The organism is Idiomarina sp. UBA4520 (assembly GCF_002388365.1).
In the GTDB taxonomy this organism is placed as follows: Bacteria; Pseudomonadota; Gammaproteobacteria; order Enterobacterales; family Alteromonadaceae; genus Idiomarina; species Idiomarina zobellii.
This window is the reverse complement of record NZ_DGMK01000010.1, coordinates 7,539-65,209: the sequence shown is the minus strand read 5'-3', so window position 1 is coordinate 65,209 and position 57,671 is coordinate 7,539. Positions and strand designations below refer to the sequence as shown.

Annotated in this window: 48 protein-coding genes; 26 read left to right on the top strand and 22 right to left on the bottom strand. The window is 46.7% G+C overall.

Annotated features, from left to right (window positions below; genetic code table 11):
* Positions 1-14 precede the first annotated feature (14 nt).
* From recC to recD, 3 genes are read left to right on the top strand one after another with little or no spacing between them, the layout of a single operon-like run.
* On the top strand, positions 15-3,470 hold the full coding sequence (gene recC / locus B3850_RS03510; RefSeq protein ID WP_286871640.1) for an exodeoxyribonuclease V subunit gamma: 3,456 nt from the start codon (positions 15-17) through the stop codon (positions 3,468-3,470).
* Entirely contained in the window at positions 3,467-7,156 is a 3,690-nt protein-coding gene (gene recB, locus B3850_RS03505) for an exodeoxyribonuclease V subunit beta (protein ID WP_286871641.1), read from the top strand. The genes recC and recB overlap by 4 nt, the downstream gene beginning before the upstream one ends.
* Positions 7,153-9,057: an exodeoxyribonuclease V subunit alpha gene (gene recD, locus B3850_RS03500; RefSeq protein ID WP_286871643.1), complete on the top strand. Its 1,905-nt coding sequence runs from the start codon at positions 7,153-7,155 to the stop codon at positions 9,055-9,057. The genes recB and recD overlap by 4 nt, the downstream gene beginning before the upstream one ends.
* On the opposite strand, the gene B3850_RS03495 is transcribed toward recD, so the two are convergent.
* Both B3850_RS03495 and B3850_RS03490 read right to left on the bottom strand, forming a co-directional pair.
* On the bottom strand, positions 9,054-11,342 hold the full coding sequence (locus B3850_RS03495; RefSeq protein ID WP_286871645.1) for a DUF2357 domain-containing protein: 2,289 nt from the start codon (positions 11,340-11,342) through the stop codon (positions 9,054-9,056). The two genes, recD and B3850_RS03495, sit on opposite strands and share 4 nt — an antisense overlap.
* A gap of 3 nt (positions 11,343-11,345) precedes the next feature.
* On the bottom strand, positions 11,346-13,199 hold the full coding sequence (locus tag B3850_RS03490) for an MrcB family domain-containing protein (RefSeq protein WP_286911395.1): 1,854 nt from the start codon (positions 13,197-13,199) through the stop codon (positions 11,346-11,348).
* Positions 13,200-13,336: 137 nt separating this feature from the next.
* Between B3850_RS03490 and B3850_RS03485 the strand changes: the two genes are divergently transcribed.
* Positions 13,337-14,470, top strand: coding sequence for an alpha/beta hydrolase (locus B3850_RS03485; protein ID WP_286911394.1), 1,134 nt, complete (start codon positions 13,337-13,339; stop codon positions 14,468-14,470).
* 22 nt (positions 14,471-14,492) lie between these two features.
* On the opposite strand, the gene B3850_RS03480 is transcribed toward B3850_RS03485, so the two are convergent.
* Positions 14,493-14,816 (bottom strand): HigA family addiction module antitoxin, encoded by a 324-nt coding sequence (locus B3850_RS03480; RefSeq protein WP_273269573.1) that lies wholly within the window; start codon positions 14,814-14,816, stop codon positions 14,493-14,495.
* A 15-nt stretch (positions 14,817-14,831) separates the two neighbouring features.
* Positions 14,832-15,125 (bottom strand): type II toxin-antitoxin system RelE/ParE family toxin, encoded by a 294-nt coding sequence (locus tag B3850_RS03475; RefSeq protein ID WP_286871656.1) that lies wholly within the window; start codon positions 15,123-15,125, stop codon positions 14,832-14,834.
* A gap of 286 nt (positions 15,126-15,411) precedes the next feature.
* On the opposite strand from B3850_RS03475, the gene yafN reads away from it, so the two are divergent.
* Positions 15,412-15,711, top strand: a complete 300-nt coding sequence (gene yafN / locus B3850_RS03470) for a type I toxin-antitoxin system antitoxin YafN (protein ID WP_286871659.1) — start codon at positions 15,412-15,414, stop codon at positions 15,709-15,711.
* Positions 15,712-15,714: 3 nt separating this feature from the next.
* Here yafN and B3850_RS03465 read toward each other — a convergent pair whose 3' ends face one another.
* A complete protein-coding gene (locus B3850_RS03465; protein ID WP_286911393.1) occupies positions 15,715-16,380 on the bottom strand; it encodes a hypothetical protein in 666 nt (221 codons plus the stop codon).
* A 507-nt stretch (positions 16,381-16,887) separates the two neighbouring features.
* Between B3850_RS03465 and B3850_RS03460 the strand changes: the two genes are divergently transcribed.
* Positions 16,888-17,376 carry a DNA-binding protein gene (locus B3850_RS03460; protein WP_286871664.1) on the top strand — a complete coding sequence of 163 codons (489 nt, stop codon included), beginning with the start codon at positions 16,888-16,890 and terminating at the stop codon, positions 17,374-17,376.
* 68 nt (positions 17,377-17,444) lie between these two features.
* Entirely contained in the window at positions 17,445-18,719 is a 1,275-nt protein-coding gene (locus B3850_RS03455) for an anti-phage deoxyguanosine triphosphatase (protein ID WP_286871667.1), read from the top strand.
* 60 nt (positions 18,720-18,779) lie between these two features.
* Here the strand turns inward: B3850_RS03455 and B3850_RS03450 are convergent, their stop codons facing one another.
* Together B3850_RS03450 and vapB are read right to left on the bottom strand one after the other, a co-directional pair.
* Positions 18,780-20,729: a S8 family serine peptidase gene (locus tag B3850_RS03450; RefSeq protein ID WP_286871669.1), complete on the bottom strand. Its 1,950-nt coding sequence runs from the start codon at positions 20,727-20,729 to the stop codon at positions 18,780-18,782.
* Between the two features lie 272 nt (positions 20,730-21,001).
* Entirely contained in the window at positions 21,002-21,232 is a 231-nt protein-coding gene (gene vapB / locus B3850_RS03445) for a type II toxin-antitoxin system VapB family antitoxin (protein WP_286871671.1), read from the bottom strand.
* 141 nt (positions 21,233-21,373) lie between these two features.
* On the opposite strand from vapB, the gene B3850_RS03440 reads away from it, so the two are divergent.
* The 6 genes from B3850_RS03440 to B3850_RS03410 all read left to right on the top strand — a co-directional run bounded on the left by B3850_RS03440 (position 21,374) and on the right by B3850_RS03410 (position 26,137).
* On the top strand, positions 21,374-22,030 hold the full coding sequence (locus tag B3850_RS03440) for an epoxyqueuosine reductase QueH (protein ID WP_088767182.1): 657 nt from the start codon (positions 21,374-21,376) through the stop codon (positions 22,028-22,030).
* 358 nt (positions 22,031-22,388) lie between these two features.
* Positions 22,389-23,300 (top strand): citrulline utilization hydrolase CtlX, encoded by a 912-nt coding sequence (gene ctlX / locus B3850_RS03430; protein ID WP_286911392.1) that lies wholly within the window; start codon positions 22,389-22,391, stop codon positions 23,298-23,300.
* Positions 23,301-23,533: 233 nt separating this feature from the next.
* Positions 23,534-23,743: a cold-shock protein gene (locus B3850_RS03425; RefSeq protein WP_053953437.1), complete on the top strand. Its 210-nt coding sequence runs from the start codon at positions 23,534-23,536 to the stop codon at positions 23,741-23,743.
* Positions 23,744-23,881: 138 nt separating this feature from the next.
* Positions 23,882-24,712: a putative RNA methyltransferase gene (locus tag B3850_RS03420; protein ID WP_286871679.1), complete on the top strand. Its 831-nt coding sequence runs from the start codon at positions 23,882-23,884 to the stop codon at positions 24,710-24,712.
* A gap of 48 nt (positions 24,713-24,760) precedes the next feature.
* Positions 24,761-25,000 carry a DUF2442 domain-containing protein gene (locus tag B3850_RS03415; protein WP_053953435.1) on the top strand — a complete coding sequence of 80 codons (240 nt, stop codon included), beginning with the start codon at positions 24,761-24,763 and terminating at the stop codon, positions 24,998-25,000.
* Between the two features lie 3 nt (positions 25,001-25,003).
* A complete protein-coding gene (locus B3850_RS03410; protein ID WP_286871681.1) occupies positions 25,004-26,137 on the top strand; it encodes a GNAT family N-acetyltransferase in 1,134 nt (377 codons plus the stop codon).
* On the opposite strand, the gene B3850_RS03405 is transcribed toward B3850_RS03410, so the two are convergent.
* Positions 26,134-27,909 carry an SLC13 family permease gene (locus B3850_RS03405; RefSeq protein WP_286911391.1) on the bottom strand — a complete coding sequence of 592 codons (1,776 nt, stop codon included), beginning with the start codon at positions 27,907-27,909 and terminating at the stop codon, positions 26,134-26,136. The two genes, B3850_RS03410 and B3850_RS03405, sit on opposite strands and share 4 nt — an antisense overlap.
* Before the next feature lie 95 nt (positions 27,910-28,004).
* On the opposite strand from B3850_RS03405, the gene B3850_RS03400 reads away from it, so the two are divergent.
* Positions 28,005-29,030, top strand: a complete 1,026-nt coding sequence (locus B3850_RS03400) for a virginiamycin B lyase family protein (RefSeq protein ID WP_286871685.1) — start codon at positions 28,005-28,007, stop codon at positions 29,028-29,030.
* Here the strand turns inward: B3850_RS03400 and B3850_RS03395 are convergent, their stop codons facing one another.
* Positions 29,031-29,861, bottom strand: a complete 831-nt coding sequence (locus B3850_RS03395; protein WP_058578565.1) for a DUF4198 domain-containing protein — start codon at positions 29,859-29,861, stop codon at positions 29,031-29,033.
* A 2-nt stretch (positions 29,862-29,863) separates the two neighbouring features.
* On the bottom strand, positions 29,864-30,934 hold the full coding sequence (locus B3850_RS03390; RefSeq protein WP_286871690.1) for a PepSY-associated TM helix domain-containing protein: 1,071 nt from the start codon (positions 30,932-30,934) through the stop codon (positions 29,864-29,866).
* Between the two features lie 189 nt (positions 30,935-31,123).
* On the opposite strand from B3850_RS03390, the gene B3850_RS03385 reads away from it, so the two are divergent.
* Both B3850_RS03385 and B3850_RS03380 read left to right on the top strand, forming a co-directional pair.
* Positions 31,124-31,906, top strand: a complete 783-nt coding sequence (locus B3850_RS03385; RefSeq protein ID WP_058578563.1) for a ferredoxin--NADP reductase — start codon at positions 31,124-31,126, stop codon at positions 31,904-31,906.
* 14 nt (positions 31,907-31,920) lie between these two features.
* Positions 31,921-32,502, top strand: a complete 582-nt coding sequence (locus B3850_RS03380) for a uracil-DNA glycosylase family protein (RefSeq protein WP_286911390.1) — start codon at positions 31,921-31,923, stop codon at positions 32,500-32,502.
* Here B3850_RS03380 and B3850_RS03375 read toward each other — a convergent pair whose 3' ends face one another.
* Positions 32,503-32,964, bottom strand: a complete 462-nt coding sequence (locus B3850_RS03375) for a methyltransferase family protein (RefSeq protein ID WP_286874085.1) — start codon at positions 32,962-32,964, stop codon at positions 32,503-32,505.
* A 30-nt stretch (positions 32,965-32,994) separates the two neighbouring features.
* On the opposite strand from B3850_RS03375, the gene B3850_RS03370 reads away from it, so the two are divergent.
* The 3 genes from B3850_RS03370 to B3850_RS03360 all read left to right on the top strand — a co-directional run bounded on the left by B3850_RS03370 (position 32,995) and on the right by B3850_RS03360 (position 35,690).
* Positions 32,995-33,534 (top strand): DUF1415 domain-containing protein, encoded by a 540-nt coding sequence (locus tag B3850_RS03370; protein WP_286874087.1) that lies wholly within the window; start codon positions 32,995-32,997, stop codon positions 33,532-33,534.
* A gap of 60 nt (positions 33,535-33,594) precedes the next feature.
* Positions 33,595-34,971 (top strand): sensor domain-containing diguanylate cyclase, encoded by a 1,377-nt coding sequence (locus B3850_RS03365; RefSeq protein WP_286874090.1) that lies wholly within the window; start codon positions 33,595-33,597, stop codon positions 34,969-34,971.
* 62 nt (positions 34,972-35,033) lie between these two features.
* The gene (locus B3850_RS03360) at positions 35,034-35,690 is read left to right on the top strand and encodes an SDR family oxidoreductase (protein WP_286911389.1); all 657 of its coding nucleotides are present in this window, start codon (positions 35,034-35,036) and stop codon (positions 35,688-35,690) included.
* Here B3850_RS03360 and B3850_RS03355 read toward each other — a convergent pair.
* Positions 35,664-36,521 carry a LysR family transcriptional regulator gene (locus B3850_RS03355; protein WP_286874094.1) on the bottom strand — a complete coding sequence of 286 codons (858 nt, stop codon included), beginning with the start codon at positions 36,519-36,521 and terminating at the stop codon, positions 35,664-35,666. The two genes, B3850_RS03360 and B3850_RS03355, sit on opposite strands and share 27 nt — an antisense overlap.
* A 150-nt stretch (positions 36,522-36,671) precedes the next feature.
* On the opposite strand from B3850_RS03355, the gene B3850_RS03350 reads away from it, so the two are divergent.
* Complete coding sequence (locus B3850_RS03350; protein ID WP_414654203.1) at positions 36,672-38,645, top strand: ligand-gated channel protein; 1,974 nt, start codon at positions 36,672-36,674, stop codon at positions 38,643-38,645.
* Between the two features lie 3 nt (positions 38,646-38,648).
* Here B3850_RS03350 and B3850_RS03345 read toward each other — a convergent pair whose 3' ends face one another.
* The gene (locus B3850_RS03345; protein ID WP_058578556.1) at positions 38,649-39,680 is read right to left on the bottom strand and encodes a phospholipase A; all 1,032 of its coding nucleotides are present in this window, start codon (positions 39,678-39,680) and stop codon (positions 38,649-38,651) included.
* 123 nt (positions 39,681-39,803) lie between these two features.
* On the opposite strand from B3850_RS03345, the gene B3850_RS03340 reads away from it, so the two are divergent.
* Positions 39,804-42,533 carry an EAL domain-containing protein gene (locus B3850_RS03340; RefSeq protein ID WP_286874104.1) on the top strand — a complete coding sequence of 910 codons (2,730 nt, stop codon included), beginning with the start codon at positions 39,804-39,806 and terminating at the stop codon, positions 42,531-42,533.
* Between the two features lie 85 nt (positions 42,534-42,618).
* Here the strand turns inward: B3850_RS03340 and B3850_RS03335 are convergent, their stop codons facing one another.
* Both B3850_RS03335 and B3850_RS03330 read right to left on the bottom strand, forming a co-directional pair.
* Positions 42,619-43,185, bottom strand: a complete 567-nt coding sequence (locus B3850_RS03335) for a DUF7010 family protein (RefSeq protein ID WP_286874108.1) — start codon at positions 43,183-43,185, stop codon at positions 42,619-42,621.
* A gap of 130 nt (positions 43,186-43,315) precedes the next feature.
* On the bottom strand, positions 43,316-44,554 hold the full coding sequence (locus B3850_RS03330) for an aspartyl protease family protein (protein ID WP_286874111.1): 1,239 nt from the start codon (positions 44,552-44,554) through the stop codon (positions 43,316-43,318).
* A 150-nt stretch (positions 44,555-44,704) separates the two neighbouring features.
* On the opposite strand from B3850_RS03330, the gene B3850_RS03325 reads away from it, so the two are divergent.
* A complete protein-coding gene (locus B3850_RS03325) occupies positions 44,705-45,514 on the top strand; it encodes an AraC family transcriptional regulator (protein WP_278389221.1) in 810 nt (269 codons plus the stop codon).
* Positions 45,515-45,671: 157 nt separating this feature from the next.
* On the opposite strand, the gene B3850_RS03320 is transcribed toward B3850_RS03325, so the two are convergent.
* From B3850_RS03320 to B3850_RS03310, 3 genes are read right to left on the bottom strand one after another with little or no spacing between them, the layout of a single operon-like run.
* The gene (locus B3850_RS03320; protein ID WP_286874118.1) at positions 45,672-46,520 is read right to left on the bottom strand and encodes an acyl-CoA thioester hydrolase/BAAT C-terminal domain-containing protein; all 849 of its coding nucleotides are present in this window, start codon (positions 46,518-46,520) and stop codon (positions 45,672-45,674) included.
* A 26-nt stretch (positions 46,521-46,546) separates the two neighbouring features.
* On the bottom strand, positions 46,547-47,260 hold the full coding sequence (locus B3850_RS03315) for a LytR/AlgR family response regulator transcription factor (protein ID WP_286874120.1): 714 nt from the start codon (positions 47,258-47,260) through the stop codon (positions 46,547-46,549).
* The gene (locus tag B3850_RS03310) at positions 47,253-48,260 is read right to left on the bottom strand and encodes a sensor histidine kinase (protein WP_286911387.1); all 1,008 of its coding nucleotides are present in this window, start codon (positions 48,258-48,260) and stop codon (positions 47,253-47,255) included. The genes B3850_RS03315 and B3850_RS03310 overlap by 8 nt, the downstream gene beginning before the upstream one ends.
* Positions 48,261-48,536: 276 nt before the next feature.
* Between B3850_RS03310 and B3850_RS03305 the strand changes: the two genes are divergently transcribed.
* A complete protein-coding gene (locus tag B3850_RS03305) occupies positions 48,537-49,781 on the top strand; it encodes a hypothetical protein (RefSeq protein WP_286874126.1) in 1,245 nt (414 codons plus the stop codon).
* Positions 49,782-49,862: 81 nt separating this feature from the next.
* On the opposite strand, the gene B3850_RS03300 is transcribed toward B3850_RS03305, so the two are convergent.
* The 4 genes from B3850_RS03300 to B3850_RS03285 form a co-directional block, all read right to left on the bottom strand.
* Positions 49,863-50,165 (bottom strand): type II toxin-antitoxin system RelE/ParE family toxin, encoded by a 303-nt coding sequence (locus B3850_RS03300; RefSeq protein ID WP_053953408.1) that lies wholly within the window; start codon positions 50,163-50,165, stop codon positions 49,863-49,865.
* The gene (locus B3850_RS03295; RefSeq protein ID WP_053953407.1) at positions 50,162-50,443 is read right to left on the bottom strand and encodes a type II toxin-antitoxin system Phd/YefM family antitoxin; all 282 of its coding nucleotides are present in this window, start codon (positions 50,441-50,443) and stop codon (positions 50,162-50,164) included. Before B3850_RS03295 ends, B3850_RS03300 begins: the two co-directional genes overlap by 4 nt.
* Before the next feature lie 276 nt (positions 50,444-50,719).
* Positions 50,720-51,184: a hypothetical protein gene (locus tag B3850_RS03290; RefSeq protein WP_286874129.1), complete on the bottom strand. Its 465-nt coding sequence runs from the start codon at positions 51,182-51,184 to the stop codon at positions 50,720-50,722.
* A gap of 54 nt (positions 51,185-51,238) precedes the next feature.
* Positions 51,239-52,276: a DUF5677 domain-containing protein gene (locus B3850_RS03285; protein ID WP_286874131.1), complete on the bottom strand. Its 1,038-nt coding sequence runs from the start codon at positions 52,274-52,276 to the stop codon at positions 51,239-51,241.
* A 115-nt stretch (positions 52,277-52,391) separates the two neighbouring features.
* Here B3850_RS03285 and B3850_RS03280 point away from each other — a divergent pair, with 115 nt between their 5' ends.
* The 3 genes from B3850_RS03280 (at position 52,392) to B3850_RS03270 (ending at position 57,430) form a co-directional block, all read left to right on the top strand.
* The gene (locus tag B3850_RS03280) at positions 52,392-54,317 is read left to right on the top strand and encodes an ATP-dependent nuclease (protein ID WP_286911386.1); all 1,926 of its coding nucleotides are present in this window, start codon (positions 52,392-52,394) and stop codon (positions 54,315-54,317) included.
* A complete protein-coding gene (locus B3850_RS03275; protein ID WP_286874137.1) occupies positions 54,314-56,074 on the top strand; it encodes a UvrD-helicase domain-containing protein in 1,761 nt (586 codons plus the stop codon). Before B3850_RS03280 ends, B3850_RS03275 begins: the two co-directional genes overlap by 4 nt.
* A 78-nt stretch (positions 56,075-56,152) precedes the next feature.
* A complete protein-coding gene (locus tag B3850_RS03270) occupies positions 56,153-57,430 on the top strand; it encodes a phosphoribosyltransferase-like protein (RefSeq protein ID WP_286874139.1) in 1,278 nt (425 codons plus the stop codon).
* The last annotated feature ends 241 nt before the right edge of the window (positions 57,431-57,671 follow it).

Sequence of the window (57,671 nt, the reverse complement as noted above, 5' to 3'; positions counted from 1 at the left end):
AAGGAGAGCATCGAGTGAGTGAATTAACCCCCGGCTTTATTGTCGCGCACGGACACCGTTTGGAAGATTTAACGGATGTAGCCGTCAAATTCACTCAAAATTATCCGCTGGCTCCGCTGGAGCAGGAAACGGTGCTGGTACAGAGCAATGGTATTGCGCAGTGGCTTAAAATTAACTTAGCGCAAGCCAGCGGCATTGCTGCCATGGTCGATGTGACCTTGCCCGCGCGCTTTCAGTGGCAGGCCTATCGTGCCGTACTGGGTGATGACATACCCAAAACCTCTCCGTTTGATAAAGACCGTCTGACTTGGCGGTTAATGCGTTTATTACCCGATCTTATTGCCGAAAACCCGCACTTTGCGCCGCTGAAGCACTACACTTCGGACGATAACGACGGGCGCAAGCTCTATCAGCTCAGTGGGCGTTTAGCCGATTTGTTTGATCAATACGCGGTGTATCGCGCTGACTGGCTCGACAACTGGGTTAAAGGTCATGGCGTTTTGGAAAACAATGAGCCGCTTGAAGCCGAGCAATTGTGGCAGCCGGAACTCTGGCGCGCTGTCAGTAACGACATTGGCATTGATGACTACTGGAACAACCGGGCTGAGCTGCACCAGCGTTTTATTGATACTGCAAAGGCATTGCAGAGACGCCCTGCAGGCTTGCCTCCCAGAGTTGTTGTGTTCGGTATCTCGTCACTGCCGCAGCAAATGTTGCAAGTGCTGGATGCCATAAAAGGCTACACGCAGATTTTGTTATGTGTGCACAACCCGTCGCAATTTCACTGGGCCGATATTGTTGACGGCAAAGAAGCGCTGAGAGAGGCGGTTAAAGCTTCTTCTCGACTTAAACATAAGCCTGATCTGCCTGAGCAGCCAGACGATGATGAATTGCATCAGCTGGCGCACCCGCTGCTGGCGTCATGGGGCAAGCAAGGTCGAGACTATATTCGTCTGCTCGATTTATACGACGAAACCCTCGCCAAGCAGGAAGCCTTTAATACCGTAAAGCTGGAATTATTCGAGCCTCACGACACTCATCACCTGTTAGGTCAGTTACAAGACGATATCTTAAATCTGCGACCCGTTCAGGAAACGCGGGAACACTGGTCGACACCGGCTAAAACGGACAAGTCGTTGCAGTTTCATGTCTGTCATAGCCCACAGCGAGAGCTCGAAGTACTGCATGACCAACTACTGGATGCATTTGCGAACAACCCGGATTTAAAGCCCCGTGACGTTATGGTGATGCTGCCTGATGTGAACACCTACGCGCCCTATATCGACGCCGTCTTTGGGCGTTATCACCATCGCGACGGCGAGCGTGACCCGCGCGCTATTCCTTATACCATCGCAGACCAGGGGGAGCGTCATCAGCGGCCGTTAATGATAGCGCTGGAGTTGTTGTTGCAGGCGGACCAGCTGCGCTTTACCCAAACGGATTTGTTCAATTTATTGTCGGTACCGGCAGTTCAGCAGCGTTTCGATATCCATGACGACGACCTGCCGCAGTTGAAACGCTGGGTCAGAGAGGCCGGTGCGCGATGGGGCCTGAACAGTCAGCAGCGTGAACAGTTTTATATGCCGCCGGCGGAGGAAAGAAACAGCTGGTGGTTTGCGCTTAAACGCATGATTGCAGGCTATGCCATTGGCGAGCTTGAAGTAGATCATTCATCCCCCTGGGCTGAGGTTGAGCCTTATCCCGAAGTATCGGGCCTTAGCGCTGCTCTCGTCGGTTGTCTGGCGGATGTAGTACGCGCGCTCGAGTCATGGTGGCAGCGCACCCAAACTGCGCAGCCATTGACGGACTGGGTGCTGCATGGCGAGTGGCTGTTACAGCAGTTCTTCGATACCGAAGACGATAGTGATCACTTACTGTTAGCCAAGCTTAGTGATGAGCTGTATCAGTTACGGGATATTGGTATTGAAGCCGATAACGAATCGCTGTTGCGGTTGCCGATATTTAAAGACGCGTGGCTGGAGCGTGTTGACCAGCAAAACCTTAACCAACGGTTTTTAGCCGGCGCAGTGAACTTCGCCACGCTCATGCCCATGCGTGCCATTCCTTTTAAATACGTCTGTGTGTTGGGAATGAACGAAAGTGACTACCCGCGCTCGGTGCCGCGCGTGGACTTTGATTTGATGACAGATCGTTATCGTCCGGGCGACCGCTCCCGCCGTGACGATGATCGATATTTGTTTTTGGAAGCAATGCTGTCGGCGCGGGACTGTTTTTATCTGAGCTGGGTCGGGTATAGCGCTAAAGATAACAGCGAGCGCACTCCGTCGGTATTAGTCGCACAGTTGCGCGACCATATTCAGCAAGGCTGGGGTGTTAACGTTAACAACCTGACCGTAGAACATAAGCTGCAACCCTTTAACACGGCTTACTTTAGTCAGGGGCAGCCGGGGTATTTCACTTACGCAAGTGAGTGGGCGCTGGCGCATGGTGGTGCTAAAAACAACCACTCAACAGCGTCTCAGCATAGACCGGAAAGTGTCGAACGCACCCTCAGCATTAACGACATAAAACGTTTTATCGAAGAGCCCGCGCGGCTTTATTTTAACTGGCATCTCGATACCTATTTCGGCAGCGAAAGCGAAGACCTGGATGACAGTGAAGCCTTCGTTATGGATAACCTGCAAAGCTGGACGCTAATTACGCGTTTGGTCGAATGTGGTAAACGTGCCTTGTTGCAAGGCGGGGGCACGGAAGCGGCCTTGTTAAAAGAGCTGAATCGAATCAACCGCGAGGGCGCGCTAGGTATAGGCGCTATTGCCGAGCAAAATGGCCTGGAACTGCTTGATCAAGCCGACAAAATACTGGGCTCTTATCAGCAGGGTATTACCGGCTACAGCCAGTTTAACGAGTTCCCCATTGAGGTAGGCTTCGAGCATAACGGCCTGATTATCGACGACACCATTACCGGCTTACACACCAATGAGCAGGGCGAGCGGCTGTGGGTGGTAACTTCAGCGAGTAAAATCGCAAAAAATACTAAAAAGGGCGGTGTTGAAGACGGTGGCTGGAAACATATCAGTGCGTATTACATCGGCTTAATGCTGTTGAATTTGCAGCAACCCACCCGTTTACTCATAGTTTCCAAAGGGGGTTGTCAGTTGCCGGTCGCCGCTATACCGGCAGAGCTGGCGCTGCAACAACTCGAGCAACTGCTTGAGCTGGTGGCATTGTCTGTGCAGCAACCACAACCCATGCATTTGGATATTGCCTTAACCTGGCTGAACGCCCTGGATAAAAAAGACAACGACGAAGCGCTGGCGCATGAGGCAGCCCAGCAGAAATACGAAGAAGGCGGCTTTAATGCACCGGCGATAGTGACAAAAAGTGATTACTGCGGCCGGGTTGCCGACACTTACGAGGCCATTATGACGTCGCCTCATTTCCGCCGGTTTTTAAATGAACTCTACGACCCGCTGCGTTTAACCATGGTGCCGGAGGACAAGTCATGAGCCAATCGACGACGCATACTTTGGAGAACCCGCTCGACTTTCCGCTGAATAGCAGCCGCCTGATTGAAGCGAGCGCCGGTACCGGTAAAACCTACACCATTGCCGCACTGTATGTGCGTTTAGTCATTGGTCACGGCACGCAGGACACCGCCTTTGAGCGCGAGCTTGTACCCAAGAATATTCTGGTCATGACCTTTACCAAAGCCGCGACAGAAGAGCTGAGTGATCGCATTCGGGCACGCTTAGCTGAAGCCGCCGCGTATTTTCGTGACCCGGACTCGGTCGACAGTGACCCGTTCTTAGCCAGTTTGCGCGAAGACTGCGTAGCGAAAGAGCAGAACTTAAAACACTTAGCGCGATTACTGGATTTAGCGTCACAGTCGATGGACGAAGCCGCGGTTAAAACCATTCACGGCTGGTGTCAGTCCATGCTGAAAGAGCATGCCTTTGCTAGCGGCAGTTTATTCAGTCAGGACGTCGAAACCGACAATGAGGAATTGCGTTTACAAGCCGCCGAGGATTATTTCCGCCGCTTTATCTACCCGGCCGATGCCGAGTTGAGTGAAAAATTGTTGGAAGACTTTACCTCGCCTGAAGCCGTGTTAGGTTTGACCTACAGCTTAAGCAAAAGCGGGCAGGCACCGGTTGAGGGTGACTTGCAAAGCTTATTAAGCGGTGCAGAAAGCGGACATAAGCAACGAATAGCCGTGATAAAGCAAGAAGTTGCGCCTATTTTCGGCGAATTGATTGATAAAACATCGCAAGCCAAAGGCACTGCCACCAAACTTAAGCAATTTCAGAAATTTGCCGACTGGTGCGCGGATGCTGAGTTGGTTGAGCCGCACGCCACGGCAGCAAACTGGAAAAATATCAGCGCAGATGAGTTACAAAAGTTTGCTGAGGCCAAACTGGGCGGCATGCCGGACAGTTGGAACGTATTAGGTCAGTTGCAGGAGCGCCTAAAACAAAGCAAAGTCCAGCAAACGCAAGAACTGGCAAAGGTAAAACAACACGCTGCATTTTGGGTGAATAAACGCTTTTCTGAACTGCAAAATCAGCGTGCAGAAATGGGGCATGACGACATGCTCACGCGCTTACGCGATGCGTTAAAAGGCCCTGGCGGCGAAGCGTTGGCGGCCGCTATTCGTAAGCAATACCCCATAGCCATGGTGGACGAGTTTCAAGACACCGACCCTGTGCAGTATGAGATATTCAACCGCATTTATAATCTGGCAGAGCCGCACCCCGGCACCGGTATTTTTCTTATAGGCGATCCGAAACAAGCCATATACAGCTTCCGAAATGCCGATATTTATACCTATTTAAAAGCACGTCGAGACACCGAAGGTCGGCACTATAATCTGGCGAAAAACTTCCGCTCGTCGCAGGCAATGGTTGATAGCGTAAATGCGCTGTTTGAACGTGCGGAGCAGCTACCCCGCGGTGCCTTTTTGTTTAAAACTGAAGGCGACAACCAGCTGCCTTTTAACCGCGTGGCTGCCAATGGATTGAAGCGTACGTTCAAACACTGCTTGTTATCCAGCAATGTAAAAACCGCTCCGGCGCTTCTGTGGTCGGTATCGAGTGAAGAGAAGCGCAATAAAGATACCGTATTCAGGGCAGCGGCGAACCACCATGCCAACCTAATAGCGTCGTTACTGAATGATCCGCAAGCCGGCTATTACAATGAAGACGACGTGCTGGAGCAGCGCGTGAAAACCAGCGACATTGCCGTGCTGGTGAATAACTTCAGCGAAGCCAATGCCATAAAAAAAGCACTGAGTGACCGTGGCCTCAAAAGCGTTTATTTGTCAGACCGAGAGTCGGTATTTGCGCAGCGTGTCGCGAAAGACTTGCTGGCACTGGTCAGCGCTTGTGCGGAACCACGTGACCCGTCGCTTATTCGCAGCGCCCTTGCAACGAGGCTGTTAGGGCTGCCGTTTGCTGAACTGGAGCATATTCACAGTAACGAACAAGCCTGGGAAGCGCGTGTAGAGCAGTTTTTAAGTTATCACGACCAATGGTTGCGCCAGGGTGTATTGGCTATGCTGCACAATGTGTTGCACGACCATCAGGTACCGGCGACGTTACTGGAAGACCGCATTCATGGCGAACGACAGCTGTCAGACGTGCTTCATATTGCCGAATTACTACAACAACAAAGTCTGGTTTTAGACGGCATTCCGGCGTTAGTGAACCACTTCGCGGAACAAGTGAATGAACGCCACGGCTTTGGTAGCAACAGCCGCACGCAAAGTGACGAGCAGCAGCTACGCCTGGAAAGTGACGATGAACTGATAAAAATTATCACCATCCATAAGTCCAAAGGTTTGCAGTACCCGCTGGTATTTATGCCTTTTGTGGCTTATACCCAGTCGGAGACCCACCGCATAAAGCCACCAGCGGTTTATCACGATAAAAATGGCGAGCTGCAAGTGCTCTGGTCCAAAGACGACGACAACAAACAGCGTTTAAGCGACGAAATTCTCGCAGAAGATTTACGTAAAATGTACGTCGCAGTGACCCGTGCACAGTACGCCACCTTCATTGCGCTGGAGGCCATGAGCGAGCATCGTAATAATCCGCTGTTTTACTTGTTGAACGGCGGTGCGGCGTTGTCTGACGAGCTTTACAATGTCGTTAATGAGCGCTGGCAGCAGAGCGCGCATACTCAGGTGACACGCCTGGAAGATGATGAGCCGCTGGTTCGTGCTCTAGAGCAGGAGCAGCAAACGCCTAAGTTGACGCCTAAAACGATGCCGGCAGGCCGAAAACTTGAACGTTGGTGGGTGGCTAGTTACAGCGCGCTTAAGTATGAGGGCGCGGTCACGAAAAGTGCACAGGCACCGCAGTCGCCCGACGAAATGAACTTGCTGGATGAGCGAGAAGACGAGGACGAGCAAGTCGCCAGTGCGGCAGAGCCGAGTGCGGACAGCATTCACCACTTACCTAAAGGCGCTGGCCCGGGTACCTTTTTGCATAACTTACTGGAAGAGTCGGCGAACCAGGGCTTTGAAGTAATTGCTCACGATACCGCCGAGCGCACTGAGCTCGTACAGCGTTTTTGTGTCAGCCCTTTGTGGCAGGAGCATGAGCAGAGCATTGCACAATGGCTGAATGCGTACCTAAAAACCGAGTTTGCGCTGAACGCTAACGGCGACAGAATTAGCCTTAGCCAGTTGCAGCAGTACAAAGCCGAACCCGAGTTTTGGTTTGGCGCCACTGGCGTTAACGCACAAAGACTGGATAACCTGGTACAACAACACACATTACCCGGTTACGAGCGTCCTGCACTAGAGCCTAACCTGCTGAATGGCATGTTAAAGGGCTTTATCGACTTGGTCTTTGAGCATAAGGGTAAATACTACGTTGCGGACTACAAGTCGAACTGGCTGGGTGAAGACGACCATGCCTACAGCGAGGATGCCATGCGCGAGAAAATACTGCACAGCCGTTATGACCTGCAATACGTGATTTATACGCTGGCATTGCACCGTCTGCTAAAAGCTCGGCTGGGCGATGAATACGATTACGACACCCACGTTGGCGGCGCAGTTTATCTCTTTTTACGCGGCCACAGAGCCGAAACCGGCGGCGCATTTTGTGACAGACCACCGAAAGAGCTGATAGAGCAGCTGGACAGCCTATTTGCCGGAGAAAGCGTCAAAGACAAGGAGTCAGTATGAGCAATGTAACTACCCACACCCTGTTTGAAGCTCTGAGTCAGTGGCGGGATGCCGGCTGGATACGCTCTATTGATTTGGCGTTTGTCGAGTTTTTGCAGCAAGCGGGCGAGCGCAGCGATGCGGTTTTATTAGCCGCCTGCTGCGTGTCGCATCAAGCCGGTCGTGGGCATACGCAAGTTGATTTAAAGGCTTTGATGGATGCCCCGGAAGCGCTGCTGAACCTGCCACCAGAGAATCGACATGCCGTGGACTGCGCCTTACCAAGTGAGCTTTTTAAGCAATACGGATTAGACCTGACCGACGCACTGGCAGCCAGTCAATGCGTCGATGTGAACGGTCACGGAACCGAGCCGTTGGTGCTCAGCGAACACACCTTGTATTTACGCCGCTATTGGCAGTACGAAACCTTTATTGAGCAAAGTGTTCAGGCGCGCATGCAAGACCGGCCGGTTATTAACGACGAGCTACTAAAGAGTACGCTGGCTAAGCTGTTTGCGCCGACCGAAAATGGCGATATTAACTGGCAGCGTGTCGCTTGTGCCAATACCGTGCGGAATCGGTTTAGTGTCATTACGGGGGGGCCTGGTACCGGTAAAACCTATACCGTAGTGCGCTTGTTGACGGCATTGCAGCATCAGGCGTTAACGCTCGGTTTGCCACCGTTGCGAGTGTCACTGGCGGCGCCGACCGGCAAAGCTGCAGCGCGCCTGACTGAATCCATTGAAAATGAGCTGGAGCAATTGGTTCAGAACGACAAACTCTCTAGTCTGAAAGACGCACTGCTTTCGATTCAGCCCGAAGGGAAAACCCTGCACCGATTATTGGGCGTGAAACCCAATTCCCGCGCCTTTAAACACAATGCAGAAAACCCGTTGCGAACGGATGTAGTTATTGTCGATGAAGCCTCAATGATAGACATAGAAATGATGACCGCATTGCTAAAAGCAACACCGAAGCATGCGCGGCTGGTACTCATTGGCGACAAAGACCAGTTGGCATCGGTCGAAGCTGGCGCCGTGCTCGGTAACTTATGCGCCGGTGCCGACGAAGGACATTACCACAGCGATACCGCTAAGTGGCTGCAGGACATTGCTGACACACCAACATTTCCGTCAGAGCTTATCAATGACAATGGCGAGCAGCGCCTGCAACACGTGGTTAAATTCCGCAAAAGCTATCGCTTTAAAGGCCCTATTGCCGACCTGGCAAACGCTATTAACCGCCAGGATGACGCTGCCACCCAGCAAGAAATTGAAAAGGCCAAAGCCGCCGATGAAGACTACCCCGTTAGCCTGTATGAAGTCAGCAGCCTAGACGACCCAGCCTTCGAAGCTCTTATCAGGGGTAGCCTGACGTTACACGTCAGGAGCAATGCAGCCGTCAACGATAAAGCCACTACAAACATCGACGCTGGTTCCGCCGACAAACTCGCCCGCGAAGCCCTGCAAAACCTAAGCAACTTTCAAATTCTGACAGCCCTGCGCGAAGGCCCCTGGGGCATGAAAGCCGTTAACCAAAAAGTGGGTGACATACTCGGCGTTAACGCCAACACTTGGTACGAAGGCCGCCCCGTTATGGTCACTAAAAACGACTACGGATTAAAGCTCAACAACGGCGACATTGGCATCGCCCTAAAAGATCCGGAACATGGCCATCTGCGCGTCGCCTTTCCGGACCAAGAGCACGGCGTACGCTGGATACTCCCCAGCCGCCTAACCCACATAGAAACCGTCTACGCCATGACCGTGCACAAATCCCAAGGCTCCGAGTTCAAACACACCGTCATGGTATTACCCGACCACGACAGCCCAGTGATGAGCAAAGAGTTGCTGTATACCGGTATTACGCGGGCTAAAGAGCGGTTGAGTTTGGTGGGGCGGGATTTAACCTTTAGCGTCTAGAGCAGATCAGAAAGAGGCATAAACTTAAAATTATGATGCTTTTGATCAAAGTCAGTCAGCGGCTGCGGCAGAGGCTGTGGCTGGCTGACTTTGAATAGCCAATATTTTTCATCGCGCTTTTTCGTAGCGGTGCCAGTAATTTCTTCGGTCAACGCTTGCCCCGCAACCTCCTCAATAGACTCGACTCGCCAGACATAGTTGGCTATTAGTTTGTTGCCCTGCCTTTTATCTGGAGCGGCAATGATGATAAATTTGGCTTCTCTCATCTTGTTATCGATAATGTACTTTCGGGTAGAGGCCTTTTTCTTCATGTGAAAAACCGAGGCTGAGCCATTTAGAAAGGCATCATAATAGCCCAAGTTTCGTTGATCAGTGGCAGTTGAAGTGACAAGCGCCAAATCGGTGTGGCGAATACTTGTTAATCCAGTCTGATTTATCCGAGCAGATTCTTGGAAGAAGTACTTATCAATATCTCTAGTACTCTCATCATTCAATAGGTTCACTAATTGATCGGTTAGAAATGATTTTAACCAGGCTTTTCCAGTATCGTTTGCGGTGCTGGGTAGTAGAGGAAACGCCCCAACGCCAACTTCGTTAATTGCATCCCAGTATGGGTTAATTTTGAGATTCTCAGGGTCTTGGTCATAAAAACCGGGGTACAAGGCAAAAGCCCCAAAAACGGGCCGAGTCTTGTTTTTGCCTAAGCTATCGATTTTTTGATAAATGAGTGCATCACGATACCGGTGCATTTGGTTAAGGGCATCAACAGGCACACAATCTTTATCAGTTCTATCACGGTCGATACGATATTTTGCATCAAACACCCAAACCAGACGTTCTTGGTCACCAATGGATACTTCAAGAAAAATATCGGGTTTCTGCATCGAGGTCCATGCTTTGTAGGGAGTACTGCTTATAGAAATTTTCGGCTCATGGGCAACCCGTATTTGCACATCGCCTTTTTCGAACAAATGTGACGAGCCGAGTCCATCAACAAATTCAACCCGAAGCCCTTTTCGTTTAAGCTTTGGGTGCGCTGTTTGTTCGATTTTTTCGAAACCCAGCTCTTCGACAATCTGAGTGACCTGCAGGTAACACCAAACTTCGTATAAGTCAGCGATAGATCGCACTGCTACTGAAGCATCGTCTCCGAATAAATCCAGGTACAACTTAAGCTCTTGCCAGGCGCGATATACTTTTGCGTATCCTGACTTCTGTTGCAGTACTAACGAATCCGTTTTTAAACCTCTAAAGTCGCCGACTTCCTTAAATAATGGCGCATTTAAGGTCTTTTTTAACGGTTCGCGCCACAATTTCAGTTTGCTAAAAAAGTGTTCTGACAAAATCTCCTTTTCTGGATCGACTAATTCAGCATCAAGGCTTACCTGTTTGAGTTTAGACACCAGAGTTTGAATGGCGAACTTAATAAACCTGTTTTCAGGCGTATCAACCTTTAACTTTTTTTGTTCGACGGCGTAGCGTGTGTCATAACGTTTTTGCGCTAGGTTTTCTTTAACTTGTCGTTCGAGTTTAGTGGATAACTTGCCTTTAAGACGATCGGCTTTTAAATGTTTTGTCGACTTTAGTAGTCTAGCGTGTGGCGAATGGGATATGCGTTTGATGCCATCGTAAAACTGAGTTCTTAGATGCTCAAAGTGATTGAGCCACATCACAGGGAAATGACTACGTTCAGTACTGTTTTGCGCATCATGGCTAGTCTTTTCCGTTAAGGTAAAACACCAATCGCGATAAGGATGTTGTAGCTGATCAATAATGGACGTTAAGTCATCTCGCATATCCATCTTAGTGGGGAAAACCTCGAAGCTGACCGTATCGGTTTGTTCTCTTTGACCTGCCAATTGATAACAAAGAGGCAGTTTTAGCCAGCCTAAGCTGTTACCGGTATTCAAGGTACCCCACAATACATGGGTGTCGCCGAACGTCGAGTGGTTAAACGCTTCGGACAGTGATTTTAAGTCATGCGTTATCTGCGGTGGTACTTCATGCGCTTCCGCTTTAAAAGAAAACTCAAATCCATAGGTCGAGTTTTCAAATAGCATAGGTTTATTCAGTAAAAAGTTAGAGTCAGCTTGATGGCACTTTTCGTCATTGCTAAAAACAGAGAACTCGCCTGCTTGAGCGGATGACAACTTCACCGCTGAGGAAGGGATATCCTTTCCTCTAGCACTCAATGCCTGCTCGAGTTGTTTCAGCCGACTTTGGGTTTGGCTAGACTTTACCGCCAAATTCCAAACCGGTGTTTTTACCGTGATCAGTGTTTGCATGCTCTAAGGCCAGAAGCTAGTGTATCCGTTCGTCTCAAGGCGAGTTTGCATCCTTTTTACCGCATCAATGCTACGGCAGGCTACGTTTAGGGCATCGCCATTACTGTCAGTTCTAAAAAAATCGGTACGCTCACTGGCAATGATTTGGTTAAAAGCTGGAACCTTCTCCAAAACAGCTTCTAATGCGGACAAAACATTAGTATTGCCACTGGTGGAACCGGTATCGGGTAAGGACAACTTGTCACTATCACCTTCAATACGAGGCAGTACTTTTGTCATCAGGAAGTCATCCCAAACCGCCGCAAGTTCTCTTTCAGACGTTGGATTAAAACAATGAACCGATAACAACAGTTCATTTAATGCCCTGAAGGCAAGTTCGAATGGAGTACCTTTTAAAACGCGATTAACTTCAGTCAAAAAACTAACAGATTTGTCGCGGAAACTTTCGTTATCATTAAATAAGCCAGGTTCACGCGCATCTGTAACTGTCGAAAAAGTTAGTGGTTGAATATTCGGTTGACCATCAAAAAATTCGTCAAATTTGTTTTCGAAGAAAAGCCCAAAATCGATAGTGAAAGCCCTGTCGATGACTTTACGGGAGAAGCCGTGAGTGGTTTCATCCATGTTGACGGTGCCGGCAATAATCAGATTGAACGGCAGTGGAATGCCGTGTTCTTTAAATTGCTCAAATAATGAGTCAGAGACCCCCAATGCTTCTTGTAAATTTCGTGCTGCTTCTGCGTTTAATCCTTTAATTAAATCGGCCGATACAAGCGCGTCAGAACGATATTTCAGCGTATCAGCGCTATAGTCAAACTCTCGAGTTTCCAGAACAGACAAATAGTCAGCGAAGTATTGCTCTACGGGAGCAAGATTCATTTCGTCAAGGCATAGCCAATAGGGGACCTTATCTTCGCTTTGTATACTCCACCATGCTCTGCCAGATTCGTCTACTTCAACCGTATGTGGGTTTAAATGAGCCCAGGCTTGCGCGATAAACGACAGAACTTTAGTAGGAACATACTCAGGGTGTTCACCAAGTCGGGATATATAGCCCAGCAAATCTGAAGGCTCGTGCCAGTCAGGCCGAACAGGAACAATTTCATAATTTTTATTACCTTGACTGGTTGCTTTCGCTTGCTCCCTAACGAAACGGGTTTTGCCTGTGCCGGAGATGCCTGCTAGCAAGATGAAGGGTTTTGGTAGCTCAAGTGTTTGTTTTATTGAAGACGAAGAAGAGTAGCTGACAGGTTGTGAGTCAAGGAGAAGCTTACCTGAGTCAATGTAATCAATAAGTTTTTTATAGAGAGCTACTAGTTCTTTAAAATCGCTTTCAATAGTTTTCTTGTCTTTAAGATCTTCTAAAGAATAGTACTTTGCTCCTGCACTAGCCCAGTTATAATCAGCCCCGTTTTGTCCCGCTTCATTTACCAAAACATCTGTGTTCCAAGCTGAGAGTTCAGGAATAGCTGAACGTATGGTCCCCCTCCATCGGGAAGCAACTTCTCGGGCTTCTTGAAGTGTTCGCCCCTCTTTTAACTTAGTTGCGCCGAAACCAAGCGACAGATACACCCCTGTTCCTTCTGCGTTAAATAAATAGACGGGGTAAACACCATTCTGGGCAGTTGTTGTAAAACGAGTATCGAAAACTGCGGCCCACGGCACATGTGTCCATACTCCTTGACCGGCACTGCCTTTAAACTCAAGATTATTTAGTGTTTCAGGCTTAAGTGTTTGCTCCATTGCCAAAGGCAGTGAGTTTCGAAGTTCACGAGCTATTTGATGTTGAGTAAACTGCTCATGTCTAGCCCCAGGCCAGGCGGAAAGAATTGTTGTGAGAACCTCATTCAATGCCATTGAGTCACTTCCTGTGTTTGATTTCATAAAACTAACAATAACCCTATTGAATAGTAAGGAAAAGGGCGAAACTCAGAATTGCTAAGTTTATAAAATAAAACTACTATCGGCTCCCAAAGCGTAACTACTTAAAAATCATGTATAGATTCTTTGCAGCAGCTCTCTATTTATTTTTTCTAGCTTTTGCGTCTGCAACCCATGCCGCAGAAACGTTCCAGGTCGATTCAAAACTCATTAACGAAACCGTCACCGCCCGAGTTGCACTCCCGGAAAGCTATCACCATTCCGACAGCTTTGAGTATCCGGTAATGCTGGTCATGGACGGCTCGACGCAGTTTGAGCACATTGCGGGTAACGTTAATTTCTTAAGCACGTTTTCGATTGTGCCGGAAATAATTGTGGTTGGGGTGAGTGCCAAGAACCGCATAAAGCACTTTACTCATACCGAACTAGAAGGCTATGAGGGGCGTTCCGGTGGTGCTGAGCTGTACACGCAGTTCTTGAGAGACGAACTGTTGCCTGAGATAAAAGAGCAGTATCGGATTTCGCCTTATACGCTGGTTACCGGGCATTCGCTGTCGGGGCTTTATACCAGTTACCTGGCGACTCATCATGCGGATTTTATCAATGCGTCAATATCGGTCAGTCCAAGTTTATGGTGGGATGATTTTGCACTTATCAACGATATAAAGACGGCGAAACAACAAGCAGAAAAGCCGCCGGTGCGTTGGTTTGTCAGCATGGCGAATGAGCCCAATGAAATGGCTGAGGGCTATAAGCGTTTAATGAACGTGTTAGCGGAAAAATCCGAAAGCGTTTTTGATTGGGAGTCTCAGCAGTTTCCTGAGGAAACCCACGACAGCACACCATTGATTGCTAACGTTGAAGGGCTTAAATCAATTTTTCGCGGCTACAACGCTGTGCCGAATATCGAAATTAAGTCGCTGGAACAGTTACAGGCTTACTATGACAATTATAAAAAGACGATGGGTTACAACTTCCCCATGTCGGTGCATCAGTACAATGTTTATGGTTTGAAAGCGGCCTACGAAGGCGAGCTTGAATGGGGCATCGGGATACTCGAAAAAGGTGTTGAGGTGTTCGGTCAGTCCGAAGTTCTGTGGGACAGCCTGGCTACCGTGTATTCCATGAATGATGACACGGAAAGTGCGCTTCAGGCATCGAATAAAGCGTTAAAGCTGGCTCGCCAGCATCAGTCTAAATACCTCAGTGAAATAGAAGCACAGAATGGTGAGCTGACCATGGACTAGCGCGAGAGCAATGGCTTTTAATTTAGGCCTTTTGATAAGAGCTATCATGAGGTTTCAGGCGCTTAACGTTTTTAGCCTCTTGTTCATAAGCCTTATGACGAACATCCCATAGTTCAACGGCGTGCTGAATGTTTAACCAAAACTCGGGTGTATTACCGAACGCGGCTGCTAGTTTAATTGCCATAGGAGCTGTCAGAACTCCTTTGTCATGCGCTATTCGGCTAAGCGTGTTACGGTGAACGCCCATTGCTTCTGCCAGTTCGCGAATACTAACGTTCATTGGCTCGAGGAACTCAGTGATGAGCATCTGCCCAACCGTTATTGGACGGCGTTGTGTCGTTCTCATTGGTACTACCTCCTTTCAGCCCTTGTAAACATGTGGGTCCAGATATGTATTCTTGGCGATATTTTCTTCCCAACAGAAAATGAGCCGATATTGTTTGTTAACTCTCACAGAACTCCAGCCGTGAAGCTTTCCACTTAAACGTTCATAGCGGTTACCTGGAGGGGCTCTTAAATCGGACTCTTTATTTGCCGCATCAAGTATTTGCATCTTTCTAAAGAGAGCTGTTTCGATGTTTCTAGGAATTCTCTTGTGGCTAGTGTCATCTTCATAAAAGCGCTCGAGCCATGAATCTCTGAATTTAACCGCCATAGTAACCTAACTAACAGATATTTTATGCACAACGATATTGTGCGTCAAGTGGATGCATCTAATATATAGTTAGGCTTAAAGCCGGTCTATCAGTTAAGTATTTATAAAGGCGTAAGATATTTACTGATATTGGATTCAAGCCTGCCAGAGTAGATCCGGTATCCCTTGGTGTAGCCCAAAAACAGGAGGACTAAATTGTACATAATTATGTATATTATTCTGTTTGTAATTAAGTGCATTTTATAGCTATAATTTAATCAGTCTAGTAAATGTGGCGAGGAAAACCATGAACACGCAAACAATATTGGCTGAAAAAACAGTATCTGCCAGCGATGTACGCAAGCATCCCTGCCAGTATTTTGAAGCTGAACCTGTGGCAGTACTCTCCCACAATAAAACAGCTGGCTATATGGTAGGTGCCGAATTATTTGAAGCTATGGTGCGCCAGTTGGAAGCCTGTAACCCTAAAGTAGAATCCCTTTTTAGGCCGACAGCAGCGCGCCTAAAGGCTATTAGCGCCGACGCAGAGAAGCTTTTAGCTGAGGCCAAGAAATCTGATCTGGATGACTTCGCAGTTCAGAAATAAGTACTAAACCCGCCGCAGTACATCCAATATCCCCTGGTCTCGGGCTTTTTGATCGGCCGGTACGTTAAAGTATTCGTTAGCTTTTACCCGCTCTTCCCAGAATTTTACAAAGTCCATGGGCTCGCTGGGGTCCACTTGTTGTGACTCAGGGGTATGGGTTTTGTAGAAGTGTGTTTTCACGAACTGAAAGCTCATGCGGCTGCGCTGTTCCCATGATATTACGCCTGCTTCGTGGAGGTCTTTTGCCAACAAACTCATGTCATCGGGGGAGATAGCCCGAGGGTCATATTTATTGGCGATTTCCGTGGGAATGCCACTGCTGTTAACGGAGGGCTGACTCGAATTACCTTCCTCAGCCTGACGGCGCATGGCTTCCTCAAACAATTGATCACGGGCTTTAATCAGGCTTTCAAGCTTATCTTTTTCGTCTTTGGTCAGGCTCGACTTACTCTCCAGCTCTTCAATTTTCTGCTCAATTTCTTCAAGTTGCTCGGTGTCGACACCCATGCGGTTAAGCACCAAGCTGCGGTAGGCTTTATCGATAAAGGTTTCATCATTGTCTGGTGTCGCTTGTTTCGCCTCGGGTGCTGGCGGCTGCTCGGTCTGACGGCTCTGTTGCGAAGAACCTGCCTGGCTCGTTGCTGTATTAAGTAATGTGCTGACGTTCATACCCCCTCCTAGTCCTTTAGCGGCAAAAAACGGCAATGATTTGCCGAAATCCTCGGGCATTGGGTAAATATGTGTTAACTCAGCAAGAGGTGTGCCAGTTAGTATTGCAGTAGGCACGTAAATCTATGTAAGCGAATTGCAGCCTTGAGCCTGATACCTTGTTTTATCCCTCATAATAATGCTTAAACATGATTTTAGTTGTCATTTGACAACTTTGTTGTGTTGGTTTATTTTTTATCCGTGTTGGGGGAGCAATGAGTAGGCCGAGACACCCTAAAAAGGAAATTGAAATAGCGCTACGTTATGCAGAGAAGAACGGGTGGCGAGTTGAGCACAGAGGAAAAGGGCACTGTTGGGGCCAAATGATGTGTAAACAAAATAGCTCAATGTGTCGGTGTGGTGAGTTCTGTATTACATCTATCAACAGCACACCGAGAAATGAAAAGACTCATGCGAAACAGCTGAAACGAGTCGTGGACAACTGCATTTATTCAGGAGGTAACGACAATGAATGACTATGACTTCACCTTAAAATTTGTCGTGCCTGCCACTATATCTTCTGACGAAATTACCGACAGTCTATATGGTGGCGCTTGTGACGATGCGGTTATAGGGGTGGGTGTACCAGGACGACTGGCGCTCAACTTCATGCGAGAAGCGGCTTCCGCTAAAGAAGCTATAAAAAGTGCAATTTCCGATGTGCAAAAGTCACTTCCTCAAGCGGTTTTGGTTGAGATAGGACCGGATTTAGTTGGACTGTCTGATGCCGGCGAGCAACTTAATATGAGTCGCCAGTATCTGCGCAAAGTTCGCGACAGAGAATTAGCCAAATTCCCCCTGCCAATGCATGAGGGTAATCCGTCTTTGTGGCATTTGTATCATTTGCTGGAGTATTTTAAGCAGGAAAAGCGCAAGGCTATTTCGGAAAACGACATGGAAGTGGCAAAAGCGGCTATGTTACTAAACTACGAACACCAAAAGCAGCGGGTTTACTAATCTTTCACTGGGCAAATGGCTGAAAATTTGTTTTGCTGTGAGGTAGTTATTAGCAACTGACTGCCAACATGAACAAAGCCATGCTTCAACGCCGCTCAGGTGAAAACAAACCGTTTAATGCCGCAACGCCGGACAGTGATGCACAGCGCGACCGTGCTCGAATCATCCACTCTTCGGCGTTCCGCAGGCTGCAGTCGAAAACTCAGGTGTTGGGTGTGGGCGACAATGACTTTTATCGCACGCGGCTAACCCATTCGATGGAGGTTGCTCAGATTGGCTCAGGTATTTGTGAGCATTTAAAGCGAACTTATGCTGACAATGGCGATATTTCGCAGCAGATACCGTCGTTTTTTCAAATTGAAGCCACTTGTTTGGCGCATGATTTGGGACATCCGCCGTTCGGTCATGGCGGCGAGGTTGCGCTTAACTATCACATGCTGGGTCACGGCGGCTTTGAGGGTAACGGACAGACGTTACGCATTTTAAGCAAGTTGGGCGAGTATTCTGAACAGCATGGTCTGGACGTAACCCGCCGCACCTTGTTGGGGGTTTTGAAATATCCGGTGTTGCACAGCGAAGTACAGCCAAAAGATTTAACCAAAGATTCTCCGCTAAACGCATTTAAACCGCCTAAGTCGATTCATGATGACGAAGAAGACGTTCTACATTGGATTTTAGAAGAGTTTTCGCAGCACGATCGCGACACGTTTTGCACCGTGTTAGAAACAGACGGTAAACGGCGCTCCCGGTTTAAAGCCTTTGATACCTCCATTATGGAACTAGCCGACGACATTTCTTACGGCGTTCACGATTTAGAAGACGCGCTGGCGCTGGGCTTAGTAACTGAGCGGCAGTGGCGCGAGGATGTGCTGCAACAGACGCATGAGGACAGCCCGCTGATAACCGAGGCGGAATTTTATAACGACAAACTCTTCTCACCTGATAGCCGTGACCGTAAACACGCCATTAGCAAACTGATTGGCTATTTAGTGCCGCAAATATCGGTCGAGCAGCAACAACAGTTTGAACACCCGCAACTGGATTTACAGGCAACACTACCGGCAGAGGCAGAGCACACGCTAGAACTACTCAAAAGTTTTGTCTTCAAGCACGTCATTCGGGGTGCTGAGGTAAAAGCCATGGAGTTTAAAGGTCAGCGCATCATTATGGCGCTGTTTGAAGCGTTGAGCGATACGCCTGAGCAGCTCCTGCAGCCTTCGACATTGCACAAATATCAGCAGGCAAGTAACCCAAGACGAGTTATTTGTGATTATATTTCCGGTATGACCGACCATTATGCTCGTAAGCAATATAGCCAGTTGTTTGGTGCAGAAAGCGAATAAAAAGGGCGCCAATTTGGCGCCCTTTTGAGTTTAACGAGTAGTTTCATTCAATGGAGAAACTTATTCCCATTCAGCAAATAGGTCTACGCCTGAGTAAGCACGGTAACCTTTAATGCTGATGTACCAACGGTCTTCTGCTGGGTTATCAATTTCACAAGTTTCGTTGTTACCTGAACGGTATGGACGGCACTCGTAGTTTGACTCAGTAGGCTCGCTACCACGGCGAACATAAAGGTCAGCATCGCCGCTACCGCCAGATATATTCACTTTCAACGATGACATGCCAGCAGGAATATCCAGCCAGTAATGTGTCCATTCGTTGCTCGCGCCAGACAAGTTGTCTGCACTCGCTGAACCACCTTGACCACCGTCTGTTGGTGCAGTGAATGAACCAGTTAGGTTAACGCCGTCAAAACTTGAGTAAGCGTTAAGCATAACGTGGTAAGTACCGGCTTGTACGTTAGAAATAGTACAAGTTTCAGTGTTACCGGTGCGGTATGGGCGACAGTCATAGTTAGACTGGGTTGGGTCCGCACCAAAGCGCACGTACAGGTCAGCGTCGCCAGATCCACCGTTAATGTTGAAGCTTAAGTCAGTTGCTCCTGCTGGAACGTCTAACGTGTAGTATAACGAACTACCAGTAGATGCAGATAAGTTACCGACTGTTTGGCCGTTCGTCAGCTCACCACCTGTTGGCGGCTCAGGATCAGGACCCGGTCCTCCGGTTCCGTCACAGCCGTTTGCATCAATGTAGTCAATAGCGTCTTTAGATTGCGCTAAACCATAACCAAACTTAACGTCGCGACCATAGTCGCCTAAGTCTTGAGCTGTTGTATTTAGCACGTTACGAATTTCTTGAGCGCTACAGGTTGGGTGGTGTGACCAAACCAACGCCGCAACACCCGCAACGTGAGGTGATGCCATAGAGGTACCGCTCATGGTGCCGTAGTTGCCTTGCTGACCAGTGCCTTCAGGGTAGGTTGAAAGAACATCAACACCCGGGCCGGCAATTTCAACTTGGCTGTTCTTCTGTGAGAAAGACGCCAGGTTTTTGCTGCTATCGACAGCCGCAACGGACATAACCGCGTTGTAAGACGCAGGGTAAGACATTGGGTCAGTTGAGCTGTAAGCAGAACCGTCGTTACCCGCTGCCGCGACCAATAAAACACCTTGGTTATACAGGTTTTGCATCGCGTTGGCTTCAGTCTGGCTTGAGCCACCACCGCCAAGGCTCATGTTAACAACATCAGCGCCGTTGTCGGCACAAGTTTCAATAGCAGAAACCAGTGAAGACGAATAGCCCCAACCACTTGAGTTGAATACTTTGACAATATGCAGGTTAGGATCGCTACCAATAACGCCACGAACGCCAAAACCGTTATCGAGTGCAGCAATAGTACCGGCAACGTGCGTTCCGTGAGGACCGCCATTGTCGTACCAGTTGCCTGTGCCGCTATCATTCGTGCCGTTAATAGTATCGCCTAAAGTACCCATGTCTTCGTGTGGTAGCTCTAAGCCTGAATCGATAACACAGACTTTTTTACCACCTGCGGCCGCAGAAGCAACGCTGTCATCGACCTGATCAGCCTGTACCTGGCTAATGCCGTAAGGCACGTCTTGCGCCATAAAACGACGGATACGGTCAACTTCAACGTATTCAATGTTTGGGTTCTTCTCAAGACGCTTTCTCTGCTTTTCAGTCAGCTCGGCGGCAACCGCCAAGTTGTGGCGCATGCTGAGTTTTACCTTACCGCCAGCTTTTCTGACCACGTTGTTTGCACGCGAAATGGCCAATTCAGAACGTCCTCTGTTGCCCATTTTGTTGACCGCGTTACCATTATTTTTAAATTTAATGATGTAACGCTGAGGTGCTGAGCTGTCCACTTGCGCTTGAATTTGAGCCTGCTCTTTTACCAGCGGCTGCGCTTGTGAATGGTCAGGAGGTTTAGCAAAAGCCGATGAAACTGATACTGCTAAAGCAGTCAGTGTAAGATATTGAATTTTTCTCATATCTAATTTGTCTCTTATTTTTTTAATGAGTGGCTGTAAGAAGCCATGAATGAAAGCAGCAGGGGATACGACGTTTGGCTGCCTGAAAATGACGTCGTTTGACATCATTTGCAACATTTAATAACAAAAAATGAACAATTTAAAGGGTGAGAACGTAAAGATTGTTTAAATTTTAACAAAAATGACACAGAGGTTAACCAGAGGTTATCGGTAGGCAGGCCGGTTCTTCATAATGTAAATACAGATATTGGTGTCGAGCATATATCGTAAATTCATAGTTGCTCGCGCTCCTGCTCTTGAGGCTGCTCACGCTCAACCATAAAGTCGTCACTGGCAGGTTCACCACTAAACCAAGAAGCCCAACTGGTTTTCGCTGGAGTAATAATTCGGCTTTCGCCAACGACTAACACTTCAACTTCTTTTACGTCTTCAGAAAAAGCGACGTCTTTTGGTAACCGAACCGCTTGCGTTTTATTGCTTTTGAAAAGGGTTGTTTTGGTCATAATCTATTTTGTATATCCAACTTGAATATACATATGTATAGTTGAACTATATGAACTGTCAAATACGTCATTTAGGTTTTTGGTTTTTGCGTTCATTCATTTCGGCTATACTCTGCTTAAATTCAGTAGTGCAGAAAAGTTATGTCCAAGAAAAAACAAGAGTCGATTGTACTCGAAACGCCAACAGGCTCCGACCACGTTTTACTACACTCCTGCTGTGCGCCATGCTCGGGTGAAGTCATGGAGCGTATGGCTGAAGCGGGCATCAAGTTCACGATTTTCTTCTATAACCCGAATATTCACCCGGAAAAAGAGTATTTGCTGCGTAAAGAAGAAAACATTCGGTTTGCCGAAAAACTGGGTGTGGATTTTATCGATTGCGACTACGACACCAAAAACTGGTTTGAGCGAGTGAAAGGTCTCGAGTGGGAGCCTGAGCGTGGTGAGCGCTGCACGGTTTGTTTTGATATGCGCTTTGAACGCACAGCCTTATACGCACATGAAAACGGCTTTGACACCATTACCAGCTGTTTAGGCATTTCACGCTGGAAAAACATGCAGCAAATAAATGACTGTGGCCAGCGTGCGGTTGCGCGTTATCCCGGATTGCATTACTGGACGTTTAACTGGCGTAAAAAAGGCGGCTCTGCCCGTATGGTGGAAATTGCCAAGCGTGAACGTTTTTATCAGCAGGAGTATTGTGGTTGTGTTTATTCGCTTCGCGATACCAACCGCTGGCGCCTGCAGAACGGGCGCGATCGCATTAAAATTGGTGTGGAGTATTATACTGCCGATTAAAAAAAAAGCCCCAGACGCTGGGAAGAGAGACGTCCGGGGCCACACGTGAAAGTGTTTAACCTATTAGAACTGGTAACTTACTGTTGCTGAATATTGAACACTCTCAGGTAAGAACTTAGATCTAAGCCTGAACGTCAATAACCTGTTCGATGAGAAGTATTACTCAAGTATCGACTTCTATAATCAAGGCTTCTTCGGCGCAGAGCGTAATTTTGAACTAAGTCTTAAATACGCTTGGTAAGTTAACTGCGTAATCACAGAAAGGGCGGTGCAACAACACTGCCCTTTTCTTTTGGCCGTTGCTAAGCCCTCTGCAACTTGCTATAAATGCGCGCAAATTTTCTATGAACCTAACTATATGAGTCAGTCTTCGAATATCGTTGTTATGGTGCGCCCGCATCACTTTGCATCGAACCCGGAAACTATGGGCGATAATGCTTTTCAGTCGCTGGCGAAAGACGGCGTTAACGTTGCTGAAGCGGCTTACAACGAAGTGACTGAAGCAGTCAGTAAGCTGCGTGAGTATGGTGTTCAGGTACACTTATTTGAAGATGAAACCACAGAAACACCTGACTCGGTATTCCCTAACAACTGGTTCAGCACTCATGCCTCTGGCGAGCTGGTTTTATACCCTATGTATTGTGAAAACCGCCGCAAAGAGCGTCGTCCGGACATTATTGAATTTCTTCGTAATGAATATGGCTATCAACAGCTTATTGATTTAAGCGCGCAGGAAAACGACGGCGTATTTCTTGAAGGCACAGGGTCTATTGTGTTCGACCATGAACATAAGCTTGCTTATGCCGCCCGATCTAAGCGTATGCACGAAAGTGTGCTGAAAGCGCTTTGCCTAAAACTGAATTACAAACCCGTGGCGTTCAATGCAACCAGCCGAGACGGCAAGCCGGTTTATCACACCAATGTGCTTATGGCCGTTGGTAGTGAGTTTGTCATGGCATCTGTTGAGATGATTCGCGATGACCACGAACGGCACCGTTTTATGGATACGGTTGCAGCAAGTGGTAAAGAGCTGGTTCAGCTGACTGAAGCTCAAATAGAGCACTTTGCAGGTAATACTCTGGAGTTAGAGGCAGATGGGCGCAAATTACTGGTTATTTCTAAAACCGCTTATAACGCTTTAAGTGCCGATCAGATCCAAAAACTGGAGAAATGGGTGACGTTAGTGCCCATTAAAGTACCGACCATCGAGCTGGGCGGCGGTTCAATTCGATGCATGCTGGCGCAGATTTTTAGCCCAGTTTTACTATAAATCACTTTTATAAAATAAATTGAAAATATTCTTTGACATTATAATAAATGAGCGTACAGTGGGCGGCGTTGGATAAGAAACAGATAGTTAAACACTCCTCTACGTCACATTATTAGAAGTAATCGTCTCGTCCTGTAGTTTTAAGTTTCACATTTTTTACCCCGCACGATCATCGGCGTCGAGATTGTCTCGGTCCGGTACTTTTATAGTTTTAAAAATTTCAGGATATTATTATGTCTAATACAGTAAACGGTGTTGTTAAGTGGTTTAACGAAGCAAAAGGTTTTGGTTTTATCGAGCAGCAAGGTGGCGCAGACGTATTTGCTCACTTTAGCGCGATTGTAAGCGACGGTTTCAAAACCTTAGCTGAAGGCCAACGCGTTTCTTTCTCAGTGACCCAAGGCCCGAAAGGCCCTCAAGCTGAGAACATTCAAGCGCTGTAATTCCTTGCGGATAGAGCCCTTGAAGTCGCTTTAAGCGAACCAAATTTAAGAAGCAGCCTACGGGCTGCTTTTTTTGTGCCTGAATTTTGTCGCGAAACCCCGTAAACTTAAGTTTTAAAATGAATAAGAGCTTCCGCCGTGATACAACCGTTTGACCAACTCATTTGTCCCTTAGATAAACAGCCTTTGCAGCTGAATGAGCGTACGTGGTGCTGCGACAATGGTCATAGCTTTGATATTGCGAAGCAAGGTTACGTCAACTTGCTGCCGGTACAGAATAAGCGCTCGAAAGACCCCGGTGACAGCAAAGCGATGGTGCAGGCAAGGCGGGAATACTTGAATAAAGGTTACTACCAGCCGCTGGCGCAAGCATTAGCTGATACAGTGTTAGCAATGGGCTCACAGGCTTTACTTGATGCGGGCTGCGGTGAAGGGTATTACTTGCGCTATCTTGTTGAACAGGCCGAGCAACAAGGTACAGAGTTAAGTGTGGCCGCTTTGGATATTTCAAAATGGGCGGTACAGACAGCCGCAAAGCAAGATAAGCGCTTGAGCTGGATAGTGGCATCTAATAACGCGATTCCATTGGCAGACAATAGTGTCGATACTATTTTGTGCGTGTTTGGCTTCCCTGTTGAAGCTGAGTTTAAACGGGTTTTAAAACCTGGTGGTCGATTGATTATGGTTGATCCGGCTTCTGAGCACTTAATCGAACTCAAACGAATAATTTACCCAGAAATAAAAGCAAAATCCGAACACTTACCAGTCTCTGAAAAAGGTTGGGTTTTGTCATCAGAAGAGAGAATCAGCTTTAAAGTTGAGTTGCCTGATACTGAAGCCGTACATGACCTACTCACCATGACACCACACCTCTACCGAGCTAGTAAAGAAGGCATAGAAAAGGCAGAAAAGCTACAAAGCTTGGCCATAACAGCTGATGTCTGGGTACGTGTTTTTAGCCTTAAATAGTTTGCTAAGATAAACCTCAACATAAAAAAGAGCTTCTGGAGGCTTGGGATGAATACTTTAGAAATTGATCGCCACCCTGTTGCAGTGAATGTATCTGTTACCGAAGCTGCGCTCGAAGTTGAACTGGCTGACGGACGTAAAATTTCGGCTCCCATTGTTTGGTTTCCTCGCTTGGAAGCTGCCACGGAAGAAGAACGTAATGATTGGCAATTATTAGGCAACGGCCAGGGCATTCATTGGCCGCGTCTGGACGAAGATATCAGTGTGCTTGGGCTTTTAAGCACCTAACCCATGCGTGCCGTTGTTCATTCTACAATAACGCCAATATCCAAGGCGGACTGGAACGGGTTGTTCAACAGTGGCTATCCGTTTACGCAATATGATTTCCTGTTGGCGCTTGAGCAGGGTGGTAGTCTTGGGCCGCAGCGTGGCTGGTTGCCCCAGTATGTTGCGGTACATGATAACAGTGACAAACTGATTGCCATTATGCCGTGGTTTAAAAAGACGCATTCCTATGGCGAGTATTTGTTTGACTGGGCTTTTGCTGAGGCCTATGAGCGTTATGGTTTTCAGTACTACCCCAAACTTATAAATGCTATACCTTTTACTCCGTGTCAGGGGCCCCGCCTGGCAACTGCCGAGAGCGTTAATGCTGCTGATGTTCTACCGGTTATTGAATCTGCTTTGATGCAGGAGCACGATGTCAGCAATTTGCAGTGTTTGTACGTTGAGCCGAATGTAAGCGAGGCTCTGGCAGAACAAGGTTGGTGGCAACGCTTTGATATCCAGTTCCTCTGGCAGAACCGAGGTTATAGTTCCTTTGACGACTTTCTCGGGGCTTTGGTGTCACGCAAGCGCAAGTCTATACGCAAAGAGCGGCAAAAGGTGTCAGAGCAAAATGTCGAAATGCGAACCTTACAGGGTACCGAATTAACCGCAGATTTTTGGCATCAATTCATTGTGTTTTACCAGCGCACCTATTTAAAACGCTCAGGTCATGGAGGTTATTTAACCCCGACTACCTTCAAACTTTGGGGTCAACATTTAGCTGACCATATTGTGGTTTTTGCGGCTTACCGAAATGACGAAATGCTTGCGGCGTCATTATGCTTTAAAAGTGAAGACACGCTTTACGGGCGTTACTGGGGTTGTCAGGAAGAGCTTGAGTTTCTACATTTTGAAGCTTGTTATTATCAGGGTATTGAATACTGCATAAACCATAACCTTAGCTACTTTGACGCTGGTGCGCAGGGCGAACATAAGCTGCATCGAGGCTTTGAGCCGGTGCTTCGTGAAGGGTTTTATCGGTTTACGCCGTCTCCTCTTAATGATGCCATTGAACAGTATTGTCGGGATGAAAGCACAGCGTTACGCGAACACCTAAAAACATTGCGAACTTATTTGCCTTATAAAGACCGCGGTTAATACAGCGGCCACACCAGCAATATCATCACCAGAGCCACGGCGGCGACAATCAACGACAAGGGCAGGCCAAGCCGCCAGTAGTCACTGAAGTTATAGCCGCCTGGTCCCATTACCAAAATGTTCGATTGGTGGCCTATTGGCGTTAAGAATGGCACTGCAGCGCCTATAGCGACGGCCATCAAAAAAGGATCCATACTGGCGCCGAAGCTGTTCGCCATACTGATGCCGATAGGTGCCATAAGTACGGCGGCAGCGGCGTTATTAACGATATTCGACAGCAACATGGTAACAACCAGAAGCAAGCCAACGGCAACAAATTCAGGCGCGCCAGAGCTGATATAAAGCACTCCGTTGGCAATGGTATCGGCGGCACCACTGCGCTCCAATGCCGAGCCCAGCGGTATGGTCGCGCCGAGCAACACAATAATAGGCCAGTCGATAGCGTCATATAGCTCTCGCAGGGGTAGAATATTAGTCACTACCATAAGTCCGGCAGCCAATGAGAAGGCGACGGGCACCGAGAGTAATCCAAAGGCGGCCGATAAAATCGTTGCAGCAAAAATACCCAGCGGCAACATCAGTTGCTTAGAAGAACCAATGCGCAGGCTTCGCTGAGCCAACGGGAAACAGCCAAAGCGCTGAAATACGTCATTCAATATTTCGGCGTCGCCCTGAAGTAACAGCACGTCTCCCGGTTTGAAACGGATGTTACCGAGCGCTGTCCCCAGTTTTTGACCTTCCCGCGCTACACCCAAAACGTTTATGCCATAGCGACTGCGCAGTTTAATGTCGGCGGCAGAGCGACCAATAAGCCGTGAATCGTGGCCAACAATACCTTCAATGACGGTAATATCGTCAGACTTTAAGAAGCGATCATCAATGTCTTCTTCGGCGTTAAGCTCCAGTCCTGTACCGTCAATAACGTGCTGAATGGTTTCTGCGTTGGCTTCGACAATTAATACGTCTTCGGCTTTTAAACGCAGATACCGGGCGGGTGCAGACCAGCGTTTTTCGCCCCGTTGCAGCGCGACAATAACAAAGTCATCTTCGGTGCGGTTTTCCAACTCATACAGCGTTTCGCCAATAAACCCGGACTCTTCCGGGACATACAGTTCAGTAAGGTAACTGCTGACATCGTACAGAGACTCTGACTTGGACTTGCCACTTTTTTCAGGAACCAACCAGTGGCTGAGTAGCCACATAAATAACAGGCCGGCAACGGCAATACTCAAGCCCACAGGAGTAAACTCGAAAATGCCAAAAGACTCCCCCATGGCTTCCCGGCGAATGTCAGCAATAATAATATTAGGAGGTGTACCCACCATGGTTATCGCGCCGCCAAGCAAAGAGCCAAATGCCATGGGCATGAGCAGTTTAGACGGGTTATTGCCGCTGGTTCGGGCCAGCTGGAGTGCAACGGGGATCATTATGGCCATGGTGCCGGTATTACTGATAAACGCTGAACAGACGGTCGTGACAGAAGTGAGCGCTATCATTTGAATCCAGCGCTTGCCGCCCGCGCGTTTCATGACTGAAGCTAAAGCGTCAACCACGCCCGAGCGCCATAATGCATGGCTAATGATAAGTACCGCAGCAACGGTAATAACGGCCGCATTACCGAAACCGCTGAAAACTTCAGCGGCTGGAACTAACCCCAAAACGGCTGCCGACAACAGCGCCATCATGGCAACTAAGTCATAACGCCATTTATCAATGACGAACAAGGCCAGCATTGCTAGCAAGATAATACCAATAAGCCATTGATCCAGCATACAAAGCCCGCCGTTTACTATTTATACAATGAACATTGCATAAGTTACGATCGGGTGCAATATTTAGATGAACACCTATTTCAGGAGGCATAACGATGAAGTACCTTAGTTTAGCAAGTGCAGTAGTCGTTGGCCTGGCGGGAATAAGCAGTGCGCCGGCGAACAGTGATGACCACAAAGAATCTGGATTGGCGAATGCTGAAATTCAGGAGTGGCAGGTGCCGTGGGAGGACTCCCGGCCTCGTGACCCTTGGGTGCATGACGGCACGGTCTGGTTTGTGGGTCAGGGAAGCCACTACGCAGCAACCTTTAATCCAGAAACAGAGGAATTCAAACGCTACGACTTGCCTGACGGCGCAGGGCCTCACACCGTTATTGTCGATGACAGAGGCGCTTGGTACGCCGGGAACTTAAAAGAACACATAGGTCTTATTGACCCGGGCACTGGCGATATTAAGCAATTTGAATTACCAGGTAGCGGCCCCAGAGACAGTCATACTATGGACTTCACTGCAGCTGGCGACATTTGGTTTACGGTTCAGGGCGGTAATCAAATTGGCTTTTTAGAAACCAATGGTGGCGAAATGATGCTGTGGGAAGTGCCGACAGAGTCAGCACGACCTTATGGCCTTATCGTTGAAAATGACCGCCCCTGGGCGACTCTGTTTGGTACGAATAAACTCGCAACCGTCGAGAATGGCAAACTAAAAGAATTTGAACTGGATAGAGAAAAGTCGCGACCTCGTCGCCTGGGAATGACCGATGACGGAACGCTTTGGTATGTCGATTATAACCAGGGGTACGTCGGTAGCTATGATCATGTAACTGGCGACAACAAAGACTGGCGTGCACCTGCTGCCGGTAATTCTCGTCCATACGGTATGGCGGTCGACAAGCGTAATGATGTTTGGTTTGTCGAAACGGGCGTGCAGCCGAATCGTCTAGTGGGTTTTGACACAGAAACTCACGAATTTTCAGAGCCTATCGAGCTAGAAAGTGGCGGCGGTACCGTTCGTCACATGTTCTATGACGAAGGCACCGACTCCATTTGGTTCGGCACCGACGCCAATACACTGGGCGTGGTCCGTCTAAGCGAACCACCCGTTGTTACGGCCGATTAATTACATCGGCAACACTTCTAACACGGCAACATAAGAGCCCTGGCGTTTGGTCGCCGGGGCTTTGCCGTTGTTATCGGCGTATTCAGCTTCTAGCCAGTACATACCCGCTTCTTCAACAGAGAAGCTGACTTCGCCTTTTTCGTTGGTTGTCAGCTTGGTTGGCTCTGAACGATCGCGATACCGTTCACCACCTTTCACCAAGACCAGCTCAGTGCCAGCAGCGGCTTTGCCGTCCATTGTAAATTTAAACGTAATGTTTTCGCCGGTGTATAAGTCGTTAGGGTGCGTTACTGGCTCTAACTCTAAGCCTTTACCGGTTGGGCCTAAAGTGTCATAGGTCGGCGCGCCTGACGTTACAAAAGCTTCAACTCGATGTGAGCGTTCACTGACTTCTAAGTCTTTGGCGTCCTGAGGGACTTCTTTATAAAAATCGTCATTGGTTTTTTGCGAGCCACGTGGCGGCCAGTATTGGCGTTCGCCGTTATCGTCTACCCAGCGAGCCGATAACCCTGAGCTAGCTGAGTACACCGTGTATGTGCCTTCTTTTTCGAGCTCTATGTCAAACACCGAGCGTAGTTTGCCTTTGTAACCGTTCTCTAAAGTCACTGCAGACCCGTCCGGTGCCATAGCTTCGACTCTGTCTAAGCTCAATGGGTAATGATCGGGGTAAAAAATGCCGTTCGCAATTGCGGCATCGAAGGTGACCCACTCAGAGTCGCCGGATACAACGGTAGCGCTTGGTTTAATCCAAACACGGTGTGCTTCACTGCTGGCGCTGGCAAACAGCGTCAACACAGCAAGACTTGTCGTTATTACAGAAGATAATTTCATGCTTAAGGCTCCAGTTTTAGGGACACACGGCCGAGTTCGTGCTCGCCGCTGTCTGTTATGGATATTGGGTTGTTAAGGGGTAAAGACAACGGCAAGCGCAGCATTTCACGTCCGCCAAGCTCGCGGGCTGCTTCTACGTATAGGTAATAGTTGCCGTCACTAAGCTCGGGTAATTTACTCAGCATGGGGGTTAGGTCTACGCGCTGAACGCCTGGGCGTCGGGTTGCGCCGGAGACACCATCAATTGGCATATCGGCCATACGGCCGCTGCGGCGCCACCATTGACGCATGTCCTTCAGCCACTTTTCGCCTTCATTGTTTTCAAGGTTCGTGTCATACCAAACGGCAATGTCGACAACACGCTGATGTCGCTCGTTGGCTAACCAAACCGCGACATAAGGCACGTGATACTCAGCCACAGACAGACGCGGAATTTCTACGGTTAATTCGTTTTCCGCAGCATGAGCAGAACCAATGACTGCGAAAAATGGGATGATGAATCCGGCCAGGACCAGCGGCCAGGTCGATTTTCGGCCCTTACTGTACTTTTTCAAAAGCAATAACCCCGTAATAGTGAAAACAATGCTGGCGATCGCAAAAATATCGATGAATAAGCTCCACAAGAACCCGGTATTTCGGGCTTTATGCAAGTCGTTAAAATAAGCTATCCAGCCCCTGTCGGTAGTTTCAGAATAAAAAGCACCGCTGTCTAAATCGACGCTGAACCAGCTGTCGCCGCCAGGCCGGGGCATAGCGACGTACACTTCGTAATCGCTCCATTCAATTTGGGCGTTTGAACTCAAGCTGTTTTGCGTTTTGTCTTCGTACCAGCGGTGAAAAGAAGCTGGCAGAGTGTCATTCCCTGACGCATTCACCAGCCGTTCCAAGTCCTTTTGAGGGAGAGACCCTTCATGGCTTTCTATGCTAGGCGCAGACTCTATCCACCCCGCATGGTTCAAGGTAATACCGGTGACAGAGAACAGCAGCATGCCAATAAGACACACCGCCGAACTTATCCAGTGCCAGTCCTTTAATGACCAGCCGCGTTTTCTTGATCTATTTCTGCGCGCCATAAATTACTGCTGTTAGAATTGGCTAAACCAATGCTTTTATTTGATGTTTAATGAATATGGCGTTAGTCTATATGAAAATCATTCTTATTCGCAATTTAGAAATAATTAAGTGATTTTTTAGTTTTTAAACGCAAAGCGTCACTTTTGCCGTAGTCTCTCCAAGAGCTGGAGTTAGAAGCAGGAGTTTTCATGAGAAGTACTATTGCCGAAACCGTCACTCAGGTACGCCACTGGAATGACACCCTATTCAGTTTTAGAACCACCCGTAAGCCAAGTTTCACTTTCGAAAATGGCCAGTTCGTAATGATGGGACTGCAACTTGAAGACAAGCCGTTGCTGCGCGCTTATTCAATTGCCAGCGCCAACTATGAAGAAGAGCTGGAGTTTTTCAGCATAAAAGTGCCCGATGGCGCATTAACGTCACGTTTGCAGCATATTCAGGTTGGCGATGAAGTGGTGCTGTCGACGCGCCCTACCGGCACCCTTGTTCCGGGGCATCTGCTACCGGGTAAAAACCTGTATTTGCTGAGTACCGGTACAGGGCTAGCGCCGTTCATGAGTGTGATTAAAGATCCGGATATCTACGAGCAATACGACAAGGTGATTCTCGTGCACGGTGTACGTTATGTCTCTGAATTGGCCTATCAAAAAGAAATCGGTGAAGACTTACCGAATAACGAGTTTTTTGGTGACTGGGTAAAAGAGAAGCTGATTTATTATCCAACCGTAACGCGTGAGCCATTCAGAGATGAAGCACACCAGCAGCGAATTACAGACTTACTGACCTCAGGCACACTGACGCGTACCATTGGCATGCCCGATTTGAACCCCGAGCATGACCGTTTTATGCTGTGTGGTAACGACGCTATGCTGCAAGACTTAATGGCTATACTGAATGAGCGAGGCTTTACAAAAGCCACTTCGCGCAAACAAGGCGATTACGTTATAGAGCAGGCATTTATTGAGAAATAATCAATGAGGTAATCATGAGCTCCTGGCAAAATTTGCTGACAGAGGTTCGTCAATGCACGCTATGCGAACCTGAATTGCCAATGGGAGCTCGGCCGGTTGTCCAGTTACACCCTAATGCGAAGATCTTAGTGGCAGGCCAAGCCCCCGGCCGGCGTGTCCATGCCTCAGGTAAGCCGTTTGACGACCCCAGTGGCGACCGGCTGCGCCAGTGGATGGGCGTTGATAAAACTACTTTTTATAACGCTGAAAAACTGGCCATTATCCCAATGGGGCTGTGCTATCCGGGAGCCGGCAAATCCGGCGACTTACCACCGCGCCCAGAATGTGCTCCGGCATGGCGGCAGAAACTATTACAGCAGCTGCCAAATTTAGAATTGACGTTGGCCATTGGGCAGTACGCACAAAGCTGGCACATTGACGAACCAAAACAAACGCTCACCGAGCGAGTAAAAAACTGGGAAAGCTATTGGCCGGAGGTTTTGCCACTGCCGCACCCAAGCCCGCGTAATAACTTGTGGTTAAAGCGCAACCCCTGGTTTGAAGACAGCATTATTCCGATGTTGCAAGAAAGAGTCTCTGCGCTACTGAGTGAATGACTACCACCACCGGCCGGTTTCCCGACAGTAGTTCTTGTAGGCTTCTCCAAAAGTTTCTGTGAGAATGCGCTCTTCCGGCTGAATTTGAAACTTACTCATGTACGCAACGTATAACACCAGCCCCCATAACGACAGAATACTGCCTAAAAACACGGCCCAGGCCATTAACATAAAGAAAAAGCCGAGATACATTGGGTTTCGGGTTCGCTGGTAAATGCCTGTTGTGACAAGTTCGGTGCTTTTACTCGGGTCTCTCGGGTCGACCGTCGTTTTCGCGCGGCGAAAGCTCATAACACCGAGTAAAGGCAGTAATACACCCAGTACCAGCAAGAAAATAGCCGCAGCACGCTGGCCAACATAGAAAGCGTTTAACTCTGCGGTATAATGCGCCGTTAACCACATAAGTCCAGCCACTATGGCAACAACAATGACGGGTGGAACTTTGAGCTCTAAAGACTTCATATACAGAAGCCTCCTTTTGGTGATACTAAAATGACAGCCGAGATACCTACGATTATTGAGCAAACCCAGCGTTGGGTGCAACAGCTTATTGTGAAATACAATATCTGCCCGTTTGCGCGCCGCGAAGTTGAGCGCAAAAGTATTCGCTACGCTGTTGCAGAGCAACCGGACATAGCTTCAGTGTTACAACAGTTGCTGGATGAAGCGAAGCACTTAGACGAAACACCTGAAACCGAGACCACACTTTTTATTATTCCCCAGGGTTTCGAAGGTTTTCATGGCTTTTTAGGCTTGGTCGACATGGCCGACGCGCTGCTTATAGAGGAAGGCTATGAAGGCGTTTATCAACTAGCGCATTTTCATCCAGACTACTGCTTTGACGGTGAGCCACAGGACGACCCGGCCAATTACACTAACCGCTCTCCATTTCCGACATTGCACTTATTACGCGAAGCGAGTTTAGAAAAGGCGATTGAGCAGTACGACGACCCCGAGTCTATACCCGAGCGCAATATCGAATTTTGCCGTCGCAAAGGGGCCGAGTTTTTTGTAAAGATTTTAAACGGTTAACTTGGGCTGATGAATTGAATGGCGTAGGCTATTCTTTATTGAAGATTAAAGGTGAATATTATGCCAGAGCGTCAGCTATCGAATAAAATTCTGGAAAAGCTACCCACTATGGTCGCTTTCATTGATGAAAAGCGGCGCTACCGTTATGTCAATAAAGCTTACTGCCAGTTCTTTAGCCTTAAAAAGGCGCATATGCTGGGGCGCTATGTCGCTGATGTTCTGGATGACGAGCCTTACGCCCGCGTTAAAGTGCGGCACGACAAAGTTTTTAAAAGCGGTAAGGTTAATTCTTTTTCGGAAACCGTCAAATTCAGGGACGGTCGCAAATGCTTTTTAGATGTCCGTTATATTCCTGAGCTGGATGAAAACAATAAGACCGTCGGTCTTTATGCCATTATTGAAGACGTGACAGAGTACTATGCTTCTGTCGACTTAATGCGCACCATTCATGACATTATTCACAAGCGCGGTCGTAGAATTGACCCTGCCTCTATTGACGAACTTTTAAAGTTTGGCGTGGACTATTTAGACGTAGATATTGGCACCGCAAGCTCCATCATTGATGGCGTATACACCATTGAGTGGGTGCAAACGGCAAAGTTAGACCTGGAAGCAGGCACCCAGCTGCCTTTAGACACAACCTATTGCTCGGTTGTGTTAGCAGAGAACGAGTTGGTTCATACCAACGAAGCCGACAAAGACGAACGCTTTAAAGACCACAAGTCCTTCCAAACTTATGGTCTACAGTCCTATCTCGGTACTCCAATTGTTATTAATGACGTTGTTTGGGGCGTACTGGGCTTTGCTAAGAAAACGACACGCCGGGAAGCCTTCAGTGAGCTGGAAATTGAGATGGTTCGCATGATGGGAACTGCCGTTGAGACCGTTATTGCAGAGCAAGCTGTGCGATCAGATCTCATGCGTCAACGCGATGATATGGCGTTAATTGCTTACACTGACTCCCTTACTGGCTTAAAAAACCGCTCAGCAGGTATGCAAATGCTGGAGCAGGGGCTGGCAACCCACTACAAAGACAGTTGCTGTGTCGTATCCGTTATCGACTTTGACCACTTTAAGTCCATTAACGACACCTATGGTCATGACGTCGGTGACCAAGTGCTGATAGCTGGTGCCAACGCTATGAACGACAGCTTAAGAGGCAGTGACACTGTGATTCGGGTCGGTGGCGAAGAGTTTATGATTATCCTGCCCTACACGGACAAAGACAACGCCTCAGCAGTACTAGAGCGTGTTCGCGAAGCAGTAGAGAAAACCGTTGTAACCCTGGATTCCGGCGAGGTCATTAACCCAACAGTGAGCATCGGCGCGACCACCAGCGAGACAAATGACGATGTGTCCAGCATTTACCGCCGCGCCGACCAGGCTCTGTACAAAGCCAAGCACGCAGGCCGAAACTGCATTGTTTGGTCAAAGTAGCGTAGCGATCTAATCCGGGCCTTCAATGCGTATGATCAGACAGTTAAAATTGGAGGTGAATTATGAAAGTTGCGGTTATCGGTGCGAATGGAAAAATTGGTCAGCATCTTGTCGAACAATTGCAAAACGACGACAAACACAAGGTTGTTGCTGTAGTACGGAAGCAGGAACAAAAACAATCGTGGGAAGAGAAAGGTGTTGAAGCCAGGTTAGCCGACTTAGAGGGTTCCGTTGACGACTTGCAGACTGCTCTTAATGGCGCAGATGCGGTTGTATTCACAGCAGGCTCTGGCGCTGGCACGGGTGATGATAAAACACTTTTAGTGGATTTAGACGGTGCAGTGAAAACCGTTGAAGCTGCTGAGAACATCGGCGTGAAACGCTTTATTATGGTCAGCGCATGGCAAGCTAATAACCGCGAAAACTGGGCTGAACAGCTATTACCTTACTATGCGGCGAAACATTATGCCGACAAAGAGTTAATGCGTAGCAGCCTCAATTGGACGATAGTGCGTCCCGGGGCCTTAACGGATGACCCTGCCAGCGGCAAAGTGGTTGTAGGCGAGTCACTGGCTCCGGGCTCAGTGCCTCGTGAAGATGTAGCGAACGTATTGTTTCGCTGCCTTGACGAATCAGGAACAGAACATAAAGCCTTTGACTTGATGTCAGGCGACAGTGACGTTCAGCAGTCCTTACAGGCTATGAAAGAACTCGCTTAGTACCTCAAAAGTCCGTTCAGTTTTTGCCGGGATGTTGTCCTTAACTGGCAACACCGCATGCACGCTGTACGGACTGCCTTGCCAATCTGGCAGTAAACGCAGTAAGTGACCACTTTCAATATGGTGCTTAACCTCAGGCTCTGGCAGTAACGCATAGCCGACGCCATCCAGTGTTAGCTGAACCACAGTTTGCATGTTGTTGAGCATGATTTTCGGTTGCGGGAATTCAAGCTCTGAAGAGTTCGACATATGCCCAATAAAGCAGTCTTCGGGAAGGTCGTCAAAACTGTTGATAGTGTTCTGTGCAGCCGGGTGCGAAGCAGCAATACAAGGAATCATGTTCCAATCTACTAAGTGCCTTGCATAAAGCGATGAGTCGGCAAGAGGGCCAATCCGAATGGCCAAGTCTGCACCAGCGGTAATTAAATCAACAGGCTCGTCGGTCATGTGCAGCTGAAAATGGACATTTTTAAACTCTTGTTGCAGCTGCTTTAACGGCTCACTAAGCAACCCGCCACCAAAACCAACAGGCGCTATCATTTTAATTTGCCCTTGTGGTGTTTTGGTCAACGCCTCCCACTGTTCCTGATTACGCGACGCAATGCTAAGCATATCTAAGCACGACTGATAAAACACTTTCCCGGCTTCGGTCAGCGTTAGCGTTCGAGTGTTTCTGTGGAACAGCGCTATACCGTTGTCTTTTTCCAGGCGCTGTAACTGTTGGCTAACCGCAGATACCGTCATGTGCAGTTCCTTTGCGGCCCCACTCATACTGTTCAACTCGACAGTTCTGGTAAAGGCCTTCATTGACCGAATCATTTTTGGGTTCATGTTTTAGTCCTGCTTAAAACGTATTTCAGAATTTCGACGTTGATGAATTTATCTTAACATTTATGATCGCCAATGAAAATTATTCTCATTTAAATAAAGGGGCGATTTGTGAACGTTATTAAGAATGGCTTGAAACTGGGTGTACTTTCAATGGCTATTTTTTCTGCCTTGGGTACCGCTCATGCACAGGACGGTGCAGACGACGATCGCGAAAAACGACGCCACAAACACAAAGATATGGAAGTCATGGTGGTTACTGCTTCAGGCGTTGCTCAGCACATTAAAAAGGCACCCGCTTCTATTTCTGTCATCGACAAAAGTGAATTGTCACAGCGTTTTTATAAAGACTTAACCGATGCCATGACCGATGCGCCGGGCGTTGTAGTAACTGGCGGTGGTGATCGTCAGGATATTAGTCTGCGCGGGATGGGAGCCGACTACACCTTAATTTTGGTGGATGGTCAGCGTCAGAGCTCTCGTGAAACCCGCCCGAATAGCGATGGCCCTGGTGTGGAAGGTGCCTGGACGCCACCGCTGGCCGCTATAGACCGTATTGAGATTATTCGAGGGCCGATGTCTTCACTCTATGGTTCAGATGCAATTGGGGGCGTTATTAATATCATTACGCGTAAAACTCCGGACGAATGGCGCTCTGAAATTAAAGTTGATGGTACGTTGCAGGAACGATCGGAGTCGGGTAACAGCTATCAGACAAATTTTTTTACGGCAGGCTCACTCATAAAAGATACTTTAGGGCTTCAGCTATCAGCAGGCTACACGCGTCGACTAGAAGATGAAATTGTCGAAGGTTTTCGAGATAAAACGGCGCAAGATGCGGACATGAAATTGGCGTATACACCAAACCGGGACCATGAAATTCTGTTTGAGGTGGGTACGGCGAAGCAAACAATTAACGCGTCTTTAGGAAAAACGGTTGAGCTGCTGGCGCCGGGTGAAGAATGTGGTCGCCGCGGGTGTCCTGAGTCTTCAAGTACCGTCTATGACAGTAGTTCCGTGTCCATTGCTCACAACGGGCAATGGGGGTTAGTGGGCGCCCGCAGCTATTTAAAACGCGACGAATATGAAAACGAAGCGCGTCTAATGACTATTACTAATACCGACTTTCAGAGTCACTGGAATTTACCGCTATTTGATGACAATTCAGTCAATACCGGGGTTTCCTACTTTAAGGAAGAGTTGGAAGACTTAACCAGCAACCAAGTCAGTGATCGTACCCGAGTAGAGGGCTCGCAATGGTCGGTATTTGCAGAAACGGCCTGGCCGTTGTTTAAAGGTTTCGACTTAACTACAGGTGTGCGCTACGACGACGATGATATTTTCGGCGGCCATTGGAGCCCTCGCGTTTACGGTGTTTATACTTTGAGTCGCGCAACAACCATAAAAGGTGGTGTTTCAACGGGGTTCCGAGCTCCAGGCTTACGTGAAACCACACCCGATTGGGGCCAGGTCAGTCGCGGCGGCGATGTTTATGGTAACCCAGACTTAGAGGCAGAAACCTCAACCAACTATGAATTGGGTTTGTATACCGACTGGAGCCGTCACACGTCGACTTCCGCAACCGTCTTTTATAACCAGTTTGACGATAAAATAACTCGAGTTGCCTGCCCTGCAACGGTTTGCGATGCCGGACCGAATCAGTTTGGCTCAATGCCAACTACGCGCGTGAATATCGATGAAGCGGTTACGAGAGGTGTGGAACTGACGTTTAATTCACGACTAAGCCGCCATTGGTCAGTTAAAGGTAACTACACGTACACCGACTCTGAGCAAAAGTCGGGCGAATATGCAGGCGACCCTTTAAACCAATTGCCTAAGCATTTAATACAAACATCGTTAAACTGGAAGCCGAATAAACGTTGGAACAGTTGGTTACGTGTGCATTATCGTGGTGAGGAGAGTCAGCCAACAACAGGCCCTTCGCAGGACGTATTGGTTGCGCCTTCCTACACATTGGCGGACTTAGGCGTGAACTATTATGTCACGCGCGATTTAAAGTTAGCGGCAGGTATCTATAACTTACTGGACAAAGAGATTGGTGTGGAAGAATACGGCTATGTTGAAGACGGCCGACGTCTTTGGTTGTCAGCCGCCTACAGCTTTTAATCGTTAAAGTACGTTATTTAACGCAATACCGATACCGAAGCGAGTTTGCTTGTGGTTGTAGTCAATCAAGCTCTCTCCGTATCCGGTGAAAATTGACGTATAACCAATAAACTTACCGCCGAGTGGAAACGTCCAGTTAAGCTCGGCGGAGCCTCTGCCGGTGTCTATGGCGTGGTTAAGCTTTAAAATGTACTCGAAGTCACCATCGCTGTATGCGGTAGTGAATTCGTAGTTGCCAACATAGTCCGTAATATTTGGGTTGTCGTCACCACTGGACTGAAGCGGGTCGGTTTTTGCGTCTTCTTGTAGACGAACCCACGGCTTAAGCGAAAACACAAAACGGCCTTTTTCAACGACAAACTGAGCGTAGAAGCGGTTCCAACTGCGCGACAGTGGTTGGCTGCGACCATTCGACAAATGTTCAGCCCCAAACACTAAGGCCGTATTGGTACCAAACGGATGCCATCCGGTTGGCGTTGCGTAGAAAAACTCAGGCATGTAGTTAGTTTCGCGGAACGGCTTAGAAATATTGTCCGAATAAACTTGCCACCACGACTGCACAGTGAAGCCAAAGAAAAACTGGTCATCTTCGAACAACAAGCTTTCTTTATTGAGCGGTACTTTAAAGCTTAGCTGAAACTTTGACTCGTATTCTTCGAGGTTTTGCTTATAACCTTCTATGTCAGCGTACTGAATGCGGTTGATATTGTTCGTCGTGAGCACGGGAAGCATATAGTTGCGGCGGTGTGGGGTAAGAACGTAAGGGTCAAACTGAGTGACCTTTTCACTTTTCATTCTGTTGGTGAGCACACCTGGCTCTTCCACGGCATCGACTTCAACCACTTCCTCGTCTTCAGCACTGCGTAATTGCTCTTCACACTGGCTGCGAACATCTGCAATGGTCGTTTTCGTTGCTTCTGCCGTATTCATTTTATCGAGTAGGCATTGTTGCATTTCGGACAGCTGCTGTGCGTGAGCCATTGTAAAAAGAAACATACAAGAGGCTGTTGCACTAAGACGAATCCATGTTTTCATAAAGGTACGACTCCAAACGGTAAGCTTCTGTCTACTATAGCGGAATTAACAGTTTTAGATCACTCATTCAGGTTAGTTTTATTATACACTTACAAAAAGTAAGTGATTAAAAAGGAATTCAACTTGCGGGGGAGAAAGCGTATTTCATATCGCGCGCTCGAATTATTCGACAAACTGCCACTTTCGTATCGTTTTGCAGCGGCTTTGCTATTGCCGATTATCGCTATCATCTGGATGTCAGGCTCTAACATTCTGGAGCTGCGTCAGTCGGTAAACAGGCTAGATGCACTCAATGATAATATTACGCTGGTGACAGCGGCCGGTCAGCTCGTAGGCACATTGCAGCGTGAGCGCGGCTTGAGTGTCTTAATTACTGATGCTGGCGCCGAAAGGTTTCGAGCCAGGCTTGCGCAGAGCCGTGAAAGAACCAATGAGCAGTTAGAGCACTTAAAGCAGCAGTTGAGCTCGGTTAAAATTACTCCGGAAACCCAATCGCTCTACCAGAGCCTTAAAACAACGGCCGATGCGCTCAGTCAGTTACCGGTCATGCGGGAACGTGTCGACAACAAAGTCGCAACCGCTGACGAAGCTATTCAGTTTTATACCAGCGTTATTCAACAGACCAACAGTCAGCTCAGCGAATTGTCGCGTGACTTACCTATTGTTAGCCTTTCCCGGGAAGTAAATGCTTACTTTATATTAAACCGATTAAGAGAGCTGCTGGGGCAAGAACGAGCTATTGTCGGTAAGGCATTAGTCACCGGCGAAATCAGTCAGAATGACATTCGCCAACTGGCCTACAACGCCGGTCGCCAACGTAGCTTACTTATTGGTTTTGAAAGCCAAACCGCACTCAAATCAGCGGACGAGCTGTCGGAATTAACCACCGAGTTTCGTCAAAGGTTGTTAGCGACCCGCACGCCCGGTGAACTGTTGCAGGCTATGGACGCAGAAACCTGGATAAGCCAGCAAACCCAACTTATCACGACGGTTCAGGCAGTTGAGCAGCGGTTAATAACGTCCATTAAGGAAGCTGCGTCGGACTCCTATGTGTCATCCACAAACGAGTTGTGGCGTTACGCCATTATTTCCCCAATTGTTTTGCTCAGTGGGCTGTTTTTAAGCTGGCTAATTTTACGCTACGTGCGTCGGCAAATTATGCTGGCCGACTCGGTTTTTCAGCATACGCAGGACCGCATTACTATTACCGACGCCGATGGCCGCATTCTCGATGTGAACCCCGCGTTTACTCGCATTACCGGTTATAAAAAGCGTGAAGTGCTTGGCAAGAACCCGCGCTTTTTAAAGTCGGGGCGTCAGGGTAAGTCGTTTTATCGAGCTATGTTCCAGCAGCTGATAAAAGACGGCTTTTGGCAGGGCGAGCTGTGGAACCGTCGTAAAAATGGCGAGTTCTATGCGGAGCTGGCATCCATGAGCGCCATTAAGAATAAGCGAGGCGAGGTGCAAAACTTTGTGGGCATTAGCTCCGATGTGACCGAACGCAGCTTTGCTCATAAGCGCGAACTAGAATACCGAACCTACCACGATGCACTGACTGGCTTACCCAATATTCTGCTGGTGCGCGATCGCTTAGAGCACGCCTTAAGCATTGCCAGCCGTAAAAACGAAATGGTGGTGGTGGCTTCAATAGATGTCGACAACTTCAAGAATATTAATGCGCAGTTTGGCCATACCGTTGGCGACAAAGTGATAGAAAAGCTCGCTAAACGCCTTAGCGCAACCTTACGCGAAGGGGACACGGTTGGCCGCCTCAGCGGCGATGAGTTCTTATTGGTTATTGAGGGTGGCGAAACCGAACTGAAGGTTAATGAGGTACTCGAGCGAATAAAATCGGACTTGTCAGAAACCATAACCGTTGGCTCATACACTATGGATATTACAGTCAGTGTTGGGGTTACTGCGTATCCGAAAGACGACAACGATGCCGATACCCTCATTCGCCACTCGAGCCAGTCGTTGCATCAGGCTAAACGTAACGGCCGCGACCGCATAACCTGGTTTGATACCGAAAGAGAGCAAGCGCAAACCCAGTTAACGCAGCTTATTCAGCGCATGGAACTGGCTATGAGCAATAATGAGCTAGAGCTGTTTTACCAGCCTAAAGTCAATATGAAAACCTGCGAGGTAATTGGCGTTGAGGCGCTTCTGCGTTGGCGCGACCCTGAACGAGGTCTGGTGCCACCGGGAGACTTTCTGCCTCTTATTGAAGAGCATCCGTTCTCCATTGATGTCGGCAACTGGGTGCTCGACGCAGCACTGAAGCAGGTGAATGAATGGCGTTCACAAGGCATTGAGCTGCCGGTGAGCGTTAATATTAACGCGCTGCAACTGTTGGACGACGAGTTCCTGGACTCTGTAAACACTCACTTGCGCCATTACCCCAACGTGTCACCGCAGTTTCTTGAAATAGAAGTGCTGGAAAGCGCCGCTATTGGCAAAATTAATGTGGCCGCCGAGGTGCTGGCGAAATGCAAAAAAATGGGTATAGCCGTGTCTCTGGATGACTTTGGCACCGGCTTTGCCGCGCTCGACTACCTGAAGCGCTTACCAGCGCAGACGCTCAAAATAGACCAAAGCTTTGTCCGTGACATGCTGACAGACGAAGGCGACCTGGCCATTGTGAAAGGCATTATTGGTCTTGCCGATGCCTTTAACTTCAACATTATTGCCGAAGGCGTTGAAACCGAACCGCAAGGTAAAACACTGGTTGAGCTAGGCTGTGTGCTGGGTCAGGGGTACGGCATTGCGAAACCCATGCCGGCAAACGACGTACTGCCATGGCTTAAAAACTGGAAATGCCCTGAAGGTTGGGGTGGGTATGAGAGTTTGTGAGGTGGCAATGTGGTTTTTCCGCGAATGGCCGTTAAGTGCCAAGAGCGGACGCAAAAGTGAGCATCTCAGATGCTTGCATTCGTTCTCAATTAGCCGAGCATTCTTTACTTTGCCTAAAAATAATTAGTGCAAACGCTATTTCAATAAACCCGCCCACAAAAGCGGCAAAAGTAAAATCCGAGGGGAAAATAGCAAGGTAAAATCCAGAAATCATAAGTACACTACCCAGCGCCCAATACACTTTCAAACCATAAAGTGTTTGAAAGGTTAAGTACCTGGCACCAATAATCACTAACATGATTGGATAGAATAGTAAGCTATTAAGTTGTGCCACAATGACAGCAATAAATAGGCCTCCGAATAGAATACCTAGATTTTCGATAGCCAGTTTACCAAGCACATTAGTTGCGTCATGTTTACCGGTGGCTCCCAATAACTTTGAGAATAAAAGGGATATAGGGAATATAAACATCCCTCCAATAAGCAATGCTAGCATGCTATTAAAGGGCGACGAATAAAGGCCAATCAGCCCAGCCGATAACCAAACTATTCCGGAAGCCAACGCTCCGGTTGCACCGCCATAGTAGGCACGAGACATATCTTTTTGTGATTCGTTGAAATCCATTTTCTTTGCAACCCGCTTTTTTAACATCTGACTGAGTGTCTCCGATGATAGCCGAGTCGCGCGAAGAGATAAACGGTCCGCTGCTCGCTCAATACTGACTTTCAGCATTGAGCGAATAATATAGATCCCTCAGCTTCGGTAGCAAAACGGAGATTGGCTATAAAGCGATGCGGTCTTCTAGCTTCAAATCACCGCACTTCGTTCCGCCATTTGTTTGCCAGCATACATTTACAGATTGCGCATCACTGCGAAATAATCGGCGCAATTCATCAAAGTTATCTTCAGTTATTGCCTTACCGTTAATTTCTTTAACTATCGCTTGTTCAGTAAAACCAAGCTCTGCCGCATGAGAATTCTTTGCCACCTGTTTTATTACACCTCCCAGCCGGTGTGGCTCCATTACCAAGCCACTGCGGTCGATATCAGTTTTATGGCTGAAAAATTTATTCTTTACGAGCGTAATAGACTCGTCTTGGTAATTAAAATGCACGTTGAACTTCCGAAGTAGTCCACTACCTATCAAACCAATTCCGTAGGGGTCTTCAAAGCTTAGTAAATTGTGTGCCGCAACATTTTCAAACTCGCTATCGCCCAGTCCAAAAAAATCGATACGGCTAGTTTCAACAACCTGTTTACCATCAAAATTTTGAGTGTGAGTTTCAAAGTAGTCGTTTGGAAACTCTAATTTATCAGTCAATTTTTCATTCAAGTAAACGTAGTCAGGCGCACCTGTGTCGATAATAAACGCATAGTCGGCTTCGACACCGTCGTTATCTTTCAGTCTGGCATTAACATAGGGAATTCGACCATGAACAGACAATGGTAAAGTCGTGCTGTTTTCGTGGTTAAACTCGCTTTTCGCACTTTTCTTATGAAACTGTAGAGACTGCTCCGCATAAAGAACCGAGACATTAAAGTGATTCAGTAAGTCGTAGCCAATCGCACCATCAAAATAAGCGGTGTCATAGTCGTGAAATAACGGATTTTTCTCAATCGGAACATGAATGAAGGTCAACTCTGAGAGCTCGATGTCTCCAACCCGGATAATGCCATTGTTAACTACGTTGACTTGACTGCTTTGAACCTCAAGCTGCCTTTCCACATCTAACTGCAAGGTTTGGGTACGGGGTGTCTCAAAGATTACAGTCGCAGATGCCGCTGAATCAAAAGCCAGCCTTAATGATTCTGTGTCATTTACATCGATTTCAATAATGATATGGCCGTCATGCCAAACGAAGGGTAGTTTAAAACTTTGCTCTTTACTGAGCCACTTTTGAGATGCCAACGCATTGCCGCTTTGTAAATTTATGATTCCTTTCGCTGAACAGCCAACAATTACCAGCACGACGCTCAGCACTGCAATCAATTTAATCAAAAGTATGACGTGTTTAGTCAAGATATATACTCCCAATGAATGTTTGGGCTATAGTAAGGTGGTTAGCCTATAGGTTATTGAACAATATTGCGATTTCACGAAAAAATACATTGGATAGCGAGAAGTGCTTGGCATAGCTGGAAAGGAATTCGATTCAGGAGTACCGTAGGGATGGAGAAAAACAAAAGCTGGGTGAACAGAGCCTATGGCGAGACTGAGCGAATCGAAGCTTGTTTTAGTGGGCTTGCGTATGCGCCACATAGCCATGATACGTATACTCTAGCCCTAACGACACGGGGTGTTCAAAGCTTCAATTACCGCGGCGAATTACGACACTCACTTCCTGGTGAAGTGGTAATACTTCATCCTGACGAAACTCACGACGGTCAGGCTGGGACAAGTGACCCCTTTGCTTATCGCGCTATAACCATTGACCCTGTTGACGTTCAAAATATATTACAAGGCTTCAGTCTTCCATTTTTGGAAGGAGGAGTCACAAAACAACCGCAGTTTATCCAGGTTGCTACACAACTGTTATCTGAATTCAATCGTCCGCTGGAAAAGTTAGAGCATCAAGATCTCATTTATGCTTTTGCCACAAAATTACAGCAAGCTACATCGCGTAATGTGAGACATACTCAGGCGAATTACCGTGCAATCAAGAGAGCGCGTGAATATATTGACGATGCCATTGCTGCTAACTCCAGCTTACCAGTCAGCATTACATTGGATGAACTGGCTGCTATTTGCGATTACAGTAAGTGGCAGATAACGCGTGATTTCAGGTCTCTTTATGGCACAACGCCTTATCGCTACGTAACACTAAAGCGATTACAGAGAGCAAAAGCTCTCATTGAGCGTGGCATACCTTTGTCTCAAGTTTCATTCAGTAGCGGTTTTGCAGATCAAAGTCATATGACGCGGCATTTTAAAAAGTCCTTTGGTACAACCCCCAAGATTTGGGCAAACTTAAATCAGTAACACTAATTTTTTTTGAACGTTGTGCGCATGATTAGAAGAACTGACTATAACCACTAAGGTCCGTTCTTCGCTCTTAGCGGACACTCCTAATATTATCTGGCAATTTATTCTTAGTCAGTGCAGTTAAAGTAAAGCCAGCAAGCGCGCTGGCTTATACTTAGTTACATTCCGAACCCATGACACGTTTTAGATGAGTCAAGACAGTATCCATTGTTTCTTTGTTATAACTGTAATGGTCTCCATCCAAATCGATATGCAGCACGGGGTTCTCATAGCTATTATCTGACAACCTTTGTTCAATTTTATTAGCCATTTCGAATGAAGGCCAAATTTGGTCTTGCCTTGCTGAGACCAGCGTAACCGAGCCTTTGATCTTCTCGACAGGAATTGCAGCATCGTTTAACTCTTTTGGGGAAGCTTCAGATAAAGCGTCAGTAAAGGCATTTCGGTACTCACCGGTAAAAATTCCGGATAGCATGTCAAAAGATAATAAAGGGGCCTCAATGTAAGGTAGTGGCTGTCCGTCGATGCTCCAGCTTGAGTAGCTCATTGGTGTTTTCACTGCATTCCAAGCAACATGACTCGGGTATGCAGCAACAATGTGATTAACCGTATTAAAATGACTGCCAAGCAACAAAGATAATTCTGCACCTTTTGAGAAACCGAGAAGTGCAACACACTGATCTTTAATGCTCGGGTCTTCAGTTATTGCCTTAATGCGCGCGTCAATTTCGTTTAAAGACAGCTCAATAGGGCTATCGGGCGTTCCCGACGTATCAAAGTAACCCATTGATGCAACAGAGAATCCATAATCGTGATATCTATCCATCAACGGTTTCATATTTGGATTGGCAAAGTAATTACCACCGTCACTTCCCCCTACCAAAATGACTAAAGGGTGTGCTTCGCCGTCGCTAATGTAATTGGTGTATAAATCAGGTGCTGGTGCGTTTTCGCAGGACGCAAGAGCCCCCACCAGTAAAAATGGTGTTATTAATTTTTTCATTGTTATTCCTTTTTTAGGGTTAAGCACTACATCGTTAAGTGCCTTTTTAGTTGGCGTGCGCCATTACGGCTGGTTAATACTTCCAGCTCGGAGTGAATAAATCTTAAGAGCAAGCGCCCATTAAGCCAGCGCTCGACTTCGCTTAATCGGAGCCGATTAATGATTGCGCCACGATGGACACGGAGAAAGTGTGCTGGCAGTTGTTGCTCCAGCTCAGTTAATGTCTTGTCTAGAGGGTAAGTCTGCGAACCGCAATTGGCCACTTGCGCCCCGTTGTCGATAATAATGGCATCGATATCCTCAACTTTTACGTTTCTCATACGTTGCCCCACCTGACTAATCAATGTTTGTGGCAGCGTTTGGGCTCGTTTTAGTCGCAGTCGCTCAGTGACTCGTTCAAGTGCGAGCTGAAGTCGCTGTAGGCTTATCGGCTTGAGAACGTAATCAGCGGCGGCACCGTTGAAAGCTTCAACGGCATAACGGCTGTGTGCCGTTGTGAAGATAACTTCACTATTGCAGTGTTGCTGGTTTAGTTGCGACAGAACATCGATTCCACTCAGGCCCGCCATATTAATATCGAGTAAAATGACATCGGGTTGTGACTCTGAAAGACGCTGAAAAAGCTCCTCTCCGGACCTTAGCTCGGCTTCAATACGCCATTCGGGTAATGCACTTATAAGCTGATTCAGCTTCAGTCTACTTGCGTATTCATCGTCAACGATAAAAAGAGTATTAATCATGATTGGACTCCAAGCTGATGTTGACAACCGCTCCCTTAGACTCTGGGTCATTCGACAGCTGGATATTGGCATGGCGCATAAGACCAATCCGTCGGATTGTCGTGCTCAAACCGAGTCCCGAATGCTTTAAGTTTTCAGGTTGATTAGCCAGGACTATGTCAGGAAAACCGGGACCATTGTCGCGGATAATAACCTGCAAAGCACTGCCACGAGCTCTACACGCTAACGTTAATTCAATTGGAAACCGCGTGGCATGTTTAACTGAGTTTTCCAGTAATGGCTGCAACAAAAACGGCGGAATCTGCACATCTAAAGTTGCTTCATCAATGTCTATATCGATTTTCAAATCATCACCGAGCCTAGCTTGCTCAATATTCAGCCACTTTTGTAGGATCATTAATTCATGTTTGAGGCTGATGGTATCGACATTATTCGTATCGAGGATATGTCGCAACACGGATGCTAAATCGTGAGTCAGCAGCTCTGCCTTTTTTGGATTCGACGTAATGAAAGCCGTTAACGTATTAAGGCTGTTAAACAAGAAATGAGGATGCAAGGCGTGCTTGAGTTGATTCAACTCAGCATGCTGGCGCAGCAAACGTTCGGTTTGTAATGCTTTGTAGGCTCTGTAGGCACGATAAAGAATATACGTTCCAATAGCCCAGGGAATTGACATGAAAAAGACGTCAAGCCAACCAAATTCAACACCTGGATAAATGCCTGCTAGAGCAAAGCCCCAGATTCGATAGCCGATATAAAAGCAGCCAAACCATAGAAGCAGCTCATAGAAAATATTGTTGATGCCGAGCCTTTTTATAGCGAATACAGCCGAATAAATAGGTACCCAAAATAGGAAGATAATCGCAACAGCTCCAGCTAACAGAGCGTCATTGGTTCCAACCTGTCCTCGCTGCCACCAGTCGAGAAAGGTAATCGTGGCACTGATAAAACTTAACCCGAGTAATGCGATAAACAGTTCTTTTTTAGTGATTTCTGGCATCGGTATATTCGCTGCTTTGGTTATGTAGACATTATTAAAGCCCTGAAGCTGAGTGTCACTGTGTTTCTGACTGAATGGTTAAAATAAAGGGTTGAATTGTCGCTAGGGTTCGTCCGAGGCTCACTCAGAGCGAACACTTCAAATAACAGAAAAGTTTAATGATTTCGGACGACTTAGCTAACTCGAAAAACATTTAGCAACATTTTTGGGACTGGATTTTGGCTTACTGAATGGTACGGTTAACAGTAGTTTAATAGGGACATTAAGAGACCAAGCATGAAATATCTACTAATTGCTTTTACGACGTACCTTTTAAGTTTTGCCGCTATGGCATCGGATGCTGTTGAATATCGTACAGAGCTGACTTTTTCACTCGAAAGCTCAGCGTTAAACGCGGTAACTGAGATGCAAATACCAAAGAAGTACAGGAGTAGTGGTACTGTTGCCTTATTTCTGAATAAAGACTTTTCGGTTGAATCAGTTGAGGGGCAGCACATCGAGAGCTTTGAGGTAAAGCAATCGAAGAAGGTGCCCGTTTGGAATGAAGTGATAATTGAGTTTAGTTCGCCAGCTCAAGCAAACAATAAAGCTATACGCATTAAATATGCAGGCACTATTGATAATAACGCTCAGCACGGCAATTTAATTACATCAAAACAAGTTCACTTGAGTATCGATTCGGCATGGCACCCAGTATTCAGTGACTTTTCAACGCCAATTATAGGGACTGTTACCGTCGAGTTGGATGACGACTGGGAAGTTTTTGGTCCGGGAAGTGTGACCAGCAGTGGCAAAAAATATCAAGTGAACAGTACAGAGCCAACAATCGATGTGTCGCTCTATGCAGAGAAAAAGCACACCAGTATTTATAGCGATCGTTTTACGGTTGTCCACGATGACGTTAACGCCGAGAGGGCAGAATTCGTATTAAATGCAGGTCGCCAATGTTTTGAACAAATGAACGAGCGTTTTGGCACGCATAAACAGCTAAAAGCCGCTCAGGTAGTTCTTCTTGAACGCCCGGGCCCTAGCTTTGCGAGAGGAAACTATATTTCATTAAACTCTCAAACTTTGGGCTCTAAGGTCCATACGCATCAATACTTATGCCACGAAATAGCGCATAACTGGACAAACTTCACAAGCGCCATGTCGCATGACTACTGGATGATTGAATCGTTCGCTGAATACATTTCGGCCAGAGAGGTGGCACGTATTTATGGTGAAGAAGAATTTCAAAATATCGTGGAAAAATGGCAAGCGCGGGCGAAAGGCGAAGCGTTTATTTGGCGCGAAGATACTGCTCGCAGAGCGTCGCACAAAGTTAATTATGGTCTCGGCCCTATCGCTTTAATGAAGTTACAGGAAAAGCTGGGAGAAACTGCTTTTGATGAACTCATTGACTGGTATATGACCAGTGACGCAACCGAGACAGAAGCGCTAATTACAAAAGTGGGAACCTTTGCTGGTGCTGATACCAAGCGTTGGTTTAGCGCTTTATTAGCTGGCAAACATTCGGAATGAATTACTGAAATAATGGTAATTTGTAGTACGGTGGAAATATGGAATCAAAAGCGTTAACCATAATGTTTTTTATTGGGGGGGCTATGTTTCCTCATCACCAAACTCGGACATTCGCAATAACTGACTACTATGCCTTACTGTCAGAATATCTATTTGGCCTCTGACGCTGTAAATGATCCGATAGGCTCCAAATATAACTTCCCTGATGCGACGTCCTCCTACTTCAGGAACGACGCGCCCACTTTCAGGGAAGTCTGATAGCCGCTCCACAATGTCAAACAAACCTTCAACCCACTCAACAGCAGCGCTGGGTTTATCTTCCGCAATATATTGAGATATCTGTTCAACACGCTCTAAGGCAAGGGGAGACCAATTAACCCTCATTGTGCAAGCCTGCTCAGAACTCGTGATTTTGCCTCCTCATGAGAAATACCTTCCCCATTGGCCAGCTGCTCTTCAGCTTTATAAACCTCTTCCAACAACTCTAGCCGTTCTTGCATCTTTTCGTATTCTTGGACGTCCACCAGCACGACAACGCCACGGCCTCTCTGAGTTAACACCATAGGGCGGCGGGTTTCATGTATCTGTTTTACAAATGATGCTACGCCCGCTCGAAATTCGGAAAGGGGGCGGATATCTTCATCGACGCGAACTCTTGTCATGGGAATCACCTAAGTACATTTAGTTGTACTTTTAAGTGTACGTCGATGGTTTGGCGTTGGCAAGCAGGGTCTATGAGACATAACCTCTATATATTGTGCGTAAACACATTATATAGATTTAGCTAATGTGAAGTGACAATATAGTTTGTACACTTAATCAAAAAAATGACAATAAAGTTCGTACACTAATAGGCTGTTAGAGCTCCGTTTGCGTGGGCTCGGTGTTTACTTCGTCTTCTCTGGCTGACACAGAGAGGGGGGTATAAAACTATCGACCTAAACCCACTCAAACCGGCTAATACCTTGTGATTTTTGACCCACATCAAATTCAACGAATATAGCGTGTTGGTATCCCAATTGCTGTTTGTACGCTTGAAGCTTTATAAAGTCTTTTTCGTCAGTGATTTTTGATGATGTTTTCTTAAACTCCATAACCAAAATGTTTTCTGTGGTTCTGCGGTGGTGGACAATAATATCAGGGTAAACCGTTTGTGCGTGAGTGTCGTATTGGTCCGGTTGTCCCCCCGGAAGTTGCATGTCCTTTGGCTCGTGGTCATCACGATTATATTCACAGTCCACGTGGAAGTTTGGGAATAGGTTTTGAAGGTATAACGCGACTCTATGAGTGAGTGTTCGCTCGTTTGCATTAATTTGAAGTAACTCAAAATCTTTTTGCAAGAATTGGTTCAGGGCTTCGTTGACCTTTTCGCCGATTAACTCCTGATTTATTTTTTCTATCATTCTGTAAGCCTATATAGTTTTCTCTGATTGGTTAAATCAGGCCATACTTCAAAATTACTTATTTAAGTATTCTTTAAGTACTTCTCCAATGTCCTCGCATAGAGATTCAATTACTTTTAGGTAAACTGCATCATCTAAGTTTGGTGAGTAACTCAGTAAGTTTGCTGTCACTTGAGTGAGCGAAATAGACATAGAGTGCGCTGGGTCAATCAAACCTGAATCACTGGAGCCGGTTAACAAAATATCCTCATTTGAGGGAACGACCGCGAGCGAAAAGCTAATAGTTTGAGCAGTAGCATGAATATTCTGGCTTGCCAGCTTATAATAGGGACGCCAATGGTCAAGGCCTACAGCTTTTTCTATATCCGCGAAAGTTGCTCGTCGGTTAGTTATGTTAAGAAACTCTTCTGCCCAGCCGTAAGGGTTTTTAAAGTTTTTCCCGTAGCGCCGTATGAGCTCTTCGTATTCTTCCTGAAGCATTGATATTTGGTGTTCGCTTGGGGGAGTTGCTTGTAGCCGACCCTTTAAACTCGAATGTTGGCGTGCTCCCTTGTAAGCATCCACAACCTTGTGGTGGCGAAACTTTTCAACAGTTTTTGAATCACTTCTTTTTAAAAAAATGCTGGTAGCAACTAGCTCATGAAGTGCTCGCCATCTAGCATGCGCCCCGTCAGGGAATCCATTCACGAGAAGACAATATATTTCGCGAGCAAGAAGACATGATTTAGCGTGTAACTTGGTTAAAGTGTCAAATAAAAGGTCTTGACTAACTGCTGCGCTGGGTCGTGATCGCCTGTTTACATTACTTCCTGCCTCGGAACAAATTTCGATGAGAGTCTCGATATGATCGAAAGCATACTTCCATTTTTCTCTATTTTTCTCCACAAATTGGGTTTGAATAACCCTTACTTGCTCTAGGACACCATCAAAAGCATCGTTTTTAACCGACTCGAGAATGCCGGGAGGGATTTCTTCAATTATTCTCGTTAAGCAGGAGGTTATAGATTTCAAAATGGTCCCCCGGTCTTGTTCCGGTTCTTTAGCAATTACTTCATCGATTATATCATCCAACATTTTTTGAAAATGGTTCACTAGTCAACCTGTTATTTAATGGCTTTATATATAGTATGTGGTATAGCCTCATAATTGGGCTAACTTAGAACTTTAGACATGATTACTTTAATTATGCCAAATAATGGATAGTTGCATGCACCTTAAAAGCATAAAGATAAAGGGTTTTAGAAACTTTGACCATGAATTCTCAGCCGAGTTTAGTAAGGGATTCAACGTAGTTGTCGGTGAAAATGGTGCTGGAAAAACAGCTCTAATAAATGCAATAAGGCAGCTTTTCTTAGACTCAGAGTCAGGGCGATATAGTATTACGAGTGATGATTTCTTTCGTTCATTTGAAAATAACTCAGAAACGGTTGAATCTATTTTTATATCAGCAGAGTTTACAGATCTTACGTCAGATCAGGAGGTCGCTTTTCTTCCATGGACAAATGATAGTGGTATAGCTGTTTTGAATCTCCAAGCGGAAAATAAAGAGTTTAGAGGGCGATACAGAAAAGCTGTATGGGGAGGCGAATCTAGAGCATCTCAGTTTGACCCCGAACTAGTAGATTTAATCCAATGCATATATTTACCGCCTTTAAGGGATGCAGAGTCGAAACTTAGAAACGGGAGAGGGTCTCGCTTATCAAAATTACTTAAGGCGTTGAACAGAAGGGAGCTGAGTGAATGTAAAGCGAACGACAGTCTTCATCCTCTTGAGGAAAAAGTTAGGGATTTTAATGCCAGTCTAGCGGCAGATGACTCATTGACGATAAAGACTGCCAATGAAATGTTAGCCGGGCACTTGGAAAGGGCAATAGGGAGTCACTTTGGCCAGAGTACAAAGATTCAGTTTACAGAGAGTGACTTCACTAGAATTGTCGAAAGTCTAACTCTCCTCTTTTTTCCTAACTTATCACCCGATGCTAACGTTGACTACAGAGGACTCAACCATAATAGCTTGGGCTATAACAACCTACTATATATAGCCTCGATATTGGCAGAGCTAACTTTAGATGATGATAGTGATGACACTCCTACATTTAAACTTTTGCTTATTGAAGAGCCAGAGGCTCATTTACATCCGCAGTTGTTAGTTCGCCTACTAAACCACTTAAGACAAGTTGCTGAAACAGATAAAAATGATGTTCAGGTAATTGTTACTACTCATTCGACAGTGCTAGCTTCATCTGTAGAACTGAGCTCCATTATCCATCTTTCACGATCAAATAAACCTGTTGCTACGCCTTTGAAAGACTGTGATGTACCGGAAGATAGTGAAAGGTTTATTAACCGGTGGTTGGATGTAACAAAGTCAAATTTATTATTTGCTAGCGGCGTAATTTTAGTAGAGGGAATTGCAGAGCAAATGCTAGTACCCGTATTAGCTAGGCAGGTTTTTAAAGATTATGGGGAGAGCTCTCAGGGTCTTGAGGAACGAGGTGTATCCGTAATTAACATGAATGGTATTTACTTCAAACATTTCATGAGACTTTATTGCAATTTTAAGGGAGTTGATGGCTACGCAGACCAAGACGGTTTAAATATTCCTGTGCGATGTGGGGGAATTACTGATCGAGATCCCATTAAGGTTCAATTTATTAAGGGAGAGGATGCGCTTAAAAAAGAGCTTATGGCTTCCCCACATGATGAGGATTTGGGGGAAGGAGTAAACCCGGCGATTGAGCTAGTACAGGCAATTAAGGACTCCGAGAATGCTCGTTTATATGTAAGTAAATATAAAACTTTAGAGTATGATTTGGCGATGGAAGGCAATAATTTAGCGCTAATGGCAAGTGTTTTAGAGTCTTTATGGCCGAAACCTAAGAGGGGTAAAAGTGCTGTAATTGATGAACTAAAAGCGATAAAAACTGAAAACTGGGAGGAAAAGAAATCAGAAGAACGAGCAATTGCAGCATCAATAATTTTGAAGCGTATTGAAGGCGGGACTATAGGAAAAGGTTTTTTCGCTCAAGTGCTTGCTGATCGCCTGAGCAAAGAAGATACATCAATTTCCGTACCTGCTTACATAGCGGATGCCGTTTTATGGGCCTGCAAATTGGAGGCTCGGAAAGAATGATAGAGTTTACGGAAGAACAGAATGATTACCTTTATTCTAACGTGAATGAACACGTCTTTTTAGAGGCTTGTCCTGGTAGCGGTAAAACCGAAGTTGTAGCACGAAAGTTTGCTAGAGAGGTTAGTAATTGGAAGAAAAGTCCCGGTGGCATAGCCATTTTATCTTTTACAAATAGTGCAACAGATGAGCTCGTTACAAGAATATCTAAATATTTACCTACTGCTGGTAAATTGTTTCCACATACAGTTGGCACATTTGACAGCTTCATACTCAAGAATGTCGTTAATCCATTAGCCAGAAACCTTACCAACTTTACAGGGAAGGACGGAGACTTTTCAATTCGAATAGTAGATAAATCCTCAAACCTTCATGGCTACAAGACAAAATATGGAATTGCCGGGGTGGGGCCTGTCTCAGCACATCAATTCTCCCTCGGGGGGGAAGACTTGAGCTTTAGCTTCGACACTGGTGAGTCGGGACGAGATCGAAAGTTAAATAGCCATTCATTGGAGGATTGGCAGCAAAAGGACTTGCTGCAGGCAAAGTCAAGAATGTGGTCAAGTGGCTTTGCTACATACGCAGATATTGAGTATTTGGCTATTGAAGCATTAACCAAGCAGGCCTATAGAGAATTTTTAAGGAAGCTAGCTAGAAGGTTTCCTTTAATCATCATTGATGAATGTCAGGATCTTAGCTTTGACCATTTATTAATATTGCGCTGCCTAAGCGAGGAAGGAGTTAAGCTACATTTTATAGGAGATCTCCACCAAGCAATATATAGCTTTAGAGATGTTGATCCTGAAAAAGTAAAACAGTTTGTCAAAGAAAAAAATTTTATACCCTTAAAGTTGACACGAAACTTTCGAAGTTGTCAGAACATTATTAATTTATGTGGAAAGTTAACGGGGAGGACTGAAATAGTTGGTCAGGCGTCTTCATTGAGTCCGTCATGCCATTTGCTCCAGTATGAGAAGTGCCCAACCGAATTAATAGAAGAGTTCTCTAAGTATAGTGAGAGATTTGATAATGTGGTTTTGTTGGGGCGTGGTTATTCTTTATTAAGTAAGTTTGATAGTTCGCTGTCATCATTAAAACCAATTCATAGGCTTGCTCTTGCTATACGAAAGATTCAAAAAAGAGACAACAATTACATAAAAGAGAGTCTTGTTCTATTCTCCGATTTTTTGCGAATTAATGTAGGCGAAACTGTTAAGCCTAATAGCTACAGCTGTCCAGAGAAGGTGAATTCAAACCTGAGGTGGAGAAAGTTTCTTTTTTCTTCTTTAAAGTATATAGCTAAGCAAAATATTGATATGAACCTAACTTGGTCAGAGTGGGCGAAGAGCATTGGGGCAACTTTAAGAAATATAAGTAGCCAACCATTTGTTTGTGAAGAGTTGAAACCGATAGTTTCTCCATTAGACTCTATTAAGTTAAGAGCTCCAAGTGGCCAATCAAAAGCTTCGGTAGAGTCAACACTGGGCGAAGCTAAAACGCTGGGAACGATACGGAAAAAAACTACAATTCATCAGGCAAAAGGACAGACCCACGATGTCACCATTTTAGTTTCTAGCTCAGATGGGCGAGGTTCAAAAGGAGCTTATTGGAAGGACTGGCTCAACGATCAACGAAGTGAAGAAGCAAGGTTTGCGTACGTCGCGTCGTCCCGACCTAAGTACATTCTGGTTTGGGCTGTAAAAAGGCTTAATAAAAAAGAAAGAAAGGTACTTTCAGACATAGGGTTTCACATTCACTAGAAAGCTTTGCGAGTAATTACCTATTGTAATACCGGTCTAGCCGAGAGTGAGAAGCCGAGTTAATAGAAGAGGATGCCATTGACGATTAATCCTAGAAAATTGATACATACCGAACGAGGACGTTCGTGGCTGTCGCAATTTGATCCAATGGATCAAGAGGTAGCCTCGGCGGTAGCAAATAACCTTACTCTAGTGTCTCATAATGAGTTCGAAAGAGGGCTAACGAAACTGCTCACTCAAGTATCCGATAGTATTGATGGTACAGTGGCTCTATTTGCGATGCGAGAAGTTGCTTACCATAAAGTTGAAATCAGGGAGTTTGGTCAGTGTTACACAGTCGATAGACCTGCTCCATATTTTGAGAACGCTCAGAAAGCTGATAACGGTAACTCAGTTGTCCCATTATCATCAACGGCTGACATAGGTAGCGAAGGGCGAATAGCTTCAATAATTCGCCAGTTTTGTAAAAGGGATAAGGCAAAATTTCTCAACCACCCTACGGTCGAGTCTATGAGAGAGAAACGTTGTGATGCAGTTATTTTCGTTGATGATCTTATAGGTACAGGCTCCAGAGCAACAGAGTTTCTAAGCTCCTTTTGGGCCGAGAAAACTCTGGTTTCATGGCACTCCTATGGGTGGTTAAAGTTCCATATCGCGGCATACTCGGGGACCGAGAAAGGCATTAGTCTCGCTGAAAGTCACAAAAGTAGACCAGAAGTACATATCTATAGAGATATTCCAACCTTTTATTCGTTGCCTTGGAGTGAAGGAAGGAAAGAGGAAGTTTTCAGTCTATGTAGAAAGTACGGCATGAGGGCTAATAAAAAACGCAAACACATGTGGCTTGGATATAAGAAATCAATGTGTTCTTTGGTTTTTGAACATGGCTGCCCAAACAATGTGCCAGGCATCTTGGTAGAGGAAAGTGGGGAATGGACTGGTTTATTTCCAGACCGGATAGTTGAGGATTCGACTAATTCAATTTTTCCGAGTGAGATATCTGAGAAGTTTAGCGAAGAACATATTCGCAACGTTGGTCAAAAAAGGTTAGCTGAATCAAAAAAGCTTGCCCGCCGAGGTGAGTTAGGGCTTTTAATTCTTACGGTATTGGCTCTAATTGCGAAGAGTAAGCGGAAGAAATCAACTTTGTGTTTCGCGACCGGCTTTAATAGTGAGGAATGTGAACGGGTCTTATCCAAATGTATTAACTGGGGGTTCATAACTGCTCAAATTCGGATTACTTCAGCTGGTTTAGCGGAGTTAAAAGGCGCAAGGAGTGAGGGACGCATGAAAGGCTCAGTACCTGACAAAGGAACTGAAATGTATTATCCTCAGTCTCTGAGGAAGACCATATAATGATTAGTGTAGCGAGCAGGATATACTCTGTGTATTCTGCTACCACAGAAGTAAATCATTGTGGTGGGAGGCGGGAGTTCCCGTCCTCTTTGGAAAAGCCCTTGCTGAGCGAGAGCACAGTCACTCTGGCAATGTTCCCTCGCTGGCTCGGGTTGCCAGAGCGACTGTACGCTCTGGTTTAATCGGAGTAATTGTTATGTGGTCTCCTCTTTCATATAAAAGAAAAGGGTTGGAGATAGGA

Excerpts from the sequence above, each read along its gene's own strand:
- B3850_RS03380 (WP_286911390.1), top strand. The coding sequence starts at position 31,921 with ATGAGCTCCTGGCAAAATTTGCTGACAGAGGTTCGTCAATGCACGCTA.
- B3850_RS03350 (WP_414654203.1), top strand. The coding sequence starts at position 36,672 with ATGGCTATTTTTTCTGCCTTGGGTACCGCTCATGCACAGGACGGTGCA.
- ctlX (WP_286911392.1), top strand. The coding sequence starts at position 22,389 with ATGAGTCAGTCTTCGAATATCGTTGTTATGGTGCGCCCGCATCACTTT.
- recB (WP_286871641.1), top strand. The coding sequence starts at position 3,467 with ATGAGCCAATCGACGACGCATACTTTGGAGAACCCGCTCGACTTTCCG.
- B3850_RS03450 (WP_286871669.1), bottom strand. The coding sequence starts at position 20,729 with ATGAGAAAAATTCAATATCTTACACTGACTGCTTTAGCAGTATCAGTT.
- yafN (WP_286871659.1), top strand. The coding sequence starts at position 15,412 with ATGAACACGCAAACAATATTGGCTGAAAAAACAGTATCTGCCAGCGAT.
- B3850_RS03405 (WP_286911391.1), bottom strand. The coding sequence starts at position 27,909 with ATGCTGGATCAATGGCTTATTGGTATTATCTTGCTAGCAATGCTGGCC.
- B3850_RS03360 (WP_286911389.1), top strand. The coding sequence starts at position 35,034 with ATGAAAGTTGCGGTTATCGGTGCGAATGGAAAAATTGGTCAGCATCTT.
- B3850_RS03315 (WP_286874120.1), bottom strand. The coding sequence starts at position 47,260 with ATGATTAATACTCTTTTTATCGTTGACGATGAATACGCAAGTAGACTG.
- B3850_RS03335 (WP_286874108.1), bottom strand. The coding sequence starts at position 43,185 with ATGTTAAAAAAGCGGGTTGCAAAGAAAATGGATTTCAACGAATCACAA.
- B3850_RS03465 (WP_286911393.1), bottom strand. The coding sequence starts at position 16,380 with ATGAACGTCAGCACATTACTTAATACAGCAACGAGCCAGGCAGGTTCT.
- B3850_RS03485 (WP_286911394.1), top strand. The coding sequence starts at position 13,337 with ATGTATAGATTCTTTGCAGCAGCTCTCTATTTATTTTTTCTAGCTTTT.
- B3850_RS03365 (WP_286874090.1), top strand. The coding sequence starts at position 33,595 with ATGCCAGAGCGTCAGCTATCGAATAAAATTCTGGAAAAGCTACCCACT.
- B3850_RS03355 (WP_286874094.1), bottom strand. The coding sequence starts at position 36,521 with ATGAACCCAAAAATGATTCGGTCAATGAAGGCCTTTACCAGAACTGTC.
- B3850_RS03410 (WP_286871681.1), top strand. The coding sequence starts at position 25,004 with ATGCGTGCCGTTGTTCATTCTACAATAACGCCAATATCCAAGGCGGAC.
- B3850_RS03440 (WP_088767182.1), top strand. The coding sequence starts at position 21,374 with ATGTCCAAGAAAAAACAAGAGTCGATTGTACTCGAAACGCCAACAGGC.
- B3850_RS03325 (WP_278389221.1), top strand. The coding sequence starts at position 44,705 with ATGGAGAAAAACAAAAGCTGGGTGAACAGAGCCTATGGCGAGACTGAG.
- B3850_RS03455 (WP_286871667.1), top strand. The coding sequence starts at position 17,445 with ATGAACAAAGCCATGCTTCAACGCCGCTCAGGTGAAAACAAACCGTTT.
- B3850_RS03395 (WP_058578565.1), bottom strand. The coding sequence starts at position 29,861 with ATGAAATTATCTTCTGTAATAACGACAAGTCTTGCTGTGTTGACGCTG.
- B3850_RS03370 (WP_286874087.1), top strand. The coding sequence starts at position 32,995 with ATGACAGCCGAGATACCTACGATTATTGAGCAAACCCAGCGTTGGGTG.
- B3850_RS03415 (WP_053953435.1), top strand. The coding sequence starts at position 24,761 with ATGAATACTTTAGAAATTGATCGCCACCCTGTTGCAGTGAATGTATCT.
- B3850_RS03490 (WP_286911395.1), bottom strand. The coding sequence starts at position 13,199 with ATGGCATTGAATGAGGTTCTCACAACAATTCTTTCCGCCTGGCCTGGG.
- B3850_RS03375 (WP_286874085.1), bottom strand. The coding sequence starts at position 32,964 with ATGAAGTCTTTAGAGCTCAAAGTTCCACCCGTCATTGTTGTTGCCATA.
- B3850_RS03290 (WP_286874129.1), bottom strand. The coding sequence starts at position 51,184 with ATGATAGAAAAAATAAATCAGGAGTTAATCGGCGAAAAGGTCAACGAA.
- B3850_RS03460 (WP_286871664.1), top strand. The coding sequence starts at position 16,888 with ATGAATGACTATGACTTCACCTTAAAATTTGTCGTGCCTGCCACTATA.
- vapB (WP_286871671.1), bottom strand. The coding sequence starts at position 21,232 with ATGACCAAAACAACCCTTTTCAAAAGCAATAAAACGCAAGCGGTTCGG.
- B3850_RS03425 (WP_053953437.1), top strand. The coding sequence starts at position 23,534 with ATGTCTAATACAGTAAACGGTGTTGTTAAGTGGTTTAACGAAGCAAAA.
- B3850_RS03385 (WP_058578563.1), top strand. The coding sequence starts at position 31,124 with ATGAGAAGTACTATTGCCGAAACCGTCACTCAGGTACGCCACTGGAAT.
- B3850_RS03305 (WP_286874126.1), top strand. The coding sequence starts at position 48,537 with ATGAAATATCTACTAATTGCTTTTACGACGTACCTTTTAAGTTTTGCC.
- B3850_RS03320 (WP_286874118.1), bottom strand. The coding sequence starts at position 46,520 with ATGAAAAAATTAATAACACCATTTTTACTGGTGGGGGCTCTTGCGTCC.
- B3850_RS03310 (WP_286911387.1), bottom strand. The coding sequence starts at position 48,260 with ATGCCAGAAATCACTAAAAAAGAACTGTTTATCGCATTACTCGGGTTA.
- B3850_RS03390 (WP_286871690.1), bottom strand. The coding sequence starts at position 30,934 with ATGGCGCGCAGAAATAGATCAAGAAAACGCGGCTGGTCATTAAAGGAC.
- B3850_RS03495 (WP_286871645.1), bottom strand. The coding sequence starts at position 11,342 with ATGCAAACACTGATCACGGTAAAAACACCGGTTTGGAATTTGGCGGTA.
- recD (WP_286871643.1), top strand. The coding sequence starts at position 7,153 with ATGAGCAATGTAACTACCCACACCCTGTTTGAAGCTCTGAGTCAGTGG.
- B3850_RS03295 (WP_053953407.1), bottom strand. The coding sequence starts at position 50,443 with ATGACAAGAGTTCGCGTCGATGAAGATATCCGCCCCCTTTCCGAATTT.
- B3850_RS03480 (WP_273269573.1), bottom strand. The coding sequence starts at position 14,816 with ATGAGAACGACACAACGCCGTCCAATAACGGTTGGGCAGATGCTCATC.
- B3850_RS03400 (WP_286871685.1), top strand. The coding sequence starts at position 28,005 with ATGAAGTACCTTAGTTTAGCAAGTGCAGTAGTCGTTGGCCTGGCGGGA.
- B3850_RS03280 (WP_286911386.1), top strand. The coding sequence starts at position 52,392 with ATGCACCTTAAAAGCATAAAGATAAAGGGTTTTAGAAACTTTGACCAT.
- B3850_RS03475 (WP_286871656.1), bottom strand. The coding sequence starts at position 15,125 with ATGGCGGTTAAATTCAGAGATTCATGGCTCGAGCGCTTTTATGAAGAT.
- B3850_RS03300 (WP_053953408.1), bottom strand. The coding sequence starts at position 50,165 with ATGAGGGTTAATTGGTCTCCCCTTGCCTTAGAGCGTGTTGAACAGATA.
- B3850_RS03345 (WP_058578556.1), bottom strand. The coding sequence starts at position 39,680 with ATGAAAACATGGATTCGTCTTAGTGCAACAGCCTCTTGTATGTTTCTT.
- B3850_RS03275 (WP_286874137.1), top strand. The coding sequence starts at position 54,314 with ATGATAGAGTTTACGGAAGAACAGAATGATTACCTTTATTCTAACGTG.